Origin of the sequence: Aeromonas sp. 95A (assembly GCF_051919235.1) — a bacterium.
In the GTDB taxonomy this organism is placed as follows: Bacteria; Pseudomonadota; Gammaproteobacteria; order Enterobacterales; family Aeromonadaceae; genus Aeromonas; species Aeromonas veronii.
The window spans coordinates 2,282,528-2,338,017 of the sequence record NZ_JBQBFC010000001.1 but is presented as its reverse complement, the minus strand read 5'-3'; the positions used below and the strand labels follow the sequence as shown (position 1 = coordinate 2,338,017).

General features: G+C 60.4%; 54 protein-coding genes, 1 pseudogene and 1 riboswitch (2 of these 56 running past the window's edge). Of the genes and pseudogenes, 33 read left to right on the top strand and 22 right to left on the bottom strand.

What is annotated here, in order from left to right:
- Positions 1–183, top strand: partial view of an inorganic phosphate transporter gene (locus tag ACTG2U_RS10480; RefSeq protein ID WP_005343043.1) — the end only. Its footprint begins 1,083 nt before the window's first position; the window shows 183 of its 1,266 coding nt (coding positions 1,084–1,266); its start codon lies beyond the left edge, outside the window; it ends in the stop codon at positions 181–183.
- A gap of 93 nt (positions 184–276) precedes the next feature.
- Here ACTG2U_RS10480 and ACTG2U_RS10475 read toward each other — a convergent pair whose 3' ends face one another.
- Positions 277–2,733 (bottom strand): bifunctional aspartate kinase/homoserine dehydrogenase II, encoded by a 2,457-nt coding sequence (locus ACTG2U_RS10475; RefSeq protein WP_439974453.1) that lies wholly within the window; start codon positions 2,731–2,733, stop codon positions 277–279.
- An 11-nt stretch (positions 2,734–2,744) separates the two neighbouring features.
- On the bottom strand, positions 2,745–3,905 hold the full coding sequence (metB, locus tag ACTG2U_RS10470) for a cystathionine gamma-synthase (RefSeq protein ID WP_439974452.1): 1,161 nt from the start codon (positions 3,903–3,905) through the stop codon (positions 2,745–2,747).
- A gap of 205 nt (positions 3,906–4,110) precedes the next feature.
- Here metB and metJ point away from each other — a divergent pair, with 205 nt between their 5' ends.
- From metJ to ACTG2U_RS10455, 3 genes are all read left to right on the top strand, one after another.
- Positions 4,111–4,434 (top strand): met regulon transcriptional regulator MetJ, encoded by a 324-nt coding sequence (gene metJ / locus ACTG2U_RS10465; protein ID WP_005340251.1) that lies wholly within the window; start codon positions 4,111–4,113, stop codon positions 4,432–4,434.
- Positions 4,435–4,475: 41 nt separating this feature from the next.
- Positions 4,476–5,198, top strand: a complete 723-nt coding sequence (locus ACTG2U_RS10460) for a helix-turn-helix domain-containing protein (protein ID WP_439974451.1) — start codon at positions 4,476–4,478, stop codon at positions 5,196–5,198.
- An 84-nt stretch (positions 5,199–5,282) separates the two neighbouring features.
- Positions 5,283–5,621 carry a tRNA-binding protein gene (locus ACTG2U_RS10455; protein ID WP_439974450.1) on the top strand — a complete coding sequence of 113 codons (339 nt, stop codon included), beginning with the start codon at positions 5,283–5,285 and terminating at the stop codon, positions 5,619–5,621.
- 70 nt (positions 5,622–5,691) lie between these two features.
- On the opposite strand, the gene ACTG2U_RS10450 is transcribed toward ACTG2U_RS10455, so the two are convergent.
- The 3 genes from ACTG2U_RS10450 to nudE all read right to left on the bottom strand — a co-directional run bounded on the left by ACTG2U_RS10450 (position 5,692) and on the right by nudE (position 8,859).
- Positions 5,692–6,963 carry an aromatic amino acid transport family protein gene (locus ACTG2U_RS10450; RefSeq protein WP_149153685.1) on the bottom strand — a complete coding sequence of 424 codons (1,272 nt, stop codon included), beginning with the start codon at positions 6,961–6,963 and terminating at the stop codon, positions 5,692–5,694.
- Between the two features lie 437 nt (positions 6,964–7,400).
- Positions 7,401–8,213, bottom strand: coding sequence for a 3'(2'),5'-bisphosphate nucleotidase CysQ (gene cysQ, locus ACTG2U_RS10445; RefSeq protein WP_005357849.1), 813 nt, complete (start codon positions 8,211–8,213; stop codon positions 7,401–7,403).
- 37 nt (positions 8,214–8,250) lie between these two features.
- Positions 8,251–8,859 carry an ADP compounds hydrolase NudE gene (gene nudE, locus ACTG2U_RS10440; RefSeq protein ID WP_429106888.1) on the bottom strand — a complete coding sequence of 203 codons (609 nt, stop codon included), beginning with the start codon at positions 8,857–8,859 and terminating at the stop codon, positions 8,251–8,253.
- A gap of 144 nt (positions 8,860–9,003) precedes the next feature.
- Here nudE and yrfG point away from each other — a divergent pair, with 144 nt between their 5' ends.
- Complete coding sequence (yrfG, locus tag ACTG2U_RS10435) at positions 9,004–9,684, top strand: GMP/IMP nucleotidase (RefSeq protein ID WP_236357679.1); 681 nt, start codon at positions 9,004–9,006, stop codon at positions 9,682–9,684.
- Between the two features lie 68 nt (positions 9,685–9,752).
- Here yrfG and ACTG2U_RS10430 read toward each other — a convergent pair whose 3' ends face one another.
- From ACTG2U_RS10430 to ACTG2U_RS10405, 6 genes are all read right to left on the bottom strand, one after another.
- Positions 9,753–9,965 carry a hypothetical protein gene (locus ACTG2U_RS10430; RefSeq protein ID WP_005340264.1) on the bottom strand — a complete coding sequence of 71 codons (213 nt, stop codon included), beginning with the start codon at positions 9,963–9,965 and terminating at the stop codon, positions 9,753–9,755.
- Positions 9,966–10,129: 164 nt separating this feature from the next.
- Entirely contained in the window at positions 10,130–10,468 is a 339-nt protein-coding gene (locus ACTG2U_RS10425) for a DUF1294 domain-containing protein (protein WP_005340265.1), read from the bottom strand.
- Positions 10,465–11,055 carry a sugar O-acetyltransferase gene (locus ACTG2U_RS10420; protein WP_041209031.1) on the bottom strand — a complete coding sequence of 197 codons (591 nt, stop codon included), beginning with the start codon at positions 11,053–11,055 and terminating at the stop codon, positions 10,465–10,467. Before ACTG2U_RS10420 ends, ACTG2U_RS10425 begins: the two co-directional genes overlap by 4 nt.
- 86 nt (positions 11,056–11,141) lie before the next feature.
- The gene (locus tag ACTG2U_RS10415; protein ID WP_201994715.1) at positions 11,142–12,404 is read right to left on the bottom strand and encodes an MgtC/SapB family protein; all 1,263 of its coding nucleotides are present in this window, start codon (positions 12,402–12,404) and stop codon (positions 11,142–11,144) included.
- Between the two features lie 282 nt (positions 12,405–12,686).
- Entirely contained in the window at positions 12,687–14,108 is a 1,422-nt protein-coding gene (gene gbpA, locus ACTG2U_RS10410) for an N-acetylglucosamine-binding protein GbpA (RefSeq protein ID WP_368177525.1), read from the bottom strand.
- Positions 14,109–14,173: 65 nt separating this feature from the next.
- Positions 14,174–14,259, bottom strand: a riboswitch (cyclic di-GMP riboswitch).
- A 264-nt stretch (positions 14,260–14,523) separates the two neighbouring features.
- A complete protein-coding gene (locus ACTG2U_RS10405) occupies positions 14,524–16,206 on the bottom strand; it encodes a methyl-accepting chemotaxis protein (protein ID WP_439974449.1) in 1,683 nt (560 codons plus the stop codon).
- A 276-nt stretch (positions 16,207–16,482) separates the two neighbouring features.
- Between ACTG2U_RS10405 and ACTG2U_RS10400 the strand changes: the two genes are divergently transcribed.
- Positions 16,483–18,348: a M3 family metallopeptidase gene (locus ACTG2U_RS10400; RefSeq protein ID WP_335812273.1), complete on the top strand. Its 1,866-nt coding sequence runs from the start codon at positions 16,483–16,485 to the stop codon at positions 18,346–18,348.
- 84 nt (positions 18,349–18,432) lie between these two features.
- Here the strand turns inward: ACTG2U_RS10400 and ACTG2U_RS10395 are convergent, their stop codons facing one another.
- The gene (locus ACTG2U_RS10395) at positions 18,433–18,666 is read right to left on the bottom strand and encodes a hypothetical protein (protein ID WP_439974448.1); all 234 of its coding nucleotides are present in this window, start codon (positions 18,664–18,666) and stop codon (positions 18,433–18,435) included.
- 308 nt (positions 18,667–18,974) lie between these two features.
- Here ACTG2U_RS10395 and ACTG2U_RS10390 point away from each other — a divergent pair, with 308 nt between their 5' ends.
- Positions 18,975–20,273: a ferredoxin reductase family protein gene (locus ACTG2U_RS10390; protein WP_439974447.1), complete on the top strand. Its 1,299-nt coding sequence runs from the start codon at positions 18,975–18,977 to the stop codon at positions 20,271–20,273.
- A 6-nt stretch (positions 20,274–20,279) separates the two neighbouring features.
- Here ACTG2U_RS10390 and ACTG2U_RS10385 read toward each other — a convergent pair whose 3' ends face one another.
- Positions 20,280–23,447, bottom strand: coding sequence for a S41 family peptidase (locus ACTG2U_RS10385; RefSeq protein ID WP_439974445.1), 3,168 nt, complete (start codon positions 23,445–23,447; stop codon positions 20,280–20,282).
- A gap of 279 nt (positions 23,448–23,726) precedes the next feature.
- On the opposite strand from ACTG2U_RS10385, the gene ACTG2U_RS10380 reads away from it, so the two are divergent.
- From ACTG2U_RS10380 to ACTG2U_RS10355, 6 genes are all read left to right on the top strand, one after another.
- Entirely contained in the window at positions 23,727–24,206 is a 480-nt protein-coding gene (locus ACTG2U_RS10380; protein ID WP_047434434.1) for a L,D-transpeptidase family protein, read from the top strand.
- Positions 24,207–24,326: 120 nt separating this feature from the next.
- Positions 24,327–25,034, top strand: a complete 708-nt coding sequence (locus tag ACTG2U_RS10375; protein ID WP_439974444.1) for an AzlC family ABC transporter permease — start codon at positions 24,327–24,329, stop codon at positions 25,032–25,034.
- Between the two features lies 1 nt (position 25,035).
- Positions 25,036–25,371 carry an AzlD domain-containing protein gene (locus tag ACTG2U_RS10370; RefSeq protein WP_227095759.1) on the top strand — a complete coding sequence of 112 codons (336 nt, stop codon included), beginning with the start codon at positions 25,036–25,038 and terminating at the stop codon, positions 25,369–25,371.
- Between the two features lie 122 nt (positions 25,372–25,493).
- Positions 25,494–27,020 carry a YjjI family glycine radical enzyme gene (locus ACTG2U_RS10365; protein WP_439974443.1) on the top strand — a complete coding sequence of 509 codons (1,527 nt, stop codon included), beginning with the start codon at positions 25,494–25,496 and terminating at the stop codon, positions 27,018–27,020.
- A 10-nt stretch (positions 27,021–27,030) separates the two neighbouring features.
- Positions 27,031–27,918 (top strand): YjjW family glycine radical enzyme activase, encoded by an 888-nt coding sequence (locus ACTG2U_RS10360; RefSeq protein WP_439975119.1) that lies wholly within the window; start codon positions 27,031–27,033, stop codon positions 27,916–27,918.
- A gap of 138 nt (positions 27,919–28,056) precedes the next feature.
- The gene (locus ACTG2U_RS10355; RefSeq protein ID WP_115521965.1) at positions 28,057–28,380 is read left to right on the top strand and encodes a DUF1820 family protein; all 324 of its coding nucleotides are present in this window, start codon (positions 28,057–28,059) and stop codon (positions 28,378–28,380) included.
- Positions 28,381–28,443: 63 nt separating this feature from the next.
- Here the strand turns inward: ACTG2U_RS10355 and ACTG2U_RS10350 are convergent, their stop codons facing one another.
- The 3 genes from ACTG2U_RS10350 to ACTG2U_RS10340 form a co-directional block, all read right to left on the bottom strand.
- The gene (locus tag ACTG2U_RS10350; RefSeq protein ID WP_439974442.1) at positions 28,444–29,376 is read right to left on the bottom strand and encodes a LysR family transcriptional regulator; all 933 of its coding nucleotides are present in this window, start codon (positions 29,374–29,376) and stop codon (positions 28,444–28,446) included.
- A 163-nt stretch (positions 29,377–29,539) separates the two neighbouring features.
- Complete coding sequence (locus tag ACTG2U_RS10345; RefSeq protein WP_439974441.1) at positions 29,540–30,736, bottom strand: amino acid aminotransferase; 1,197 nt, start codon at positions 30,734–30,736, stop codon at positions 29,540–29,542.
- 127 nt (positions 30,737–30,863) lie between these two features.
- A complete protein-coding gene (locus ACTG2U_RS10340; RefSeq protein WP_058058594.1) occupies positions 30,864–31,139 on the bottom strand; it encodes a metal/formaldehyde-sensitive transcriptional repressor in 276 nt (91 codons plus the stop codon).
- Positions 31,140–31,210: 71 nt separating this feature from the next.
- On the opposite strand from ACTG2U_RS10340, the gene dmeF reads away from it, so the two are divergent.
- From dmeF to ACTG2U_RS10315, 5 genes and pseudogenes are all read left to right on the top strand, one after another.
- Positions 31,211–32,167, top strand: a complete 957-nt coding sequence (gene dmeF, locus ACTG2U_RS10335; protein WP_429187598.1) for a CDF family Co(II)/Ni(II) efflux transporter DmeF — start codon at positions 31,211–31,213, stop codon at positions 32,165–32,167.
- A gap of 202 nt (positions 32,168–32,369) precedes the next feature.
- Positions 32,370–33,377, top strand: a complete 1,008-nt coding sequence (locus tag ACTG2U_RS10330; RefSeq protein WP_429011836.1) for a Fe(3+) ABC transporter substrate-binding protein — start codon at positions 32,370–32,372, stop codon at positions 33,375–33,377.
- A 39-nt stretch (positions 33,378–33,416) separates the two neighbouring features.
- Positions 33,417–35,042 (top strand): ABC transporter permease, encoded by a 1,626-nt coding sequence (locus ACTG2U_RS10325; RefSeq protein WP_439974440.1) that lies wholly within the window; start codon positions 33,417–33,419, stop codon positions 35,040–35,042.
- A gap of 82 nt (positions 35,043–35,124) precedes the next feature.
- Positions 35,125–36,157 (top strand): annotated as a pseudogene (locus ACTG2U_RS10320) (ABC transporter ATP-binding protein).
- 103 nt (positions 36,158–36,260) lie between these two features.
- Positions 36,261–37,166: a Dyp-type peroxidase gene (locus ACTG2U_RS10315; protein WP_335812284.1), complete on the top strand. Its 906-nt coding sequence runs from the start codon at positions 36,261–36,263 to the stop codon at positions 37,164–37,166.
- A gap of 90 nt (positions 37,167–37,256) precedes the next feature.
- Here ACTG2U_RS10315 and argR read toward each other — a convergent pair whose 3' ends face one another.
- Positions 37,257–37,727, bottom strand: coding sequence for a transcriptional regulator ArgR (gene argR, locus ACTG2U_RS10310; RefSeq protein ID WP_005340378.1), 471 nt, complete (start codon positions 37,725–37,727; stop codon positions 37,257–37,259).
- 201 nt (positions 37,728–37,928) lie between these two features.
- Here argR and ACTG2U_RS10305 point away from each other — a divergent pair, with 201 nt between their 5' ends.
- The 6 genes from ACTG2U_RS10305 (at position 37,929) to ACTG2U_RS10280 (ending at position 42,888) form a co-directional block, all read left to right on the top strand.
- Entirely contained in the window at positions 37,929–38,669 is a 741-nt protein-coding gene (locus ACTG2U_RS10305) for an ATP-binding cassette domain-containing protein (RefSeq protein ID WP_005357971.1), read from the top strand.
- A 24-nt stretch (positions 38,670–38,693) separates the two neighbouring features.
- On the top strand, positions 38,694–39,431 hold the full coding sequence (locus ACTG2U_RS10300; RefSeq protein WP_439974439.1) for a transporter substrate-binding domain-containing protein: 738 nt from the start codon (positions 38,694–38,696) through the stop codon (positions 39,429–39,431).
- A gap of 3 nt (positions 39,432–39,434) precedes the next feature.
- Positions 39,435–40,085, top strand: coding sequence for an arginine ABC transporter permease ArtQ (artQ, locus tag ACTG2U_RS10295; RefSeq protein ID WP_439974438.1), 651 nt, complete (start codon positions 39,435–39,437; stop codon positions 40,083–40,085).
- A gap of 3 nt (positions 40,086–40,088) precedes the next feature.
- The gene (artM, locus tag ACTG2U_RS10290; protein WP_005348902.1) at positions 40,089–40,751 is read left to right on the top strand and encodes an arginine ABC transporter permease ArtM; all 663 of its coding nucleotides are present in this window, start codon (positions 40,089–40,091) and stop codon (positions 40,749–40,751) included.
- Positions 40,752–40,972: 221 nt separating this feature from the next.
- A complete protein-coding gene (mdh, locus tag ACTG2U_RS10285) occupies positions 40,973–41,908 on the top strand; it encodes a malate dehydrogenase (RefSeq protein ID WP_005340384.1) in 936 nt (311 codons plus the stop codon).
- A 395-nt stretch (positions 41,909–42,303) separates the two neighbouring features.
- The gene (locus tag ACTG2U_RS10280) at positions 42,304–42,888 is read left to right on the top strand and encodes a sel1 repeat family protein (protein ID WP_167570879.1); all 585 of its coding nucleotides are present in this window, start codon (positions 42,304–42,306) and stop codon (positions 42,886–42,888) included.
- A gap of 99 nt (positions 42,889–42,987) precedes the next feature.
- Here the strand turns inward: ACTG2U_RS10280 and hmpA are convergent, their stop codons facing one another.
- A complete protein-coding gene (hmpA, locus tag ACTG2U_RS10275) occupies positions 42,988–44,181 on the bottom strand; it encodes an NO-inducible flavohemoprotein (RefSeq protein WP_439974437.1) in 1,194 nt (397 codons plus the stop codon).
- 111 nt (positions 44,182–44,292) lie between these two features.
- Here hmpA and ACTG2U_RS10270 point away from each other — a divergent pair, with 111 nt between their 5' ends.
- Positions 44,293–44,763 carry an Rrf2 family transcriptional regulator gene (locus ACTG2U_RS10270; protein WP_005340388.1) on the top strand — a complete coding sequence of 157 codons (471 nt, stop codon included), beginning with the start codon at positions 44,293–44,295 and terminating at the stop codon, positions 44,761–44,763.
- Positions 44,764–44,803: 40 nt separating this feature from the next.
- On the opposite strand, the gene ACTG2U_RS10265 is transcribed toward ACTG2U_RS10270, so the two are convergent.
- The gene (locus ACTG2U_RS10265; RefSeq protein ID WP_139441869.1) at positions 44,804–46,084 is read right to left on the bottom strand and encodes an HlyC/CorC family transporter; all 1,281 of its coding nucleotides are present in this window, start codon (positions 46,082–46,084) and stop codon (positions 44,804–44,806) included.
- Positions 46,085–46,126: 42 nt separating this feature from the next.
- Complete coding sequence (locus tag ACTG2U_RS10260) at positions 46,127–46,915, bottom strand: cytochrome C assembly family protein (RefSeq protein WP_005340390.1); 789 nt, start codon at positions 46,913–46,915, stop codon at positions 46,127–46,129.
- 202 nt (positions 46,916–47,117) lie between these two features.
- On the opposite strand from ACTG2U_RS10260, the gene ffh reads away from it, so the two are divergent.
- From ffh to rplS, 5 genes are all read left to right on the top strand, one after another.
- Complete coding sequence (gene ffh, locus ACTG2U_RS10255; RefSeq protein ID WP_005357987.1) at positions 47,118–48,494, top strand: signal recognition particle protein; 1,377 nt, start codon at positions 47,118–47,120, stop codon at positions 48,492–48,494.
- A gap of 177 nt (positions 48,495–48,671) precedes the next feature.
- Positions 48,672–48,920: a 30S ribosomal protein S16 gene (rpsP, locus tag ACTG2U_RS10250; RefSeq protein ID WP_005340392.1), complete on the top strand. Its 249-nt coding sequence runs from the start codon at positions 48,672–48,674 to the stop codon at positions 48,918–48,920.
- 24 nt (positions 48,921–48,944) lie between these two features.
- A complete protein-coding gene (gene rimM, locus ACTG2U_RS10245) occupies positions 48,945–49,466 on the top strand; it encodes a ribosome maturation factor RimM (protein WP_005340394.1) in 522 nt (173 codons plus the stop codon).
- A gap of 34 nt (positions 49,467–49,500) precedes the next feature.
- Positions 49,501–50,250 (top strand): tRNA (guanosine(37)-N1)-methyltransferase TrmD, encoded by a 750-nt coding sequence (trmD, locus tag ACTG2U_RS10240; RefSeq protein ID WP_005340400.1) that lies wholly within the window; start codon positions 49,501–49,503, stop codon positions 50,248–50,250.
- A gap of 32 nt (positions 50,251–50,282) precedes the next feature.
- Positions 50,283–50,630 carry a 50S ribosomal protein L19 gene (rplS, locus tag ACTG2U_RS10235; RefSeq protein WP_005313505.1) on the top strand — a complete coding sequence of 116 codons (348 nt, stop codon included), beginning with the start codon at positions 50,283–50,285 and terminating at the stop codon, positions 50,628–50,630.
- Positions 50,631–50,738: 108 nt separating this feature from the next.
- Here rplS and ACTG2U_RS10230 read toward each other — a convergent pair whose 3' ends face one another.
- Positions 50,739–51,062: an isoamylase early set domain-containing protein gene (locus ACTG2U_RS10230; RefSeq protein WP_005348910.1), complete on the bottom strand. Its 324-nt coding sequence runs from the start codon at positions 51,060–51,062 to the stop codon at positions 50,739–50,741.
- 80 nt (positions 51,063–51,142) lie between these two features.
- Positions 51,143–51,817 carry a DNA mismatch repair endonuclease MutH gene (mutH, locus tag ACTG2U_RS10225; protein ID WP_429011790.1) on the bottom strand — a complete coding sequence of 225 codons (675 nt, stop codon included), beginning with the start codon at positions 51,815–51,817 and terminating at the stop codon, positions 51,143–51,145.
- 733 nt (positions 51,818–52,550) lie between these two features.
- On the opposite strand from mutH, the gene rppH reads away from it, so the two are divergent.
- The 3 genes from rppH to lgt form a co-directional block, all read left to right on the top strand.
- Positions 52,551–53,078: an RNA pyrophosphohydrolase gene (gene rppH, locus ACTG2U_RS10220; RefSeq protein WP_005340421.1), complete on the top strand. Its 528-nt coding sequence runs from the start codon at positions 52,551–52,553 to the stop codon at positions 53,076–53,078.
- Between the two features lie 14 nt (positions 53,079–53,092).
- The gene (gene ptsP / locus ACTG2U_RS10215) at positions 53,093–55,372 is read left to right on the top strand and encodes a phosphoenolpyruvate--protein phosphotransferase (protein ID WP_136502298.1); all 2,280 of its coding nucleotides are present in this window, start codon (positions 53,093–53,095) and stop codon (positions 55,370–55,372) included.
- 67 nt (positions 55,373–55,439) lie between these two features.
- A protein-coding gene (gene lgt / locus ACTG2U_RS10210; protein WP_058057980.1) for a prolipoprotein diacylglyceryl transferase crosses the window boundary here: on the top strand, positions 55,440–55,490 show its 5' portion. The gene runs 774 nt beyond the window's last position; only the first 51 of its 825 coding nucleotides appear in the window; the start codon lies at positions 55,440–55,442; the stop codon falls past the right edge of the window.

Here is a 55,490-nt window from a genome sequence, read left to right as displayed (position 1 = left end):
CTGCCCATCTCCACCACCCAGACCCTGGTCGGTGCTGTGATGGGTGTCGGTCTGGCGCGCGGTATTGCGGCGCTGAACCTGGGGGTACTGCGCAACATCGTGGTCTCCTGGATCATCACCCTGCCTGCCGGTGCCATTCTGGCTATCGCGATCTTCTACGTGCTGCAGGCTTGCTTCTCCTAATCGAAGCGGCATTCAGCAAAAAGCCCGAGTCATCGACTCGGGCTTTTTTATTGTGCGCGGGAGCTGAGGTGCTGCTCCCTTTGCATATCAGCCTTAGAGGCTGGCGCAGATCTGCCACAGATCGTACTGGATAGCGGCGGCGGTCACTTCCCGGCCTGCCCCCGGCCCCTGAATCACCAGCGGGTTGGTGCGGTAGCTGTCGCTCTCGATGGCGAAGATGTTGTCGCACGGCAAGAGGTTCGCAAACGGGTGGTGGGGCTCCAGCGCCTCCAGTCCGACCCGCGCCTTGCCGTCATGCTCAAAGCGGGCCACGTAGCGCAGCACCTTGCCGAGGCGCTTGGCCCCTTCGAAGGCGGTCTGGATCGGGCCATCCAGCTCTTTCAGTCTGTCCATGAACTGATCGGCGGTCACCTTGCGCAGCGTGACGGGTACCAGATTCTCCAGCTCGATATCGGCGGAGTCGAGCTCGAAGCCTGCCTCCCGCGCCAGAATGAGCAGCTTGCGCCGCACATCCTGACCGGAGAGATCCTCGCGGGGATCCGGCTCGGTCAGGCCGTGCTGCCACGCCTCGTCCACCAGCTCGGAGAAGGGGCGGGTGCCGTCATACTGCTGGAACAGCCAGGAGAGGGTGCCGGAGAAGATGCCGGAGACCCCCTGAATGCGGTCGCCGCTCTGGCGCAGCATCTGGATGCTGGACTGGATCGGCAGCCCGGCGCCCACGGTGGCGTTGTAGCGCCACTGCACCTGATGGTCGCGACAGGTCTGCTTGATGCGCTGGTAGAACTCGCTGTCGGCGGCACCGGCAAACTTGTTGGCGGCGATGATGTGAATGCCGAGCTGGGCAAAATCCGGATAGTAGCGGCTCACCGTTTCGCTGGCGGTCATGTCCAGCGCAATCAGCGCATCGAAGCCGTGCTGCTCAAGCTGGGAGAGCAACTCCGGCCAGATCAGCGGTTTGGGAGTGAAGTTGTCCTGTACCTTGAGGGGGTTGAGCCCCTCTTCATCGAGCAGGCCCCCTTCCGAGCTGAACACCCCGTAGAGGGTGAGCGCCAGATTGAGTTCATGTTCCAGCCGTGCCTTTTCGCGGGCATAGAGGCTCAGCCAGTGGCCGCCGATATTGCCCTTGCCGAACACCACCAGTCCGACCCGGGTCGGGCGGCTGAAGAGGGCGCTGTGGAGGGCGATGAGCAGCGGCTCCAGCACTACCTGACGCAGCACGGCCACCAGACTCAGGCCATCTCGGGCCACCTGTACGAACTCCAGCGGTTGATCCGCCAGCAGCTGATAGAAGCGATGGCACTGTTCTGCGTTGTCGGTGACACCGGCGCCGACCAGCGCTACCAGACTGTACCCCTCTTTCTGAATGAGGCCGGTGAAGCTCCCTTGCAGCTGGAAGTCGCGCAGCAGCTCGAAGGCGCCTTGTGCGACTTCGAGGGTGTAGGCGAGGCGCAGGATCCGGCGATCCGGCTGGCGCTGCAGGGTGAGCGGGTTGAGGCGGTGGCGGGCCAGATGGGCCTCGATGGTGGCCACCGTCTGCTCATAGTTGGTTTGCGGCAGCACCTTCAGCTCGATGAGGGCGATCTGATCCACCGAGGAGACGATGCGGGCGCCACCGGAGCGGGGGGCGCGGCGCAGGATATGGGTGCAGCCCTCGTCCGGGTTGTAGCTGCAGCGCAAAGTGAGGCGCTGGCGGCTGTCGGCCACCGGTTGCAGGGTGCGCGAATGCAGCACCGAGGAGCCGAGGCGGGCCAGCTCGTTGGCCTCGGAGAGGCTCAGGCGCTCCAGCAGACGCGCTTCTTTCACCCGACGGGGGTCGGCGCTGTAGACCCCGGCCACGTCGCTCCAGATGGTGGTGGATTCGCCGTCCGCCAGCAGGGCCAACAGGCTGGCGCTGTAGTCGGATCCATTGCGACCGAGCAGCAGGGAGCGCCCCTCCATGTCGGCAGCGATAAAGCCGGTTACCACGATGCGACCGGCATGCTCCGCCAGTCGCGCCTTGAGCAGTTCGCTGGAGAGCGCAGTATCTACCTTGACCAGAGCGCCATCCTCGGCGCGCAAGAAACTGCGGGCATCGAGCCAGATAGCCTTGTCGCCGCGGCTGGTGAGCAGGGCCGCCAGCAGGCGCGCCGACCACACTTCGCCAAAAGCGAGCAGGCCGTTGCGGGCGAAGCGATCAAACTGCCCTTCAAGCGTTTTGGCTATCAGTTGCATGTCGTCGGCCAGCTGCTTGCTCAGATCGAGCTGCAGTTCACCCTCCAGCAGGCCGTCGATCAGGCTCTGCTGATAGGCCTGCAGGGCAGAGATGGCTTCACCGGCGGCTTCGTCCCCCGCTTCGGCCAGCTCCACCAGCTGGATCAGCCGGTTGGTGGTCTTGCCAGCGGCGGAGACCACGATCAGTTCATCCCCGCCCACCTGTTGTTCAACGATACTGGCGACCCGGCGATAACAGACCGGATCCGCCAGACTGCTGCCACCAAATTTGTGGACGTGACGTCGCTTCAATCCTGCTTCTGCTGCCACCGCGATCTCTCCTTGTTGCTGCTGTTCCATTACTTCGCTACCTATTCTGCCTGCTGCGCCTGTTCAAAAGCCTGAGCCAGATCGGCCACCAGGTCTTCACCGTGTTCAATACCGACCGACAACCGCAGCAGCTGGGCGCTGATGCCTGCTGCCTGCTGCGCCGCCGGGGTCATGGCCCTGTGGGTCATGCTGGCCGGATGGGCCACCAGACTCTCCACCCCGCCGAGGGACTCGGCCACCGAGAAGAGGGTGAGGGCCGCGAGGAAGGCGCGAATGCCTGCCTCGCTGCAATCGAGTTCAAAACTTAGCATGGCGCCGAAGCCGGACTGTTGACGGCGCGCAATATCGTGGCCCGGATGGCTCGGCAGGCTGGGGTGATAGATGCGTTTCACCAGCGGCTGCTGTTGCAGGAAGGTGAGGATGCGGTCGGTATTCTCCTGATGGGTGCGCAATCTGGGGGCCAGAGTGCGCAGGCCGCGCAGGGTGAGGTAGGAGTCGAACGCCCCGGAAGTGAGCCCCAGACAGTTGGCCCACCACACCAGCGACTCGGCCAGTGCGGCCTCCTTGGCAATCGCCACTCCGCCCACCACGTCTGAGTGACCGTTGATGTACTTGGTGGTGGAGTGCACCACCACGTCGGCACCGAGGGCCAGCGGCTGTTGCAGCAGGGGGGAGAGGAAGGTGTTGTCCACCACCACCTGCGCACCCACCTCGTGGGCGGCGCTGGCAATGGCGCTGATATCCACCACTCGCAGCAGCGGGTTGGAGGGGGTCTCGACCCATACCAGCGCAGGCTTTTGCGCCAGCGCGGCGGCCAGAGCGGCCTCGTCGCCCTGATCGACAAACTGCACCCGGTAGTGGCCCTTGGCCGCCAGATACTCGAACAGGCGCCAGGTGCCGCCGTAGCAGTCGTGAGGGGCGATCAGCAGATCTCCCGCCTTGAGCAGGGCGGTGGTGACCAGATGGACGGCCCCCATGCCAGTGCCGGTAACCACGGCGCCTGCGCCCCCTTCCAGCGCCGCCAGCGCGTCCGCCAGATTGGTGCGGGTCGGATTACCAGAGCGGGCATAATCGTATTGACGGGGTTCGCCAAAGTCGGCAAAGGTGTAGTTGCTGGAGAGGTAGATGGGGGGCACCACGGCACCGTGCTGTGTGTCTGTCTCAATCCCGGTGCGAACCGCCAGGGTGGCCTTGTGGGTCATATCACTCTCCTTGATGTCTCTTCACACGCCGGCATCTTGCTGCCACGCGCCATCCCGCCATTGCGGGCTCATGGACAACCACACTACGCCAGCTTAAAAAAGACGTCAACACTTCCGGACGTCTAAATGGCTTTGCTGTTGGATTGCCATTAATTTCCTTAAGGGTTAAAATCCGCGCTCACGGCTAAATGAGAACAGGTGAGTCATGGGAACAGAGTGGAACGGCGACTACGTCAGCCCCTACGCGGAACACGGTAAGAAGAGCGAACAGGTCAAGAAGATTACCGTCTCGATCCCGCTCAAGGTGTTGAAAGTGTTGACCGATGAGCGCACCCGCCGTCAGGTGAACAACCTGCGTCATGCGACCAACAGCGAGCTGCTCTGTGAAGCCTTCCTGCACGCTTTCACCGGCCAGCCGCTCCCTTGCGACGAAGACTTGCGCAAGGATCAACCGGACAGTGTCCCGGCCGAAGCGCGCGCCATCATGGAAGCGCTGGGCAAAGAGATCGAAGATTTCGACAAGGAATAATCCCCAATGACGCGGCCCTGGCCGCGTCATTGCTATCTGCCATGTCCCGCTTCAGCCTGCGCCACTATCACCACCACGTCTGCAGTCATAGCCACGACTTTGCCCAACTGGTGATCCCCCTCGACGGCCCCCTCGAGATCGAGGTGCAGGGCCGGGGGCACAGGCTTGTCCCCGGTTCTGCCTGCGTCATCGCTCCCGGCGAGCGGCACGATTATGCCGCCGATCCCGCGCTTTCGTTTCTGGTGCAGGAGAGCGACTGGCTACCCGGGGATCTGGCGGCCTGCCCCTTTATCGAGCTGGATGAGCCCCAGCGCCACTACCTCGCTTTTCTGCACCGCATGGTGGCCGAGGGGCGGCAGGTGGCGGGCATGGAGCAGGTGTGGCTCTCCCTGCTGGCTGAAGGGCAGGGGATGCAGAGCACTGCCACTCCGCGTCTTGCCGCTCGCATCCTCAAGGTGCAGCGCCATATCGAGGCCAACCTTGCCGCCCCGCTGACCAATCAGCAACTCGCCGCTATCGCCTGTCTTGGCCAGAGCCAGTTCAAGCTCGCCTTTCGCCAGCAGTTGGGGGTGAGTGTCTCCCACTACATTCGCAATCGACGCATGGCGCTGGCGCGTACCCTGCTTGCTGGCACGCAACTGCCCGTTGGGGAGATTGCCAGCCGCTGCGGTTACCAGAATCAGGGGGCCTTCGGCGAGCGCTTCCTGGCCGAGACCGGGCTCACTCCGTCCCTCTGGCGCCAGCAAAACGGCCGCCTGCCGTAACGAAACGGCTGATCGCCGAAGACAGCCTTCTCTCTTTGGGCCATGCTGCGGGTCATGCAAGGTGCACGATAAACAGGAGCCGAAATGGAGACGATTAGCTGGCAGGATTTCGAGATGGTGGAGCTCCGGGTGGGTACCCTGGTGCGGGTCGAGCCGTTCCCCGAGGCACGTAAACCGGCCTACAAGGTGTGGGCGGATTTTGGCCCTGAACTGGGGATTCGCAAGAGCAGTGCCCAGATCACCGCCCTCTACCAGCCAGAGCAGCTGGTGGGCCGCCAGATCATCGCCGTAATCAACTTCCCGACCAAACAGATAGGGCCGTTTCAGTCTGAATTTCTGCTAACCGGATTCTACCGGCCGGATGGCGCCGTGGTGCTGGCTATCCCCGAGCAAGCGGTGGAGAACGGCGCCAAGCTGGGCTGAGTTCACACCCGAACAGAGAGAAGAGAGGCGACCCAAGGTCGCCTCTCTTTTTGGTATCTGCTGTGAGTCATTACTTCAACAGGCTGAAGATCAGCGCCGATACCGCCAGCGAACCGGTCAGCAGGATAAAGCCGTTGGTCCAGCCGTGACGGAAGCGGGCCAGCGCCTCCACCTTGTAGATGGCAATCACCGGCATGATGAACAGGATCATGGCGATGACCGGGCCGGAGAGGGTTTCCATCAGCCCCAGAATGCCCGGGTTGATGACGGCGGCACCCCAGATAGAGAAGAACATCAGGGCGATACCGACTTTGTCCGCCTTGGCCAGCGGCAGGCCGGTGGGCTTGGCGATCAGGCTTTTCAGGCTTTCACGGGCACCGAGGAAGTGGCCAAGGAAGGAGGAGCTGATGGCGATAAAGGCGATGAGCGGCCCCAGAGTCACGATCACCGGGTTGTCAGTGATGTTGGCGAGATAGGAGAGCACCGAGACGTTCTGGGCCTTGGCTTCAGCCAGCTGGGCTGGCGAGAGGCTCAGCACGCAAGAGAAGACGAAGAACAGCACGAAGCCCACCAGCATTACTGTGGTGTTGCGCAGGATCAGGCCGCTCTTGGCTTCCGCCTGCTCGCCATATTCACGGCGCTGCACGTTGGCAAAGCCGGAGATGGCGGCGGCGTGGCTGAAGGCGAACACGGTGACCGGCAGCGCCAGCCAGACGGTGTTGAGGAAGCTGACCCCCTCAAACGCGGTCACTTCCGGCCATTGCCACTGAGGGATCAGGTAGCAGGAGAGGGCTGCCAGAATGGCCGCCAGCGGATAGACCATAAAGGCGAAGGCGCGCAGCATCGCTTTCTCACCCGCCAGCATCACGGCGATCATGGCAAATACCAGCAGGCCGGAGAGCATCACCCGATCCGGGGTCGCCATGCCGAGCTGGTTGACCATAAAGCTCTCCACCGTGTTGGTCAGCCCGACCCCGTAGATGAGCAGGATCGGGAAGATGGAGAGGAAGTAGAGCGCCGAGATGAGGCGACCGGCCATCTTGCCGAAATGCTCCTCCGCCACTTCGGTGAAGTCGGCGTGGGGGCGTGACGAGGAAAGCACGAAGCGCGCCAGCCCGCGGTGGGCGAGGAAGGTCATGGGACCTGCCAGTACCGCGACGATAACGAGGGGCCAGATGCCGCCCAGACCCAGATTGATGGGCAGGAACAGGATGCCGGCGCCAACGGCGGTGCCAAACAGACTGATGACCCAGTGGGTGTCGTGACGGCGCCAGCGGGTGGTGCTGGACGTGGTGGAGCAGGAACCGGATAGCTCCTTGGTAGCCTCTACAGATAAACTCATTACTAATTCACTTTTTGTTAGTGTTTTAATCTGAGTTTATTGTGGTTTATCGGGATTTAATTCTCAAAAAGCGAGACTGAAACATATCACTGCCATTGCGGGGTTTAGCCAGCGAGATTGGGAATGGAATCTGGGTCACAGAATGAAACAAAACTGATATTGGTGGTTTTTGTGAAATATAAAACCAAAATTTGATCTGCTCTCATTTTTTTATTTTGGCTAATCAGGGGTTTTTAGAATTACGTGAAAAGTTGCACCATTTCTCGCCGACCGATTGTGATGTTTCACTATCATTTTGCCGCTTTGCCAGCGCATCACGCTGTGCAAGCGCGCCTTGACCAGCGGATCACACCGGCCATCACCCGCGGCAACTTCCCTGAAAAAGCAGGCGGCCATCGGGTCGCCTGCTTGTCTGGTGTGATGATATTGCTACTCGTCTAGTGGGCCAGAATGTTGCCCCAGGCGAGATCCGGATCCCCCATTACGATAAAGTCAGGGTTCTCCAGCGACTCGGTTTCGTTGTAGCTGAGTGGCTGCAACGCTAGGCTGAGGATACGGCCACCGGCTGCCTCGACGATGCACTGGGCGGCGGCGGTGTCCCACTCGCCGGTGGGGCCGAGTCGCACGTAGCAATCGGCCGCTCCTTCCGCCACCAGACAGGATTTGAGGGAGCTGGAACCAAGCGGGATCAGCTCGTAGTTGATGGCCGGGTTGAGACGGCGGGTGAGGTTTTCCAGCTTCTGGCGGCGGCTGATGGCGACCACCAGCGAGTCGGGCTGGTCATGCTCGTGGTGCATGGCGCTGATGGGCAGTACCTCGCCGTTCACCTCCTTGAAGGCGCCGTAGCCGCGCACTGCCCAGTAGAGCACGTTGGACTCGGGGGCATAGATGACCCCGAGCACCGGCACATTGTCCCGCACCAGGGCGATCAGGGTGGCGAAGTCGCCGCTGCCCGCGATAAATTCGCCAGTGCCATCGAGAGGATCCACCAGCCAGTACTGCCGCCAGTTGGATCGCTGGCTGAAGGGGATGTCGGCCGCCTCTTCGGTCAGCACCGGCACATGGGGGGTGAGCGCCGAGAGCGCCTGTTTGAGGTAGGCATCGGCAGCAAGATCGGCACTGGTGACCGGGGTCGCATCCTCCTTCAGCTGACGCTCGAACTGACCGCCATGATAGATGTCGTGAAGGATCCTTCCGGCTTCGCGGGCAATCTCCTTGACCCCCGGCACCCAGGCCAACAACTCCTGCATCTCGTTATCCTCTGTCTGTTAACTGCCCGTCTGCGGGCTACTCTGCCTGCTCCGCCAGCCACTTTTGGGCCAAGAGCAGGGCACTGATGCTGCGCGACTCGGTGAAGTCGGGTCGCGCCAGCAATTCGTCGATCCGGTTCAGCGGCCAGGGGATCACCTCCAGCGGCTCCGGTTCGTCGCCGATCCGCTGCTCGGGGAAGAGATCCCGGGCCAGTAAAATGTCCATCCGACTGGAGAAGTAACCGGGGGCCAGCGACACCTGCTTGAGCAGGGTCAGGCTGTTGGCGCCAAAGCCCGCTTCCTCCATCAGCTCCCGGTTGCCCGCCTCGAAGGCATCTTCACCGGGGTCGATCAGCCCCTTGGGAAAGCCCAGCTCGTAGGAGTGGGTGCCGGCTGCATATTCGCGCACGAGCAGCAGGGTGTGGGTATCGAACAGCGGCACAACCATGACGGCGCCCCGGTTGCCACCGCGCATCCGCTCGTAGACCCGCTCTTCGCCGTTGGAGAATTTGAGGTGGAGGGATTCCACTCTGAACAGCCGACTCTCGGCCACGATCTCGGCCTTGAGGATCTCCGGTTTGCTCTTGGGGTTATCCAGTTGGTCGGCTGAGATGTGCTCGGGTTTGCTCTTGTGGGGGTCGCTCATCGGACGCTGACTGCTCGTTAAAAAATCGTGCTTCAAGAGTAAACGACTCTCACACCGAACACCACGGGCCAGGGATGGCAAAGGGGGAGGAAAAATCCGTTATACTGCCGCCCCGTTTTCCGAGATCCGCGATCAAGAGGCCCGATGCCACACTCCCGCTCCACCACCTTGCCCTGGCACCAGATAGATACCGTCTTGCTCGATATGGATGGCACCCTGATCGATCTGCATTTTGACAACCACCTCTGGCAGCAACTGGTGCCTGAGCGTTACGCCGAGCAGCTCGGTCTGCCGCTGGATGAAGCCAAAGCGCAGATTGATGTCCACTATCACGCCGTCAACGGCACCCTCAACTGGTACTGCGTGGATTACTGGAGCGAGACCCTGGGGCTCGATATTCGCGCCCTCAAGCAGGAGCTGCTGGCGAAGATCCAGTGGCGTCCCCATGCCATCCCTTTTCTGGCCGAGCTGCGCGCCGCGGGCAAGCAGCTGGTGCTTTTCACCAACGCCCACCCCGCCAGTCTATCGGTGAAGGATGCGCAGCTTGGCCTTGCCGAGCATCTGGATCTGATGGTGAGTACCCACGAACTGGGCTGGTCGAAGGAGAGCCAGCACTGCTGGCAGGCACTGGCCGAGCGGCTGGCGTTCGATCCGGCCCGTACCCTGTTTGTGGATGACAGCGAGCGGATCCTGCGGGCTGCCGCCGACTATGGCATCGGCTACCAGCTGGCGATCCAGAATCCGGATAGCAGCAAGCCGGAGCAGAGCATCACCGCTTTTCCGGCGATCCGCGACTATGCCGAGTTGCTGCCGCTGGCAATCTGAGTCTGCTGAAACGAGAGAGGGCTGCATCGTGCAGCCCTCTCTGTATCTGAAACCTGGCGGTGAAAAAATCACAGCTCCCGAAACGGGCGCCGTTTCTCCTCTTCGATGACGATTGCCTCCAGATTGGCGATCCGCTCCTGCAACTCTCTGATGATCATATCTTGCTTGCCGAGGCGGTCGGTGATGCGGGCATCCCCCATCTGGTAGCGAGCCCGCTTGCCGAGATATCCGAACAATACGCTGATAAATACGATCAGGACTATGCCTGTCCACATGGTCATGTCACGACTCCTTGTCGTCTATAGACGGCGAAAACGCTGATGAGATCTGCTCTGTTTTCTCATAGCCGTCAATTGGCCGCAATGGGGCCCGTTTCGCCTTTGTGATGCAGTTGGCTATTGCTGCCAGAGCGGGCGGCCAAGCCACAATCTTGTTACCCAGGTGGCTATTGCTGCCAGAGTGGCCGACCGACCCAGAGCGCCCACAGGGTGAGGTGCAGCAGCACGATAAACCAGAAGACCAGCCGGTAGCTGCGCTTCTGGGTCTTGTGACGCAGCCACTGGCGGGCCACCAGCGCCCCCGGCCAACCACCGCACAGCTCCAGCAGATGGAGCCTCGATTCGGGAATGCGCCACTCACCGCGCACCGCCTGCCGCTTGTCCCAGGCGTAGGCGGCTACCGTGAGCAGGCTCATGGAGAGCAACACGGCCAGCGGCCACCACTGCTGTTCGCCGAGGCCGAGCCAGAGGGCGGCGCCCAGTGGCAGCAGCGCCAGCGCCATCATTGGGCCAACTCCCAGCAGCGCTCCTCGTCCTGTTTGAGGGTGCGGATCACCCTGGCCGGATTGCCCACCGCCACCGAATCTGCCGGGATGTCGCGGGTGACCACGGCGCCCGCGCCAATGATGGAGCGCGGCCCTATGGTGACGCCGGGGCAGATGATGGCGCCACCGCCGATCCAGCAGTCATCGCCGATCCGTACCGGCTTGTTGTAGGCGGTCCAGTTGCGTCGTTCCAGATAGTTCATGGTGTGGGTGGCGGTGTAGATCTGCACGTTGGGGGCCAGCAGCACATGGCTGCCGATATGCACTTCGCCCAGATCGAGAATGGTGACGTTGAAGTTGAAGAAGGTCTTCTCGCCGATATGAATGTTGCGACCAAACTCGCAGGTGAACGGCGTGCTGATCCAGCAGGAGTCGGGGCAGTGGCCAAAGAGCTCGCGGCAGATCTGCTGGCGCAGAGGGCCATCGCCCGCCGGTGAACCATTGAGCCGGGCCAGCAGCGCCTGACCGCGGATCCGGTCGTTCGCTATCTCCTCGCTCTGGCTATCCAGGGCCCCGCCTGCCAGTACCTTGTCCCAGTCGCTCGCCATTGCTACCTCCTCATGCTGCAAGAGCAGGCAGTATACGTGACTGTCAGGGGCGCCGTCAGTCTGTCACTTGTTGCAGGTGATCCTCGTCAACCTGCGGGCCAGACGAGGGGCAGGATCAACAGGGCCGAGACGAAGTAGGGGAGCAATACCCGCAGCCCGAGACTGCGACCGCCGATGCCAAGGGCCAGCAGCCCCTTCACCAGCGAGTTGACCAGCCCGGCCAGCAGGATGCCGCGGGCCGCCACCTCCAGCGCCAGCTCCTTGTGGGAAAGCTGGGAGAGCGACAGCGTGATGGCGTCCACATCGGTGATCCCCGACACCAGCGACAGCAGATAGACCCCGGAGTTGCCCACCTTGTCTTGCAGCAGCGTTGCCATAAAGCCGATCAGCGCCAGCAGCAGGCCGAACTTGATGGCGGTGGCCAGATCGAGCGGGTTGCTGGTTTCCGGCTGTACCGGGCCGTCAGTCAGCTCCTCGCGCTGGCGCCAGAACCAGAAGGCAAAACCGTAGACCGTGGTCGCCAGCAACACGAGCGGGGCGGCGAGACGCATCGCCAGCTCGCTGTGAATCAGCAGTACCAGTACCAGCAGCCGCAGCCACATGGTGGCCCCTGCCAGCAGGATGCCGGTGGCCAGCAGCCGCTCCAGCCCCCCCTGCTCCTTGTTGAGGCGAGCGAACTGCAGGGTGAGGGCAGTGGAGGAGGCCAATCCCGCCAGTATGCTGGTGAGCACCAGTCCGGCGCGAGTACCGAGCAGGCGTACCGCGAAGTGGCCACAAAACGAGATGCCGGCGATCACCACCACCATCAGCCAGATCTTGAAGGGGTTGAAGGCATCGAGGGGCCCCATCTCCTCGTTGGGCAGTACCGGCAGCAGCACCAGCGAGATAAGCAGAAAGCGCAGGGTGGCGTGGAATTCGGTTTCGCTGAGAAACAGCATCCCTTGCTGGATCTGCCCCTTCAAGCCCATCAACAGGGCGGCCAGTACGGCGCAGGCGACCGCCTCGCTCGGGCTCAGCAGCACCGACATCAGGCCGAGCAGGTAGGTGAGCAGCATGGCCACCGAGCTGGTGAGGCCGAACTCCCCCTGCCAGCGCTGGGCCAGCCAGACCGAGAGGCCGCAGCCGGTCACCACCGCCAGCAGGCCGAGCAGCGGCAGCCAGGGGCCCAGAGTCGGTAGCAGCAAACCGCACACCCCGCCGAGCAGGCCGATAAGGCCGTAGGTACGCATCCCGGCGATGCGCTGGTTATCCCCCAGCTGGCGCACCTGCCAGCCCCGCTCCAGTCCGATAATCAGGCCGATGGCCAGCGAGACCAGGGCTCCGTTGACCGGTTCTGCATTGATCCACATGGCGGCTTCCTTTCGCGTCGTTGCTGCCTGATCCCATGATGGCACAGGGTTCAAGGTGGCAGAGGGGCATGGCTCACAGAGTCTGCGTCCGGCTCCCGATGCGAGTGGCTGATATAAGCAATAGAGATGGATTGCGAGCACTGCGCAAGAGTCGTACAGGCTATCGGGGAGGAGTCATGGGCTGCTAGCCCGTCATCGACGTCCAGTTTGAATGGCAAGAGAAGACAAGAAGGGGAGCCAATGGCTCCCCGTTTTATTGATGGCGTCATGACCCGCTGCGGATCACTTCAGCTCAATCCAGGCTTCTTGCCAGTGGGACCCGACACCCGGCTCGAACTGGGTGGCGGTGGTGGCCCACTGCACGCAGTAGCCGCTGTAGGGGAAGGGCTTGCACTGATAGACCTTGCCATTTTTCGGCTGCTGCACCTTGGTTCCGGCGGTGTAGGACTTGATGTTGTTCGGGAAGACGAAGTCATATTCGCCGCTGCTCTGCTCCTTGAACATCAGATCCATGGTCTGCTGGATGGTCTCGCCGCCCGCTTTCGGGGTGGCCTTGATCACCAGCTGGTGGTGACCTGCCTTGAGCCCTTCCAGCGCCATGGTGAAGGTGTGGCTGCTGTCCTTGATGTCGGCACTGCTTTCACCCTTGGCCACGCCGCCGTGGTCATAGAGGGTGTTGGATACGGTCAGATCGCCCTGTGCGGTGACGGTGAAATCGAGGGTTGCCTTGCCGTTGTCCAGCACATAGTCGCTGGCCAGACCGCTGACGCTGATACTGTCCACCACCGGCGGTTGCTGCTGTTGCAGGTCAATCTCGACCCGCTTCAGTTTGCTGTCTCGATGCAGATAGACGGGGTTCATACCGTAGACCGGATTGAACTGGCCATCGGCTCCTTGCTGACCGGCGCGGATCAGGCTCTGCTCGGCGTTGATCTTGCTGGCGAGGGCATGGGCCCAGTTGTTCTTCTGGCCCTGTTCGGCAGTGGTGATGGTCAGCACGGTTTGCAGATCGGGGCGCTCGCCGTTGGCATCGAATACCCGGGTCATCGCCTTGTCGCCTGCCGCGAGGTCGATGGAGGGGTAGATGGTGCCGGACTGGCTCCACTCCAGCGGCGGCTGACTACCATCTTTGAACTTGGCATCGATGATGTTGTAGAAGCTGTTGCTGGTGTCGCCCACTTCCCACACGCCGAGGATCAACTGATAACCGGTGCGCTCCGGCAGGATGCAGTTGTGGGTCACCTGCTTGGGCGGCTGCACCATGTTGCCGTCGATGACGCAGAAGGGGGTCAGATCGAACGAGGCGCGGGTGAGCGGCTGGTTGGGGTTCCAGTCCTGCTTGGTGAGGTAGTAGCGCCAGTTGCGGGTGACGTGGTTGGCGGTGAAGGTCCAGCTGATGGCGAAGGGGCCGGGCTGTACTTCACGTTTGGTCCAGCGGTCGCTGGTCTGGATGTTCAGCTCGCTCCAGCGCGGGCTGCCCGCCGAGGCGATTTGACCATCCTGCGGGCCGCTCTGCGGGAAGCCGGAAGGGCCCTCCACGCTCTGGGGTTCCCACTGCACGCCGCCACACTGGCTGTTGCCGCCGGTTTTGCACAGATAGTTGCGGCTCTCTGGCTGGCTGATGTAGCCATGAGCCAGGGCGCTGCCGCTGGCCAGCAGAGCCAGCACCGCTGCGATGTGATTAAGTTGGATTTTTGCTGCCATACATTCCTCTGTTCGACAGATGTGGGCAGTCAGTTGGCCTGGGGATTCCCCGATACACACTTGCGTGTGGCAACCCCGCTATCCTGGACAAAACGTCTGTAGACCGGAGGCTTTGCGTCCCGACCTTTCGGTCAGTTTGCCAAATGACTAGATGATTAGTGATGGGCCAAATGTTCGGCCATCAGCATTGTGCACTGCATTGATTCGTTATTTGAAGTTGAATGTTTAAATGCATCATTCAATGGCGCGTAAATCATTCTAACTGGCTGTTTTTAAATTGTTCTCCTATTTGTGAATGGCGTCGAATGCCGTTGAATATGCCAATAAGATGCATGCTCGCTGCGTGTTTTGCGGCGTAAAAAACCTGCCAGCTGAGCTGGCAGGTCGGATGACAAGGCGACACAGATTGACGCTATCAATGGCGGGCATGCTGCTCGCCGGAGGGGGGAGATTGGGGCGTCATCATCGGCGCCGCGGCCGACTCCTTGCCCAGTTTGAATACCGCAAGCCGCTCATCCAGACTGCGGGAGAGACCGGCCAGCAACTCGCTCTCCTGCGCCAGTTGCGAGGCGGACTGGGACATCTCCAGCGCCGAGTCATTGATGCCGCTTACGTTGCGGTTCATATCCTCGGCCACCATGCTCTGTTGCTCGGCGGCGGTAGCGATCTGGGTCGCCATGTCGCTCACATGCTGGATGTGGTTGACGATCAGGGTGAGATCCTGCCCCGCCTGCTGGGATTGGTTGACGCTGCTCTCCGCCAGTTTGCGGCTGGTATCCATGGCGTTGGCGGCGGTGACAGCCCGTTGCTGCAACTGGGCAATGGTGCTCTGGATCTCCTCGGTGGATTGGCGAGTCCGGCTGGCCAGTTGGCGCACCTCGTCGGCTACCACGGCAAAACCGCGGCCCTGCTCACCGGCACGGGCAGCTTCGATGGCGGCGTTGAGGGCCAGCAGGTTGGTCTGCTCCGAAATGGCGCTGATGACGGCGGTCACTTCGCTGATCTGCATCACCCCCTCTTTGAGCTGGTTGACCTGCTGGGTGGCCTGCTCCACCTCGGTGGCCAGCGCCTTGATACCGTGCACGCTGGCATGAACGTCACGGTTGCCGAGACCCGCTTCACCGGTCGCTTCCTGGGTATCCCGCGCGGTATTTTCGGCGTGCCCGGCCACATCGGAGATGGTGGCGCTCATCTCGTTCATGGCGGTAGCGAGCTGGGCCAGCTGATCCCGTTGGCTGGTGACTGCCTGATTGGTCTGCTCTGCAGAGGCGGCGATGCGCAGGGCTGCATCCGCCACGTTGCGGGCCCCCTGGCTGGCCTCCAGCAGGGCGTGACGGATGGCATCGAGACTCTGGTTGGTGCAGCGGGCGACCACTCCCAGCTCATCCTTGCCCTGTACCGGGATGCTCACCACCAGATCCCCCTTGGCGACCCGCTGCATGGCGTGGTTGATCTGGCTGAGGGGGGAGACGATGGAGTGGGTGATGCGCCAGCCCAGCAGCCCCATCAGCAGGATCACGATGGCGGTGGCGGTACCCATCTTCATGTACTGGGCCCAGATGGTCTGCTGAATATCCTGCAGCAGCATGCCGGAACCGAGGATCCAGCCCCAGGGCTGATAGCCGGAGACCATGGATAGCTTGTCGGCGGTCTCACCCGACGGGCCGACCCAGACATATTGCAGAGTGCCCTGTTTGCCCCCTTTGGCGATATCCACCATCTGATACCAGAACTGCCCGGCGGTGGCGGCACCTCCTTCACCCATCTTCTGGCCGACCAGTTCGGGACGGATGGGGTGAACCACCATGGTGCGGTTCTCGTCGATGACGAACAGGTAGTTGTTGCCATCAAAGCGGGTGTTGGTCAGCAGCTTGCGCGCTTCCTGCTGGGCCTGCTCTGCTGGCAGGGTGCTGGCCAGAAACTGGATCTGGCTCATGGCCTGCCCCAGTACCGCATTGAGCCGCGCCTCTCGCTCGCTCATCAGATTGCGCTGGAGTGCGTTGGCCGAGATAAGCAGCAGCGAGACAAAACCGACAAACGCCAGTGCGAGCAGCAAAATCAATTTGCGGCTCACGGTAATATCACCGAGCTTGAACATGACTAAACCCTCATTTCCCTGTTGATTTTATGTGGCTCTGTACCGCGGCAGCCAGTTCGTAAGAGTTAACAACTCATTTACTTTCAGTCTCTTGCCGACCTTTCTCAAATGAGCGTTTTAACATCAGTATAGTCAGCAGACAGCAACCCCCACTTTTTGGTAGCGTGTTGATGCGCATCCCTGCGCAATTTTTGCCAAAGAGTGTGAATCATTTGGCATTTCACTAAAAAAAGGAGTGGGCCCCGCTGCGGGTGACCCCATAACAAGAGGGAATTTATGAGTTCCATTGCCAGGAATTACTTCAACCAGCTCAATCGCGACTATCTGCAGGTTCACAGACGCAAGGAGGATCTCTTCTGGGCCACCTATATGGGCACCAGCGACGATCAGGCCGGGTTTACCGCAGCCGAGCAGGCCTACAAGGCCTTTTGCGCCAATCCGGAGCGGTTGCCGGAACTGCGCAAGATGCACGCCCTTGCCGAAAATGAGGAGTTAAAACGGGGTCTGGCGGGCTGGATCGCCTTCTTCGAGTGCAACGTCATCGAGGATCCCGCTGCCGCCGCCCTGATGGATGAGCTGGTGGCTGCCGAGGCGGATCTGTTTGCCCGCCGCAAAGGGCTGAAACTGACCCTGCTGGATGAGCAGGGCCAGCAGGTGGCTGGCAGCCTGCCCGCCGCCAGCACCTCCCTTGCTGCCAGCCCGAACGTGGCGGTGCGCCAAAGCGCCATCGCCATGTTCCACACCCTGGAGCAGTGGGTGGTCGGCAACGGCTTTCTCGAGGTGGTGGCGCTGCGCAACCGCTTTGCGCGCGCCATGGGCTATCGCGACTACTTCGCCTACAAGGTGCGCAAGAACGAACAGATGAGCCCGGATCAGCTGTTCGCCATCCTTGATGACTTCATCGCCCGTACCGACGCCCGGCTGCAGCAGAGTCTGGTCGAACTGAAAGCGGCCAAAGGGGAGGCGGCCCTGTTGCCCCACAACCTGCGTTACTTCGTCAGTGGCGACGTGACCCGCCAGCTCGACCCCTATGTGCCCTTCTCGCGGGCGCTGCGGGACTGGGTCGAGAGCTTCCGCCGGCTCGGCATCCAGTATCGCGGTGCGACCCTCACCCTGGACTTGCTGGCCCGGGAGGGGAAGTATGAGAACGGCTTCTGCCACGGCCCGGTACCGAGCTTCTTCCAACAGGGAGAGTGGATACCAGCGGTGGTCAACTTCACCAGCCTGGCCGATCCGGCGCAGGTGGGCAGCGGCTGGAGTGGCCTCAATACCCTGTTCCACGAGGGTGGCCACGCCGCGCACTTTGCCAATGTCACCGGCAACGCCCCCTGCTTCTCACAGGAGTTCCCGCCCACCTCTATGGCTTATGCCGAGACCCAGTCGATGTTCTGCGACAGCCTGCTGGACGATGCCGACTGGCTCAAATGCTACGCCAGAAACGCGGCAGGAGAGGCGATCCCCGATGCGCTTATCAAGGAGATGATCGAAGCACGTCAGCCGTTTCGCGCTTTTAACGAACGCCAGATCGCGCTGGTGGCCTACTTCGAGCGGGATCTCTACGCCATGGATGAGGCTGAACGCACTCCCGAGGCGGTGCTGGCACTGGCCCGCAAGTGGGAGCGCAAGATCCTCGGGGTCGAGAGCCCGCGCCCGTTGCTGGCCATTCCGCACCTCCTTAATCAGGAGTCGGCCTGCGCCTATCACGGCTACCTGCTGGCGCTGATGGCGGTGGAGCAGACCCGCGCCTTTTTCCTGAAACGTGATGGCTACCTCACCGACAACCCGAGCATCGGGCCGGATCTGGCCGCTCACTACTGGGGGCCGGGCAACGGCATGAGTCACGATGAGACCCTGCGCAGCCTTACCGGCGAGGGATTCAGCGCGGTGCCGCTGGCCGAGGCATGCAACCTGAGCGCCGCCGAGGCGTGGCAACAGGCGCAGGCCTGCATGGCCGCCGCCCAGCAGCGTCCGGCTACGGGTGAGGGGTCCCCGCTCGATGCCCATATCCGGGTGGTACATGGCGCCGAGCTTATCGCCGACAACAGCGAGTCGGAAACCCGCATGCTGGCCGATTTCGAGGCGTGGATTGCCCGACGCTACTTTGCGGGGGATGTCAGAGAGGAGCTGAGCTGCGTGCAGTAAGTTATGTGATGAAGGCAAGCTTGTTATGAATAGGCAATTGGCAGGCGGGGAAACCTTCCTGCCATTCTTTTTGCTCATTGTTTACTACTCATCGATGACCTTTTTTCCACAATTTTCACAGATGACGTGGCGTTCAAAGCGATCCATGTTGGCCAGAAAGGGGCCGGCGGCCCAGCCGGTAATGAAGTCTTTGATAAATGCTGTGCGTTTTTGCTCCGGTGTCGGCTGTTTGCCAAAGGATTTGTCGACCAGCACCACGACATGGTTGGTCTCGCGCTGACAACTCGGGCAGACGCGTTGTTCGGTGGATGAAAGCAAGGGGGATCTCCTTGTCCAGAAGAGTGGGCTGCAGGTTTTCCGCCGCAGATATGTAATGTCCCCATTTGATTCCTTTTTACGGCGGGTCGTCAATCACAGCGGAGGCGAATTGTGCGCCATCTCCTGTGAAAAGGGGCGAGCCAACAAGGGTGATCATGAGGGGCCAGTCGGCCCCTCTTTTGTTTCCGTTTGTCACACATTGCCACACAAGCTTCCCCCTCTGGCAAAGTCTTGTGACCGGGCGGGTGTGCAATGGTGCCATCAGCAGGGAGATGAGGCCCTGCAGCGATGGAACCAGGGAGCATGTTATGACGGGTAAACGGGTTTGGTGGCTGTTGCCACTGCTGGCGGTCGGGGTCTGGTGGCTCGGGTATGCGGGGGATGCCAACGGGGTGTGGCCCTGGCGCCATGAGATGTTGTTACTTACCGGCCTACTGGGGATGACCTATATGGCCATTTCGCTGTTGCTGGCGTTGCGCCTGCCGCAGCTGGAGGTGTGGTGTGGCGGTCTGGACCGGATGTTGCGATGGCACCGCCAGACGGCCATCGGTGGCGCATTGGCGCTGACCGCCCACTGGCTGGTGGTGGAGGTGCCCAAGTGGGCGGTCTCGGCGGGTTGGCTGAGCCGTCCCGCGCGGCGTGGGGCCAGCGCGGCCGCAGCTGGTGCAGGAGCAGGCAATGGCATCTCGCTCCATGCCCTTGGCAATACCCTGGGTGAGTGGAGTTTCTATCTACTGATCGCGTTGGTGGTAGTGAGCTTGCTGGCGCTGGTGAGTTATGGTCGTTTTCGGCTGATCCACCGGCTGGCGCCGCTCATCTATCTGGCGGGGTGGGGGCACGGGCTCTGCCTGCTGCCTCAGGTGGGATCCATGACGCCTGTTGGGGTATCGATCTGGTTGATCTGCGGGATCGGTGCTATCGGGGCCCTCTACTCCCTGCTGGGACAAGTGGGGGCGCGGGATCGCCATCCCGGCCGTGTCATTGCGGTGCGGGCGCTGGCGGATCAGACCTGCGAGCTGACCATGCAGCTGGAGAGGCCGCTCGCCCATTACCGCCCGGGTCAGTTTGCCTTCTTCGAGTTTGACGCCAAGGAGGGGCCGCACCCCTTTACCCTGGTGCGAGTGTCGGCGGATCGGCGCCAGCTGGTGATCGCGGTGCGGGCGCTCGGGGATCATACCCGTCAGCTGGTGGCAGAGGCACGTGTCGGGGATGAGGTGGTGGTGACCGGGCCCTATGGCGCCTTTGTCGCCGCGCAAGGGGGAGGTAGAGCCCTCTGGCTGGGGGCTGGGATCGGTATCACGCCGTTTGTGGCCTGGTTGGAGGGGTTGGCTGCCCGTGGCGAGCGCAGCGAGGGGATCACCCTGATCCAGTGCGCGCCGGATCTGGCGGGGGCTGTTTACCACCGGCGGTTGGCCGAGCTCTGTCATCGCACCGGTGTGCGTTATCAGCTGCATCTGGACAAGGCGGCCGGGCGGCTGGATCTGGCTCGCATCGCGCAGGATGCGCCCGAGCAGGTGTGGTTTTGCGGGCCGAAGGGGATGGCAGATGCCCTGACCCGGTTCTTGCCGGACGGGCATCTGCATCGCGAGCTGTTTCGCTTTCGTTGAGCGCAGTTATTTGGTGCTGGCTGGCAACTGCTTGAGGGCGGCCTGTACTGCGGCTTCCAGTTGCGGATCCCGTCCGGCCACCATGTCGGCGGGGATGAGGGGCACCTGCAGATCCGGGATTAGCTCCTGATTCTCGTAGAAGGTGCCGTCCGGTTTGCGCAGCCCCAGGGTCGGAATGCCGTAGGAGAGGCCCGGGATCAGCCTGGAGTCGTGGCTGTAGACCATGGTGCCGGTGCCGGGCACCGGATCGCCGACGATGGGGCCGACCTTGAGGGCGCGGTAATACTCGGGGAAGGCGGAGCCTTCCGAGTAGCTGCCAGCGTTGACCAGCACCACCGAGGGCTTGGTCCACTGGCGAGTGGCGGCGTCGGTTTCCCCCTTGCCCTGACGGGGCCAGCTGCTGGCCATCCCCTTGGTGCTGCCGCTGCCGGTCAGAAACTCCACCAGGGTATTGGCGAGATAGCCGCCGCTGTTGAAGCGGACATCGACGATCAGCGCCTCGCGATTGCGCTGCCTGCCGAGGGCATCCGCCACCACCGCATCGTAGACCTCGCTATTCATTGCCGGCAGATAGACGTAGCCGACCCGTCCTCCGCTCAGTCTGGCCACCAGCTCCCGCCGTTTCTCAATCCAGCGATCCTGTTGCAACTGGTACTCCTGCTGTTTGTCGATGGCGGTGAGCACCACCTCGTCAGTTTGCTTGTTGCCCTCCTGCTGGAAGGTGAGGGCAAGCCGGGCGCCAGCCTGATGGTTGAGGGCTCGATCCAGCTCGGCCAGATTGGCAATCGGGACGCCGTTGATGGCGAGCAGGCGGGCGCCCGGGGCGATATCGCTCTCCTGATCCAGCGGGCCGCCAGAGAGCAGGGCGGTGAGCATCACCTCTTGCTCGCCATCCTGCCAGTAGCCGCCAAGGCTGGCTGTCTCGTCCGCCATGCGCGGGAAGGGGGCGGGGCCGCTGCCCCAGGTGTGGGAGACATTGAGCTCGCCAGCCAGCTCCGCCAGCAGGTTGCCAAAGTCCCGCGGGTTGCCGATGCCCGGCAGCAGGCGGCGGTAAGCGGCGACATAGCTATCCCAGTTCACCCCGTTCATGTCGTCCAGATAGAACTCGTCCCGGGTGAGCCGGGCGATCTGATCGAAGGCGGCGGTCATGCGTTCCTGCCAGCGGCTGGTGGGTTGCAAGGCGAAGGGGGCGCTGGTGGCCTCGCCGGAGTCGAGGTGGATCCGGGTGATCTCCCCATCCCGCACCAGGGTAGCCAGGGTGCCCTGCTGGTTGAGGTTTGCCAGCGCGGGGCCGGCCTGTTCGCCAAACAGTTCGCTGGTTTTGCCCTTGCGCAGATCCTGGCTGTAGCCCTTGATCTCGCTCTCGCTGTTGACCCCCATCTCCTCCACCAGATAGATCAGCTGGTCGCCGATGATGCGGCTGGCGAGCAGGGTGCCGGCGGGTTGCAGCAGCAGCGCTTCCCGATGGTTGAGACGATCGCTCTCAAAGCCGTATCCCCCTTTCGGCGGCTCCAGTTCGGCAATCGCATCGGCTCTGGCGGCGCGGCTGCTGTAAATGCCGAGCAGGTTGGTGACGAGGGGTTCGCCATCGGGCCCCAGTGCGCCAAATCGGGTCGATTGCCAGTAGAGGATGGCGCCATCCTGACTCCAGCCCGGTTGCCCATCCTGATAGCCGTTGAGGCTGACATTGACCGGTTTGGCCTTGAGGTTGGCCGTATCGATCACCGCGATCTCCTGCTCTGCCGCATCGGGGCGGAAGGTGAGCGCCAGATGGCGTGAGTCGGGGGCGAAGGCGAGATGCACCTCGTGGCGCGACGGGTTGAAGCTGGCAGGCACCAGCTCCCGCTGCTTGTTGCTCGCCAGATCCAGCAGGTGGATGGCCTGGCCATCCACCACGAAGGCGAGCTGCTTGCCGTCGGGGGAGAGCACCGGATGGCTGATCCCCTTGCCGGGTATGGCCAGCAGCAGACTCTCGGTCAGAGTGCCGGGATCGCTGAACAGCAGATCCGGATCTCCCTTGCGCAGGCGATAGAGGGCGGCGTGCCCCTGCTGCTCCGATAGATAGATGAGGGCGCGTCCCTGCTCGGCGAAGAGGGGGCTGGACTGCTCGCTCGGATCGCGGGTCAGCTGGCGCACCCGCTCCCGCTCGGGGTCGACGGCAAACAGGTTGCCCTCGCTCACCAGGATCAGCTCGTCCGCCTCTTCGCTGACCAGCGCTTCGTCTGCCAGGCTCAGGGCCTCGCTCGCCTCATCCGGCGTGCTCGCCACTTGCGGTGCGAGGGTCAGCTTGCGTGGCTCGCTGCTACCGGCATCGAGGCGATAGAGTTCACCCAGCCATGACCAGACCAGATCGCCATTGCGAGAGGCGCTAAGCCCCCGCACCGGATGGCCCTGATAGTGGGTCAGCTGTTGCTCCTTGCCGCTGGCGAGATCCCGGCGCCAGACGTTGAAATCGCCGCTGCGCTCGCTCAGGTAAAAGAGGCTGTCCCCCTTGTCGCTCCAGACCGGATCGGTGGCCGCCACCCGATCTTCGGTCAGCTGCTTGTGCTGCTTGCCATCAAACAACCAGAGACGGGGCACCGCGAACGAGTGCTGATGCTTGCGAAAGGGTTGATCCGCCGCGGGCATCTGATAGGCGAGCAGCTCCCCGTGGGGGCGGGCGAGGGTCGCAGGCAGCGGCAGATCGGCCTGCAAGGTGCCGCCGGTGATCGGGGTCCAGTAGAGCTCGCCCCATTGGTAGCCTTCCGCGACAAAATGGTCGGCATCGGGCGCCCCCAGGCGCTGGCTGCTCAGCAGCAGCCGTTTGCCATCGGCGCTGAAGGCTTGCGGCAGATCGGTGCGCGAATCGCGAGTGAGGCGCACCATCTCGCCGCCGTTGGCGGGTACCACGAACACATCCTCGTTGCCGTAGAGATTGGCGGCAAAGGCGAGCTGTTTGCCATCCGGCGACCAGATTGGCCGCTGGCTCAGGTAGTCGCTGCCGGTGAGCGCCATAGCGGGGCCACCCTCGGCACTGGCAACAAAAATGCGCCCCTGCCAGGTGAAGGCAAGCCGCTTGCCATCGGGGGAGAGGGCGGGCTCGCGCAGCCAGAGTGCATCGGCTGCGACACTGGCGGGCAGCCAGAGCAGGAGTGGCGAGAACAGCAGGGTGGCGAGGCGGCACGAAGAGCGCATGGCATGATCCTGTCGGGGAGTGGAGTGTTATCTTCGCCGATCATTGCCCCGGGTGCCAGCGCGATAATTTTTGGTATCTTGTTGTTTTAACTATTAATTACCAATGTCAAATGACGGCGTTCAAGGAAGATGGCCTGGCTGCGGCAAGATATGTTTTGCCGGGCATATTGAGTATTGATGGCGATCCAATATCATGGCGCTCGCTCGCCGCTCGGCGGGCATCGTTCAGATGATCTGGTAACAAGAAAAGCCCGCACCAGAGGCTTGTCGAGGGATGGAATGAGAGCCGTATTACTGTGTTTGTTGGGGCTTTGGCCCGCATTGAGTTTTGCCTTTACCGAAAAAGCCGATTTGGTGGTGGTCAAGAAGTCGACCTATAGCCTGACCCTGATGAAGGATGGCAAAGAACTGAAGCGCTACTGGATTGCTCTGGGCCCGGCGCCCAAGGGGCACAAGCAGCAGGAAGGGGATCAGCGTACTCCGGAAGGACGCTACACCCTCGACTACAAGAAGACCAATTCCGGCTACTACAAAGCCATCCATATCAACTATCCGAACCTGGATGACATCAAGCGCGCCAATGAGCTGGGTGTTCGTCCGGGTGGCATGATCATGATCCACGGCCAGCGCAACAGCATTGGCAACCGCAGGGTTCAGCCTTCCAACTGGACCAACGGCTGCATCGCCATGCTCAACCACGAGCTGGATGAGGTGTGGGACGCCGTTGACCCAGGTACGCCCATCGTCATCGAGCCCTGATCCCCTTGTGCACGCCCGCGACTCCGCGGGCGTTTTATTTCCCGCCAGTGATGACGTGACAGCGCTTGCTGTCCCGTGCTAGTTTTTTCGGCTCGCTTTGGCTGTGACAAGGAAGATCACATGATGTCAGTAACGAGCGTGCCCGAGCGAACGGGGATGCTCTGGTGGCGTGCCACACTGGATATGCTCCCGCTCTCCATTTCGGTGATCCCCTGGGGGATCCTGTGTGGCGCTTTGGCGTTGCAGGCAGGGCTGAGTCCGCTTCAGGCTCAGCTGATGTCGTTGCTGGTCTACGCCGGAGCCGCCCAGCTCTCGGCCACGACCCTGTTCGGGGCGGGCACGCCCCTGCTGCCCATCATGGGCTCCACCATGGTGATCACTTCCCAGCATCTGCTATACGGCTTCACCTTCCGCCGTGACGTATTGCCGCTCTCCCTGCGCTGGCGTGCCAGCCTTGCTTTTTTCCTGACTGATGAGATGTTCGCTGTGGCGCTGAAAGACCGGGAGCGCAGCGGCCACTTTGATCCGGCCTACGCGCTCATCGCGGGATTCGTCTTCTATCTGTTCTGGAATCTGGCGACCCTGGTCGGCATCGCGGCCGGCCAGTACATCGATGGACTGGACAGCATGGGGCTGGATTTTGCCATCGCGGCCACCTTCATCGCCATGACCATTCCCGTCATGAAAAACTTGCCCATGGTGGCGGCCACTCTGGTGAGCGGCGGCACAGCGTTGCTTACCAAGCCGCTGCTGGCGGAGATCCACATCATCGTCTCTGCTCTGGCTGGCATGGTGGTGGGCTATGTGCTGCACCGGATGAGGAGGTAGCGTGAGCTGGCTGATGATTGGCCTGCTGGCCCTGATCACCTTTTTCAACCGCTTCGCCTTCTTTTCTCGGTTGACCCGATATCAGCCGGGTGCCGAGATGGGGGCGTTTCTCGGCTTTTCTGCCCAGTCGGTGCTGACTGCAATCTGGTTGCCCATCGTCTTTAGCTACGAGCCGGGGATAGGTCTTGACTGGGATCCTGACTACCTGACTGCCACCCTGTGGGTGATGCTCTTGACCCTGTTGCGGCTGCCGACTCTGGTTGTGGTGGTAGGCGGAATGGGGAGCTTCTTTCTGCTGCGCTGGCTGGGAGGCATAGCCGAGCTCTTACCTTGGTGAAGCGCGAGCCGTGATCTTGTGTAATGGATGTCATTATTCGACATCCGTCATGTCATGAATGTCACTTCAAAAAAAGCCTGCAAATGGTGAGGATATGGGTTCTATCCGTGGAGGAGTGTCCCATGTCTTTGATCGAAACCTGTCAGCGCATCGTGCGCGACCCCCATCTCTCCGCTGCCCAGAAGAGCCACGCGCTGGCGCTGGCCGCCGAGAATGCGTTGCCCTACCCCGACCTGCCTGCCGCAGTCGCCGAGGCGATGGAGCAGGGATTTATCTGCGACATGTTCGAAGGGCATGCCCCCTACAAGCCGCGTTATGTGCTGCCGGACTATGAAAAATTCCTGACTCAGGGCTCTGCCTGGCTGGAGTTGGCGGCGCCGCAGGATTTCGACGAGGCGCTCAATGCCCTGCGCATCCTCTATCACCATGTCCCCTCAGTCACCGGCATGCCGGTCTGGCTGGGGCGGCTCGACCATCTGCTGTTGCCGTTTGTCGGCGAACTGGATGACGAGACCCTCTATCGCAAGCTGAAGGGGTTCTGGGTCTATCTGGATCGGGTGCTGCCGGACGCCTTCATGCACGTCAACATCGGGCCGGATGACAACCGCATCTGCCGCCTGATCCTGCGCATCGACAACGAGCTCAAGCAGGTGGCGCCGAACCTTACCTTCTTCCACGATCCGGAGCAGACCCCGGACAGCCTGCTGCTGCAGGCGGTGAAGAACATCGCCGAGTGCAGCAAGCCGCACATCGCCAACTACCCGATCCACCGCGACACCTTCGACACTCGTGGTTTTGGCATCGTCAGCTGCTACAACGCCCTGCCGCAAGCGGGTGGTGCCAATACCCTGGTGCGCATCTCCCTCAAGCGGGTCGCCGAGCAGTGTCAGGGGATCGACGACTTCCTCGGCTGCCTGCTGCCCCACTACTGCCGCTTGGCCTCCCAGTTGATCGAAGCGCGGGCCGCTTTCTTGCATCAGGAGTCCGGCTTCTTCAACAGCTTCCTGGTGAAAGAGGGGCTGCTGGATGAGGATCGTTTCGTCCCCATGTTTGGTATCTACGGCATGGCGGAAGCGGTCAATATCCTGATGGATAAAGAGAATCTGCCGGATCGCTACGGCCACGGCGAGGAGGCGAACCAGCTTGGCTATCGCATCTCGGCCCAGCTCTCCGCCTATGTGACCACGACCCCGCAGACCCATGCCTGGGGTGGCCGCGCTTTGTTGCATTCGCAAGGTGGCCTCAGCATCGATGTGGCTGCTACCCCGGGGGTGCGCATTCCCTACGGGCATGAGCCGGATCCCGCCAGTCATGTGCTGGCGCTGGCACCGCACCACACTTATTACCATTCGGGGATCAGCGAGATCCTGACGCTGGAGCCCACCATCCGCCAGAACCCGCAGGCGCTGTTGCAGCTCTGCAAAGGGGCGCTCGCTATCGGTATGCGCGAGTTCACCGCCAACGTGGCCGACAGCGATCTGGTGCGGGTGACCGGCTACATGATCCGCAAGAGCGACGTGGCCCGCTTCGCAGAAGAGGGATCGCGGTTGCAGACCACCTGTCTCGGCGCCGAGGCGAGTGAAGTGACCGCCATTCGTCAGCGGGCTCCGCGAGTGGTCGCCCACGAATCGACCATCGATGAGTATTGAGTTCGCACCGATGGCCGATGTCTTTCCAACACGCAGCGCCCTGGTAAGCAGGGTGCTGCCGTTCTCCTGTGTCGACGGGCCGGGCAACCGGCTGGTGCTGTTTCTGCAGGGTTGCAACTTTCGCTGCCCCGGCTGCCACAACCCGCACACAATAGGGTTATGCGACGATTGTGGCGACTGCCTTGGGGTCTGCCCAAGCGGTGCCCTCACCTTGAGCGAAGGCAAGATACAATGGCAGGCGGCGCTCTGTACCGATTGCGACGCCTGTCTGGATGTCTGCCCGCGCAGTGCCAATCCCAAGACTGCCACCATGACGGTGGACGATGTGCTGGCCCTGCTGCGTCGCTACGGCCCACTGCTGAGCGGGATTACCGTCTCCGGCGGCGAGGCGACCACCCGGCTCCCCTTTGTGGTTGCGCTGTTTGCCGCCATCAAGGCTGCGCCGGATCTGGTCCATCTCACTTGCCTGCTCGACAGCAACGGCTCGCTGGCCGAAACCGGCTGGCAGCGGCTATTGCCGATGCTCGACGGCGCCATGCTCGATCTCAAGGGGTGGCGTGACTCGGTGCATCACTCCCTGACCGGCTATGGTCGCGAGCGGGTGCTGGCATCGCTGCAACTGCTGGCACGCCACGGCAAGCTGACCGAACTGCGGCTGCTCCATGTGCCGGGCAAGAGCGATTTTCTGGATGCAAGTGGTGAGCTGGACGAGGATCTTGCCGCCTTCTTGCGGCAGCTTGGGCCTGTGCCCATTCGCCTCAACGGCTTTCGCCACCACGGGGTGCGGGGGGAGGCGGCGCAATGGCCAGAGGCTCACCAAACCGAGCTGGAACAGCTGGCCAGCCGTTTGCGTGCAGCGGGATTGGGGCCTGTCTCACTGCCTGCCTTGATGGGCTGAGTGGCTGCGTCATCCGGTGACCGTCATGGTGTGAGGTGCGGCATGGAAAGGCCGCAACTGTGATTTCTGTCTATTGGAGGGGGCGAGAACGGCGGCTAGAATAATGGCCATCTTCTTACCCCTCAATGACAGATAATCATGAGTGAAAGCAAGGCGTTATATCGGGTTCAGTTTATTTGCCACAGCGAGCGCTACGAAGTCTATGTGCGCGAAGTCAATCAGGGCCAGCTGTTCGGTTTTATCGAGATTGCCGACTTTGTCTGGGACAACCATACCGCACTTATCGTCGATCCCAGTCACGAGAAGCTCAAGAGCGAATTTGCCGATGTGCGCCAGACTCTTATTCCCATGCATCAGGTGCTGCGCATCGATCAGGTGAAAAAGCAGGGGGCTGCCCGCATCACGGAGCTGGGCAGCAACGTCGCCTCCTTCCCCAGCCCCATCTATACCAAACGTCCCTGATCCCTTATTGCCCTTGATGTTTCGCCGCGGTGAAACATCAATCTCTACTCGTTGTCGCCCGGCTCAGGGCTCAATCAATTCGCGACCCAGTTGCAGGATCCGCTGGCGGAACCAGTGACGGGCCGAGCCATCACCGGCCGGTCCATACCAGACTAGGCTGTGACTCACCTTGCCGTAATCGAACGGTGCCGGACGCATCACCAGATCCGGCTGACTGGCCATGCAGGCCGCCCAGCCACCGATGGCGGTGAGGATCAGGTCGGTCTGGGGCAGCAGGGCCGCCGCGCTGGCAAAATCGGGCAGGGTGGCGCCAATCTGGCGACGCACCTGCTGCTGGGCCAGGCTCTGCTCGAAGAAGGGGTTGGCCAGCTCCTGATCCCGGATGGCGATATGGCGCCAGCTAAGGTAGGCATCGAGATCCCAGGGCTTGGCCAGCGCGGGATGGTCTTTGCGCAGCAGGCAGACCAGTTTTTCTTCCCGCAGGGTCTCCCACACCAGCCCGGGCTGGCGCGGCAACGGCTGGCTCTGGTCATGGGGCAGGATCACGAAGTCGAGTTTGCCCGCTGCCAGCGCCTCCAGCCCCTGCTCATCCTTGTTCCAGATCTCCGGCACCATGCCCGGCACCTCTTTCATCAGCTGACCCAGAATGGGGCCCACCGGCCAGGTCATCACGCTCTCGCGCAATCCCAGCCGCAAGCTGCCCTGCCACTGCTGCGGGTTGAAGGCATTCTGGCGAGTGAGGCCGTTCAGCTCCCCCAGTAGTCGATGCAGGGTGGGAGCCAGTCGCTCGGACATGGGGGTGAGCAGCAGCTGGTTTCCCTGACGGTAGAGCAGTTGATCCCCCAGCAGATCCCGCAGCTGGTTGAGGGTCTTGCTGACGGTGGAAGGCGTGGTGCAGAGCTGCTCGGCGGTGCGGGTGACGCTCTGGTTGTCGAGCAGCAGATGCAGGGTGACCAGATGGCGACCTCCCAGCCGAGAGAGAGCGATCAGATCCATAGTGGCTCCTGAAATTGATGAAGATAAACAGGCTTGGAATCAGGGAGATTCAGCGTGACCTGCTGGCATTCTCTCACAGCAGGGGGAGGGTGAGCAGACTCCTCAAGAGGTGACTGCGAACGCAACAGACAAAAAAGCCCCGCCAAAGCGGGGCTGGTGCGGATTAGCCCTTGAGCACCGCGGCCATGGCGTCAGCCACATAGTCGACGTTGCGGCTGTTGAGGCCCGCCACGCACATGCGACCGGAGCGCACCAGATAGACGGCGAACTCTTCGCGCAGGCGATCTACCTGCTCCGGGGTGAAGCCGGTGTAGCTGAACATGCCGCGCTGGTTGATGAAGTAGCTGAAATCGCGGCCCGGCACCTTGGCGCTCAGCACCTCGAACAACTTCTGGCGCATGGCCTTGATGCGGGTGCGCATCTCGGTCACCTCGCCGACCCACAGGGCGTGCAGCTCCGGCTGGCTCATCACCGCCGCGGTGATCTGGCCGCCGTGGGTGGGCGGGCTTGAGTAGTTGCGACGCACGGTGGCCTTCATCTGGCCCAGCACCCGGCTTGCCTCTTCGGCATCCTGACAGATGACCGACAGACCGCCGCAGCGCTCGCCGTAGAAGGAGAGGTTCTTGGAAAACGAGTTGCTGACGAAGAAGCTGACACCGGCGGCCACCATGGCGCGAATGGCGTAGGCATCCTCTTCCAGCCCGTCGCCGAAGCCCTGATAGGCGATGTCCATAAAGGGGATCAGGTTGTTCTCGACCACCAGCGCGATCACCCGATCCCACTGGGCGCGGGAGAGATCCACCCCGGTCGGGTTGTGGCAGCAGGGGTGCAGCAGCACGATGCTCTTGGCCGGCAGGGTGCTCAGGCAGTCGATCATCGCATCGAACTGCACGCCGCCGGTGGCCGCATCGTAGTAGGGGTAGTCATGCACCTTGATGCCGGCTCCCTCGAACATCGCTTTGTGGTTGTCCCAGGTCGGATTGCTGACCCACACCTCGGAGGTCGGGAAGTAGCGCTTGAGCAGATCGGCCCCGATCTTCAGCGCGCCGGAGCCACCGATGGTCTGGATAGTGGCGATACGTCCCGCCTTGACCGCTTCATGGTTGGCACCAAACAGCAGGTGTTGCACCGCGGTGCGGTAGTTGGCGGCGCCTTCCATCGGCTGGTAGGGGCGCGGCGCCGGGGCGGCGGCGCGCTGGGCTTCGGCTTGCTGCACCGACGGCAGCAGCGGAATACGCCCCTGCTCGTCGTAATAGAGGCCGATCCCCAGGTTCACCTTCTGCTCGCGGGTGTCTTTGTGGAAGGTCTCGACTAGCGTCAGGATGGGGTCGCCAGCATAGGCATCGACGTGTTCAAACATGGGGGATCCTTGAAATTGACTGTCCAGTAAAACCGGCGGTCAGCCGGGCTGGACATCATGGCGCAAAGCTGGCGGTGGCTCAAGCCCGACGCTGGTCGAGCCTGAAGGGATGGTGCCGCGATCCTGCTTACTTCAAATAGGATCGCAGGACGCTGACCACCTGATCCAGATCCTCCAGCCGCTCGGCAGGGGTGGCATCGGGGGCGCCGAGATGCTCGCGCATATGCCCTTCCAGTACCTCCAGCATCAGGCCGTTGACGGCGCCGCGGATGGCGGCAATCTGCTGCAAAATGGCGGCGCAGTCGCTCTCCTGTTCCAGCGCGCTCTCCAGCGCACCGGCCTGTCCCTTGATGCGGCGCACCCGTGCCAGCAACTTCTTTTTGTCGTGAATGGTGTGGGACATGACGGATCCTCTCGATCAACAAAACTATACTGGGGTATAGTATATTGCATCATCGCTCTCAGGAGAAATCCATGTCATCCCTCGCTCAATCCCACTGCCATCAACCCGTCATCCACGAGGGCAATCCGCTGGCCGAACAGAAGACCCGCTGGGCCGTATTGTTGACCGTCATCATGATGGTGGCGGAGATTGGCGGCGGCTGGTTCTACAACTCCATGGCGCTGCTGGCCGATGGCTGGCACATGAGCTCCCACGCGCTGGCGCTCGGCCTCTCGGTGCTGGCCTATCGCGCCGCCCGCCACTTCGCCCGCGACCACAGATTCAGTTTCGGCACCTGGAAGATCGAGGTGCTGGGTGGCTTCACCAGTGCCCTGTTGCTGGTGGGAGTGGCTGGGCTGATGCTGTTCGAGTCGGTGTTCCGGCTGCTGGATCCCAGCCCGATCCACTATCAACAGGCGATCGCTATCGCGCTGGTGGGGCTGCTGGTAAACCTCGCCTGTGCCTGGCTGCTCAAGGATGATCACGGCCACCATCACCATGGGCATGACCACCATCATGAGCATCACGACCACGATCATCATCATGACCATGACGATCACCACGGCCATCAGGATCTCAACCTGCGCGCCGCCTATATCCACGTGCTGGCGGATGCGGCCACTTCCGTGCTGGCGATTCTGGCGCTGACTGGGGGTATGTTGTGGGGGGCCGACTGGCTGGATCCGCTGATGGGCATAGTGGGTGCCGGGCTGGTCGCGGTGTGGGCCTGGGGTCTGTTACGCGACTCTGGTCGGGTGCTGCTGGATGCCGAGATGGATACCCCGCTGGTGGCGGAGATCCGCGAGGTGATTGCCGAACTGCCGGGCACTGATATTCGCGATCTGCATGTCTGGCGGGTAGGGCAGCAGCAGTATGCTTGCGTGCTCTCTCTGCTGATGGTCAATCCGCTACCGGCGCAGCAGATCCGCGAGCGGCTGGCGATCCATGAAGAGCTGGTGCATGTGACCATCGAGATCGCCAGCGAATAGATATGGAGGATGTAACGAGAGACGCCACTGAGGCTGCCATGCTTCTTTTGAATCTCTTGTCACTGAGGCGAGATTTTTTTGAATCTATTCGGATTAAATATGTGATGTGGCGACGACGAGCTTTCTTGATCCGCTTATAAGATGTATGCAGAATGCAAACGGAAATCGTTATCACTCTGTATAGCTAATCAAGGAATGGATGATGAAAATGAAGATGTTGGCACTGGCTTTCTCTGCGTTGGCAGCTCAGTCGGCATTGGCGGCCGGGGAAGTGAATGTCTACTCCAACCGGCAGGATGAGCTGATCAAGCCCATCATCCAGCAGTTCGAGAAGGAATCTGGCATCAAGGTGAACGTGGTGTTCGCCAAAGAGGGATTGAACGAGCGTCTGGAGCGGGAAGGCAAGCTCTCTCCGGCCGACCTGATGCTGACCGTTGATATCAGCCGTCTGACCGATCTGGTGGACAAGGGGCTGGTACAGCCGGTGGATAGCAAGATCCTGCAGGAGAACATCCCCGCTATCTATCGTGATCCGGAGAATCGCTGGTTCGCGCTGACCACCCGGGTTCGCGCCATCTACTCCAGCAAGGAGCGCCTCGGCAAGCTCGACACCATCAGCTACGAAGATCTGGCCAAACCGGAATTCAAAGGGAAAATCTGCACCCGCAGCGGCAAGCATGAGTACAATGTGGCGCTGGTCTCCTCCATGATTGCCCATCACGGCATGGTCGAGACCAAAACCTGGCTGGAAGGGATCAAGGCCAATCTGGCGCGCAAACCGCAGGGTAACGACCGGGATCAGGTAAAGGCGATCAAGGATGGTATCTGTGACGTGTCGCTCGGCAACAGCTACTATCTGGGCGCCATGTTGAAAGATCCGGCGCAGAAATCCTGGGCGGATGCGGTCTATATCAACTTCCCGAATCAGGCCGACCGCGGTGCCCACGTCAACGTGAGTGGCGTGGCCATGACCAAGTACGCCAAGAACAAGGCCGAGGCTCAGAAGCTGATGGAGTTTCTGGCTGGCGACACCGCCCAGCACATGTATGCGGACGTGAACGCCGAATATCCGGTCAAGGCCGGAGTCGAGCCTTCCGCCATGGTCAAGTCCTGGGGCAGTTTCAAGTCTGACGCACTACCGGTCAGCGATTACGCCAAGCACCGCAAGGACGCCTTGCAGTTGCTGGATGAGGTGAAGTTCGACTTGTAATCAGATGGGGCCAACGGCCCCATCAACATCTGTGGTCTCATGAAAAATTTTGGATGGATTACCGGCAGCTGGGCCACCGCCCTACTGCTGGGTTTACCGGTTATAGCCCTGCTTTTCTCTGCCTTTTCGGCTGAGGGGGAGCTGTTTCGCCACCTCGCCGATACCGTGCTGCTCGATTATCTGGGCAATACCCTGGGGCTGGTGGTCGGTGTGGTACTGCTCAGCCTGCTGTTTGGTGTACCCACCGCCTGGCTGGTGGCCATGTGTCAGGTGCCGGGGCGCCGTGCCCTGCAGTGGGCCTTGATGCTGCCGATGGCCATGCCTTCCTATATCGTCGCCTACGTCTATACCGACCTGCTCGACTACTCGGGCCCGTTACAAGCCGGGTTGCGAGCGCTCTTTGGCTGGAACAGTCCTGCCGATTACTGGTTTCCGGCCATTCGCTCCCTTGGCGGCGCTGCCTGGGTGCTGGCGCTGGTGCTGTTCCCCTATGTCTATCTGCTGACCCGCGCCTCTTTTCTCGAGCAGTCAGTCAGCCTGATCCACTCCAGCCGCCTGCTCGGCTGTACCCCGTGGCAGAGCTTTCGTCGTCTCAGTCTGCCGCTGGCGCGCCCCGCCATCATGGTGGCGGTATCGTTGGTGGCCATGGAGACGCTGGCCGATTTCGCCACCGTCCACTTCTTTGCCATCAACACCCTGACCACGGCGGTCTACGACACCTGGCTTGGCTATGGCAGTCTGGCCACCGCGGCCAAACTCTCCTGCCTGATGCTGCTGGCTGTGGTGCTGCTGATCGCGCTGGAGCGCCGCTCGCGCAGTCGGCAGCAGGTGTTCCAGAAGTCCATGGGCCATGAGCAGCCGCTGCGCTATCCGCTCAAGGGGATTGGCCGTTGGTTGGCCTGTCTCTGGTGCTGGGGGCTGGTGCTGGCCGGTTTTGGCCTGCCATTCGTCATCCTGCTCGATTACGGGGTGCGCTACTTCGAGTTGTCGTGGACGCCGGAGTTTGTCCGCTTCGCCGGCAACAGCTTAGCTATCTCGGCGCTGACCGCTCTGCTGGCGATGGGGATTGCCCTGCTGCTTGGCTTCTTCCGCCGTCTCGATGGCGGGATAAAGAGTCTGCTGCCTCTGCGCATCGCCGCCATGGGCTACGCCATGCCGGGTACCGTGCTCGCCATCGGGGTGCTGGTGCCGCTCACCGCTCTCGATTTTGCTATCAACGATCTGGCCGAGTGGCTCGGGCGTCAGGGCCCAGGCTTGTTGCTGACCGGCACCATCACCGCCATCGTGTTCGGTTATCTGGTGCGCTTCGTGGCCATCGCCATCGGCTCGGTGGAGAGCAGCATGGGCAAGATCTCCCCCAGCCTCGATATGGCTGCCCGCTCCCTGGGGCAGGGGGATGGCGGCATGCTGCGCCGGGTCCATCTGCCGCTGGTGCGCCGCGGTCTGTTTGCCGGTGCCATGCTGGTGTTCATCGAATCCATGAAGGAGCTGCCCGCCGCCCTGCTGCTGCGGCCCTTCAACTTCGATACTCTGGCGACCCACGTCTATCAGTTTGTCTCGGACGAGATGCTGGAGCGCGGCGCGCTGGGGGCTATCGTCATCGTGCTGGTGGGGCTGTTGCCGCTGATCTGGGTCAACCGCAGTCTGGACAGTCCGGGTCACTGAGTCGCCACGTCGGTCAATGAAATTGCATGCGGTGCGCTGAACCAAAAGGCTGCGCGCCGCCAGAAACGAGAGGAAGTCAGCCTTGTCCTGTTTGCAGGTTGAAAATGTCAGCTGCCGTTACAACGGTCGCAATGTGCTGGAGCAGCTCTCCCTGACGGTGGCAGACAACGAGATCGTCTGCCTGCTGGGAGCCAGTGGCTGCGGCAAAACCACGTTGCTCAAGGCCATCGCAGGGCTGCTGCCGTTGGCAGAGGGCTCTATTCGCCTCGGCGATACCCTGCTCGACGGGCCGGGTGCCAGCGTGCCGCCCGAGGCGCGCAACATCGGCATGATCTTTCAGGATTACGCCCTCTTTCCCCACCTGACGGTGGCCGACAACGTCGGTTTCGGGCTGACCAAACTCGACCGCAGTGCCCGCCAGCAGCAGGTGGACGAAGCGCTTGCGCTGGTCAATCTGCAGGGGCTGGGGTCGTTATCCTCACCAGCTCTCCGGCGGCCAGCAGCAGCGGGTAGCCATCGCCCGGGCGCTGGTGTGCAAGCCACGGCTGATGCTGCTGGATGAGCCCTTCTCCAACATCGATACCCAGGTGCGGATGAAGTTGATCCTCGAGATCCGCGCCCTGCTCAAGCAGCAGGGGATCGGCGCCATCTTCGTCAGCCACAGCAAGGAGGAGGCGTTCGCCTTCGCCGATCGGCTGGCGCTGTTTCGCGCCGGTCACATCGAGCAGGTGGGCCAGCCTGAGCAGCTCTATCGCCGCCCGCAAAACCGCTTCGTGGCGGAGTTTCTCGGCGGGGTCAACTATCTGGCTGCCGAGGTGGTGGACAGCCACTGCGTGCAGACGGCGCTCGGGGTCATCTGTGGCAGCGAGCCCCATGGCCGGGTGGTGGGCGAGCAGTTGCAGCTGATGCTCAGACCCCAGCAACTGCTGCTGGAGAGCGCCGCAGATGGGGAGCTCAAGGTGGTGGAGCAGCAGTTCCTCGGCCACCACTGCCGGGTGCTGTTCGAGTGTGGCGATCTGCAGCTGGAGGCGAGCATTGGCGAGCCCCTTGATGGGATGAGGGCACGGATCAAGGTCGCCCCCCATGGGCTGGTGTTGTTTGACCCTTTGACCTGAACGCGTGATATCGTCGTGAAATCAAAGAACTGGATCCACTCTGGTTTATAATCGCGCAACGCAAATAGCCCGTAACGCTAACGCCTATTCAGGGGAGAGATATATGAAAGCCCAAGCTGGGATCTGCGCAGAGCCGAATCTGCACGCCCTCTATCTGATGTTCAATCGTACCGGCGATGCCGCCGAACTGGTCGGCCGTCTGGCCAAACTGCCCGCCCTGTGGCAGGCGGTCGCCGCCGATTTCCCCGAGGCCGGTTTCAGCGGTCTGGTTGCCGTTGGCGCCGATGCCTGGGATGGTCTCTACCCTGCCGCCCGTCCGCCCCAGTTCCGCAGCTTTATGGCGCAATCCGCCAACGGTCAGGAAGCCCCCAACACCCCGTTTGATCTCTTTATTCAGCTGCGTGCCGATCGGGTGGATGTGCTGCACCACGCCGGTCACCGCGTGATGGCGCTGCTGGCCGGGCTGGTCGAGCTGGCCGAAGAGGTGCGCGGTTTCCGCAACCTGGATTTCCGTGACCTGACCGGTTTCGTTGATGGCACCGAGAACCCGCAGGATGAACACCGTGCCGAAGTGGCGCTGCTGGCCGATGGCGAGTTTGCCGGTGGTTCCTACATTCATGTCCAGCGCTGGGTCCACGCCATGAGCGACTGGGAGAAGCTGGCGCAAAAAGAGCAGGAAGACATTATCGGTCGCACCAAGCCCGACAACATCGAGTATGAGTCTGCCGCCAAGCCGTTGACCGCCCACATCAAGCGGGTCAACCTCAAGACGCCGAAAGGGGAGTCCATGGAGATCCTGCGCCAGAGCATGCCCTGGGGCACCATGACCGAGCAGGGGCTCTACTTCATCTCCTGCTGCCGCACTCCGCAGCACTTCAACGCCATGTTGGCCAGCATGTACAAGGGGGAGGGCAGCCACTTCGACCACCTGCTGCGCTTCACCAAGGCGGTGACCGGCGCCGCTTTCTTCGCCCCATCGGAGGGTTTTCTGATGGCGCAGGGCAAATAAGCCCGCCTAACGAAGCTGCAGAAAACAAAAATCCCGGCCTTGGCCGGGATTTTTCGTTCTGGCGTGACCGCGATGACGCGGTAGCGGCCATTACGGCGTCTGTTCGAACAGCTCGAGGGCGGAGAGGTAGAGCTCTTCGATATCGGTATCGCTGGTCGGGGTGATGAAGATGGTGTCATCACCGGCGATGGTGCCGAGGATCCCCTCTGCCTTGCCGAGGGAGTCGAGCAGGCGGGCGATCAGCTGGGCTGCGCCCGGGCTGGTGTGGATCACCACCAGTGCGCCGTTGTGATCGACGTCCAGTACCAGATTCTTGAGCGGGCTGGAGGTGGTGGGCACGCCCAGTTCCACCGGCAGGCAGTAGACCATCTCCATCTTGGCATTGCGAGTGCGAACGGCGCCGAAGCGGCTCAGCATGCGCGATACCTTGGACTGGTTGATGTTCTCGAAGCCCAGCTCTTGCAGGGCGGTGACGATTTCTGCCTGGGAGCCAAAGCGCTCTTCTTTCAGCAAGGCTTTAAAGGCCTTGGCCAGTTTTTCTTGCTTGTCGTTGTGTTTCATCTTGGTCTCACGAATGAGGAGGTGTGGCGGCCTGTGCGATACAGGCGGCAGATACGAACAGCGGGGCCATTTTGCATTCATATGCCGTTTTTTGCAAGGAAGCGGCGCTTGTTCTGCATATTGATTCAAAAATGGCTTGCATCAACCTTTATTAGGGATAGAATTGGGATGAAATTTTGAAAACTTATTCAATTGGGCTGTATGGGTATTGAATTAATAGGTATCGAGAAGTCCTGGCACAAGGTGCCGGTTCTGCAACAGGTCAGCTTTCGGACATCTCCCGGTGAAACCTTGGTGTTGCTGGGCCCGAGCGGTGCTGGCAAGAGTTCCCTGCTACGGATGATGAACCTGCTGGATACCCCGGATGCGGGTGTTCTGCGGATTGGTGAAAGTGAATTTTCTTTCCCGAACTCCCTCTCTGCTGCCGAATTCAACCGCCAGTCCCAACTGCTGCGTCGCAAGGTGGGCATGGTGTTCCAGCAGTACAATCTCTGGCCACATCTCACTGTGATGGAGAATCTGATTGAAGCGCCGGTCAAGGTGCTCGGCATGAGCAAGGAGGCCGCCATCGAGAAGGGGGCCTATCTGCTGGCCCAGCTGCAACTGGCCGACAAGCGCGATGCCTGGCCTGCCCGTCTCTCCGGCGGCCAGCAGCAGCGGGTGGCCATTGCCCGTACCCTGATGATGGACCCGGAAGTGCTGCTGTTTGACGAGCCGACAGCTGCCCTCGATCCCGAGATCACCAAGGAGGTGGCCGAGATCATCCGCAACCTGAGCCAGACCGGCATTACCCAGGTGGTGGTGACCCACGAGGTCGACTTTGCCCGCAAGGTGGCCAGCCAGGTGATTTATCTGGAGAAGGGGCGGATCATCGAATCCGGCACCGCTGCCATTTTCCAATCCCCGCAAACCAGCCGGTTTGCCGAATTCTTGATGCATTGATATTGAATCGATAAGGAAGCTGTCATGAAAAAGAGTCTGTTGTTGGTTGCTGCCATGGGCCTGTTGAGTACCTCCGTCATGGCCAAAGAGATCAAGTTCGCCACCGAGGCCACCTACGCACCGTTCGAATACCTGAATGACAAGAACGAGTTTCAGGGTTTTGACATCGATCTGGCGCGCGCCATCTGCGAGCAGGCCAAGCTGGAGTGCAGCTTCCACAACCAGGCCTTTGACAGCCTGATCCCCAGCCTGAAATTCCGTCGCTACGATGCCGCCATCGCCGCCATGGACGTTACCCCGGAGCGCTCCGCTCAGGTCGATTTCTCTGACATCTATTACGAGAACTCGGCAGTATTCGTCGCCAAGAAAGGGGCCTTCAAGGGGCCGGAAGAGATGGTCGACAAGACAGTCGGTGTGCAGAACGGTACCTCTCACCAGTCCTATCTGGTGGATAACTGGGTGAGCAAGGGCCTGCTGACCGTGCCGTACGCCAGCTACCAGAGCGCCTTCCTCGACATGATGAATGGCCGTACCGACGGTGTCTTTGCCGATACCGCCGTTGCTGCCGACTGGCTGAAGCAGCACAAGGAGTATGCGGTGGTGGGTGCGCCGGTGACGGATGCCAAGTACTTCGGTACCGGCTTTGGCATCGCGGTCGCCAAGGGCAATCAGGAGCTGCTGACCCAGCTGAACAAGGGGCTGGCCGAGATCAAGGCCAACGGCACCTATCAGAAAATCTTCGACAAATACTTCGCGCAGTAAGCCATGTTGAGCCTGTTGTTGGATGCAGCCTGGATGACCCTCGGGCTGGCCCTGGCATCACTGGTCGGGGGCATGGTATTGGCACTGGCGTTCAGTGCCGCCGAGCTCAGCAAGCAGCGTGCATTGGTGTGGCCGGTGGCCACCCTGACCACGCTGATCCGTGGCCTGCCCGAGTTGCTGGTGGTGCTGTTCATCTACTTCGGCTCGACCCAGGTGTTGTTCCTCCTCACTGGCGAGTATGTGGAGTTCAGCCCGTTTGCCTGTGGCGTGCTGGCGCTCTCCCTGCTGTTCGCCAGCTATGCGACCCAGACCCTGCGGGCGGCGCTCAATACGGTGCCTTCAGGTCAACGGCTGGCGGCGCTGGCGTTGGGGTTGAGCAAGAGCCACATCTTCTTTCGCATCGTGTTGCCGCAGGCGTGGCGTCATGCCCTGCCGGGCCTCGGCAACCAGTGGCTGGTGTTGCTGAAAGATACCGCGCTGGTGTCGCTTATCGGGGTCAACGAGATGATGCGTCAGGCCCAGATGGCCTCGGCCAGTACCTATGAGCCTTTCACCTGGTATGCCGCCGCGGCCCTCATCTATCTGGCCATCAGTCTGGTGAGTGAATATGGCCTCGGGCTGGCAGCCCGCTACACCCGCCGCTACGGAGGCTAACTGATGCAAGAGTATCTCGTTACGTTGCTGGGCGGTCTGGTCACCACGCTGGAGCTGACCCTGTTCAGCCTGCTGCTGGGGATTGTGTTGGCAGCCCTGATGACCTGGGTGCTGGAGCTGCGCTTGCCGGTGGCGACCCAGCTGGTGCAGCTGTGGGTGCTGCTCTTTACCGGTACGCCGCTGCTTATCCAGATCTTCCTCATCTACTACGGGCCGGGTCAGTTCGAGTGGCTGAAAGCCAGCCCGCTCTGGCCGCTGCTCAAGCAGCCCTGGTTCTGCGCCGTGCTGGCGCTGGGTCTCAACACGGCGGCCTACTCCACTCGGTTGTTCAAGGGGGCGCTCGATGCCATCCCGGCTGGTGAGGTGGAGGCGTGTCGTGCACTTGGTTTTAATGGCCGCCAGACCTTGTGGATGAAGGTGCGCCACGCCGCCCGTCATCTGGTGCCTGCCTACTCCAACGAGGTGATTCTGGTGCTCAAGGGGAGCTCCCTCGCCAGTACCATCACCATCATGGACATCATGGGGCTGGCGCAGGGGTTGAACGCCCAGACCTACGATACCTTGGCTGTGTTCGGGGTGGCTGGTGGGCTTTATCTGGCGATGAACGGATTGTTAACAATTGGTTTTCGCTGGTGTGAAAAACGGGCGCTGGCATTCCAATCCTGAGACCCTCAGATCTACCTCTTTATGGTAGGGAGAAGTGCAGAAAAACTGTGCTTCTCCTCCAACTTTTTGTATTTCCCTCCAATTTTTGCTCCCGCATGTTTCGTGGCTCACAGAACCCGTGACTGCAACTGTTATCAGATTGTTTTTTATGGGGGGATCCATTAAGGTTGGGCGCACAACAACAAACAACCTTAAACCTACGCTTAAACATGGAGTTGATCATGAAAGTTGCCGTTCTGGGTGCCGCTGGTGGCATCGGTCAAGCCCTCGCTCTGCTGTTGAAAAACCGTCTGCCGGCTGGCTCCGAGCTGAGCCTGTATGACATCGCCCCGGTTACCCCGGGTGTGGCCGTTGACCTCAGTCATATTCCTACCGACGTCGCCATCAAGGGCTTCTGCGGTGAAGATCCGACTCCTGCGCTGGTTGGGGCCGATGTGGTGCTGATCTCCGCCGGTGTGGCACGCAAGCCGGGGATGGATCGCTCCGACCTGTTCAATATCAACGCCGGTATCGTCAAGAATCTGGTCGAGAAGTGCGCGGCCACTTGCCCGAAAGCACTGATTGGCATCATCACCAACCCGGTCAACACCACTGTGGCTATCGCCGCCGAAGTGCTGAAGAAAGCCGGTGTCTATGACAAGCGTCGCCTGTTCGGTGTCACCACCCTGGACGTGATCCGCGCCGAGACCTTCGTGGCCGCTGCCAAAGGGTTGAACATCGACAAGGTACGCGTCAACGTGATCGGTGGTCACAGTGGCGTCACCATTCTGCCGCTGCTCTCCCAGATTGAAGGCGCCTCCTTCACTGCTGAAGAAGTGGCTGCCATGACCAAGCGCATCCAGAATGCCGGTACCGAAGTGGTTGAAGCCAAGGCCGGTGGCGGTTCTGCGACCCTCTCCATGGGTCAGGCGGCTTGCCGTTTCGGTCTCTCCCTCATCAAGGGTCTGCAGGGCGAAGCCAACGTTGTTGAGTGCGCCTACGTGGAAGGCAACGGCGAGCACGCCACCTTCTTCGCGCAGCCGGTACTGCTGGGCAAGAACGGCGTCGAAACCGTACTGGATTACGGCAAGCTGAGCGCCTTCGAGCAGGAAGCGATGGAAGGCATGCTGGCTACCCTGAAAGCCGATATCCAGCTGGGTGTCGATTTCGTCAAGTAAGCGGGTCAACCGTGCCAACAAGGGAGCTTCGGCTCCCTTTTGTATTGATGAGATCCGACCGGCAGGCTAAGGGGATGGGGGTTGGTGCCGATAACAGAGTGCAGCAGGAGATCCTTATGATGAAACCCCTTACCCTTCTCGTTCTTGTCGGTGCATTCACCGCGCCCCTCTATGGTGCCGAGGCGGTATCGGCTGCCGTATCGAGCGATGCGCCTGCAGCCAGTGTATCGGCACCGACAGCAAGCAGTGCTGCGGTGGCAACGGCGCCTGTCTCTGCTGCTACGCCAGCGCCCTCTGAGGCAGCCCCCGTCTTGCTTCCGGCCGAGCCGGTCACACCCGTTGCCAGCAGTGGCGAGGGGGCCGCGCCGCAGCCAAAACCGGCTGAGCCTGCCGCTGTGGTGGCGCCTCCCGCACCTCTGGCCGCTGGCGAGCTGCAGGCGGTGCCGCTCTATCGTCAGGACGAGCTGCTCAACTGGATTGAGCAGGGGCACCACCTCACTCAGGTGAAGCAGGATCGCTGTCAGCTGACTCAGGATATCGAAGCGCGCGCCTCGGTGATGAAGATCCCGGCCTATCAATTCCTCTGGGGGGATATGCTGGCGTGGGGTGTCTGCACCAAATCCAATGCCGAGCTCGGGGTGCAATATATGTGGGAGGCGGCAAATCAGGGGTTGGCGCCGGCGCTGGAGCAGCTGGGTCGCTACTACTGGAAAGGAACTTTGGTGCAGAAGGATTTGGTGCGAGCCGAAACTCTGATGCGCGAGGCGGCCAGCCTCGGTTTTCTGCGGGCCCGCATCGAGTGGGTCGAAATGCTGCTGCAGGGGATGGGCAGTCCGCTCGATTATGAGGATGCCTATCGCTGGCTCCATGGTTCCGTCATCGGTGACAAGGCGCAGCACCAGAAGGCGGCGAGTCTGCTCAACCGCCTTGGCAACCGGATGCCGGCCAACGTGGTGGCCCGCGCCAAGGCGATGCACTGATCCAAAAAAATGACCCACAGATCTGCACCTGTGGGTCCGGTTCCAGCCGCCGTGCCATGACAGGCCGGAACCTCCCTCTGTTATATGGCTGCCTGCGCCTTAGAGATCTTGGTGGGGGCCAAAAACTTCGTAATGGAGCTGCCCCGCTGGCACCCCAGCCGCCAGCAGCTGCCGCTTGATCTCCTGCATGAAGCCGACAGGGCCACAGAAGTAGTAGTGGGCCTCTGGCGTGATGCGCTCCTTCACGGTAGTCAGATCCATGGTGCCGGCCAGGTCGTAATCTTCACCCTGTACATCGCTGGCTTCCGGCTCCCTATACCAGACCCGGCTCAGCAAGTTGGGATGCTGGCGGGATTTTTGCTGAATATCCTCCCGGAAGGCGTGTACAGCGCCCTGTTCGCAGGCGTGCAGCCAGGTGACATCAGCCTGATGGCCGTTCGCCAGCAGCTGGTTGAGCATGCTCATCATCGGTGTCACGCCGACACCGGCTGAGAGCAGTACCACCGGGGTCTGGCTGTCGGCTTTCAAGTAGAAATCGCCGGTAGGGGGCATCACCTCGATCTTGTCACCCGCCTGCAGGTGATCGTGCAGTAGGTTGGAGACCTGACCCTGTGGCTCACGCTTGACGCTAATGCGGTAATCCTGCCCGTTGGGGGCATCGGAGAGGGAGTATTGGCGGATCTCCTGATATTCCAGCTCGGGGTGAACCAGCTTGATGCTGAGGTATTGGCCCGGTTTGAAGGTCAGTACCGGCTTGCCATCTTCCGGCGCCAGCAGGAAGGAGGTGATGAGTTCGCTCTCGGCTCGCTTCTCCTTGATGATGAAGGTGCGGGTACCTTGCCAGCCGCCATCCTGATTGGCCTTCTCCTGATAGATCTCTCGCTCGCGGCCGATGAAGATGTCTGCCAGCACGCCATACGCCTTGCCCCATGCCTCCAGCACCTCGTCGGTGACCGAACTTCCGCCCAATTCTTTGAGCGTGGCCAAGAGATGACTACCTACAATGTGATATTGTTCCGGCTGGATCAGGAATCCGGTATGTTTGTGCGCAATCCGCTCGACCGCACCGGCGAGCGCTCCCAGATTGTCGATATTCTTTGCATACGCGGCGACAGCATTGAACAGGGCCAGCGGCTGGCCGCCACTGCGTTGATGGGCCAGGTTGAAGATATCTTTCAGCTCCGGGTTATGGCTGAACATCCGTTGGTAGAAGTGCTGGGTGAGGGCAGGGCCTGCCGATTCGAGCAGCGGAATAGTGCTTTTGATGACGGCAACGGTGGTTTGATCTAGCATAGGGGCCTCGTTCTAATTGAACATATAAAATGCCATTTAATAAGTGGCATCCTAGATGTTTATTTGATTTGAATCAATACTCCACTTTTCGCATCGCGCTAATCAGGTTTTATGAGACTAACCAGTTATACAGATTTTGGATTGAGAGCCCTGCTCTATCTTGCCACCCTGCCGGAAGGGGAGTTGTCGAGCGTTGCCAAGGTATCGGCCCTGTATGGCGTTTCCCGCAACCACATGGTGAAGGTGGTCAATCAGCTGGTGAAGCTGGGCTATCTGCAATCCCAGCGGGGCAAGAATGGCGGTATTCGTATGGCTTGCGATCCCGCCACCATCAATATCGGGCAGGTGATCAGGGCGCTGGAAGGCAATCTGGACGGCATTGACTGCGGTTCGCCCGCTTGCCACATCGTCTCTGTCTGTTTGCTCAAGAGTGCGCTAAAAGAGGCGATGGATGCGTTTCTGGCGGTGATGGACAGCTATACGCTGCAAGACCTGCTGGCCAACCGTGACGAGCTGCAACGGGTGTTCGGCGAGTTGATCCCGACGCTGGTGCTGGAGCCGGATGATGAAGATGAGCAATGACGATAAGCAATAGAAAAGGGCTGCCACTGGCAGCCCTTTTTCAATCTTGCGGATCCGACTCCGCTCGGTACGATGCCGGCATAATCCGCGCCATCTTGACCATGTTGTTCTCCACATCGAGGATCTCGATAGGATAACCGGCCAGCCGGATCCCGATGTTGGGCTGGGGGATCTCTTCCAGATATTCGAGGATCAGACCGTTGAGGGTACGCGGGCCGTCGATGGGCAGGTGCCAGTTCATCTCCTTGTTCAGCTCACGAATATTGGCTGAGCCTTCGACCAGATAAGAACCATCTGACTGGGGGTGGATCTCGTCGCTCGGCGCAGGCGTCATGGAGGTGGTGAAGTCGCCCACGATCTCTTCCAGAATATCGTCCAGGGTGATCAACCCCTGAATGTCGCCGTATTCGTCGACGATCAGGCCAATTCGCTCCTTGTTGCGCTGGAATTTGGCCAGCTGCACGTTGAGCGGCGTTCCTTCCGGAATGAAGTAGATCTCGTCCACTTCCCGCAACAGACTCGATTTGTTGAACTGGTCCCTGGCTACCAGCCGCAGGGCATCGCGAGCGTGTAAAAATCCGACAACGTCGTCGATATTGTCGCGATAGAGCAGGATCTTGGTGTGAGCGCAGTGGGCCAGCTGACGCTGGATGCTCTTCCAGTCATCGTTGATGTCGATGGCGTAGATATCGCTGCGCGGCACCATGATGTCCTCGACCAGCATCTTGTCGAGATCCAGAATGCTCAGCAGCATCTCCTGATGACGCTGGGGGATCAGGTTACCCGCCTCATTGACGATGGTGCGCAGCTCCTCGGTGTTGAGGGAGTCATCCTTGTTGGGGTTGATCTTCAGCATCTTGAGCAGGCCGCTGGTGATGCCGTTGATCAGCCAGACCAGCGGTGAGAGCGGCACCATCAGCCCCTTGAGGATCCAGGAGGCGGGATAGGCGATCTTCTCCGGGAACATGGCTGCCAGGGTCTTTGGCGTCACTTCACCGAATACCAGTACCACCAGGGTCAGGCCGAAGGTGGCGATGGCGACCCCGAGATCACCAAACAGCCGGATACAGACGATGGTGGCGATGGCGGAGGCGAGGATATTGACCAGATTGTTGCCGATCAGGATCAGCCCCAGCAGGCGATCGGGGCGGGCGAGCAGTTGCTCGACGCGACGTGCGGCTTTGTGTTTGGTCTGTGCCAGATGCCGCAGTTTGTAGCGGTTGATGGACATCAGGCCGGTTTCGGCACTGGAGAAAAAGGCGGAAAGAAGGATCAAGATAACGAGAACAATCAGTAATGTACTCGTTGAGATGCTGTCCAAAAAGGGCTCCTGTTGGATGGTATGGCTAAAAGAGTATAGGTGTCAGCTCAACAGCACTTCTTTGACGAAGCGGCTGCCAAAGTAGGCAAGAGTCAGGATGAAGCTGCCAATCAGACTGAGCGTGATGACTTTGCGGCCGCGCCAGCCATAGGTGTGATGACCCCACAGCAGCAACACGTAAACACACCATGCCAGGATGGAGAGCACTGCCTTGTGAGACTTGCCCTGGGCGAACATATCTTCGAGGAAGAAGAGGCCGGAGGCGATGGAGAGTGTCAGTAGCAGCACCCCTGCAGAGATCAACTGAAACAGTCGTTTCTCCACCGTCATCAGCGGCGGCATGGCTGGCAGGTTGCTGATTTTTCGAGATTTAAGCTGCTTGTCCAAACATGCGAGCTGCAGCGCAAACAGACAGGCGATCATCAATACCGAGTAGGCCATCAGGGCGAGGCCGATGTGCAGCAACAGCTGGGGGTGGGCCTCCAGATGGGTTATGTAGCGACCCGGGATCAAGGCGCTGGCAGCCAGCAACAGGGCCGAGAAGCTGTAGACCACCGGCAGCAGGATCCAGCCGTTGAAGCGGCGGGTCACGCAGGTCATGAAGCAACTGATGATGAGGCTGACCAGCGAGGCAACGTTGAGCATGCTCAGGTTCTGGCCGTAACTCTGCAATACCTCTGAACCGAGGGCGCTGGCGTGGGCGATCAGGGCCAATCCGATACAGGCAAACAGGGAGCGCTGTCCCACCGGCTTGGCGCTCAGTAACAGATGCAGGGAGGCGATGATGGCCAGCAGATAAAACGCCAGGGCCAGAACAGAGATTACGATCATAACCAGGTCGTTGTTGCACAAGCTTTTGAGGGTAAGAGGGGCAGTATACCTTGCACGAGAAGTGCTCGCCAGTTGTGCAACGGCCGATCTGCCCATATATAGGGAGAAGGTCCCTGCTGCTGCGGTGCGGTGAATAATCGTCCTCGCGCCCGCTCTGGGTTATAATGCCCCCTATTTATTACGCCAAGAACCGGAATCCGTCATGTTTGAGAATTTGACTGAACGACTCTCGCGCACCTTGCGCAATGTCAGTGGCCGTGGTCGCCTGACCGAAGACAATATCAAGGAAACCCTGCGTGAAGTCCGCATGGCGCTGCTCGAGGCGGATGTCGCCCTGCCGGTCGTGCGTGATTTCGTGGCGCGTGTCAAAGAGCGCGCAGTCGGGCAGGAAGTGGCCAAATCCCTGAGCCCGGGCCAGGCATTCATCAAGATTGTGCACGGTGAACTGGTCACCGTAATGGGTGAGGCCAACGAACAGCTCAACCTGGCTGCCCAGCCGCCCGCCATCATCCTGATGGCCGGTCTGCAGGGTGCCGGTAAGACCACTACAGTTGGCAAACTGGCCAAGCTGCTCAAAGAGCGCAGCAAGAAGAAGGTGCTGGTAGTCAGTGCCGACGTCTATCGTCCGGCGGCGATCAAACAGCTGGAAACCTTGGCCAATGACATCGGTGTCGACTTCTTCCCAAGCGATGCCAGCCAGAAGCCGGTCGATATCGCCACCGCCGCCATCGATCAGGCGCGCAAGAAATTCTATGACGTGGTGATCGTCGATACTGCCGGTCGTCTGCACGTTGATAGCGAGATGATGGCCGAGATCCAGGATCTGCATGCCACCATCAAGCCGGTCGAGACCCTGTTTGTGGTGGATGCCATGACCGGTCAGGATGCCGCCAACACCGCCAAGGCGTTTAACGAAGCGCTGCCGCTCACCGGTGTGATCCTCACCAAGGCGGACGGCGATGCCCGTGGTGGTGCTGCACTGTCGGTGCGCCACATCACCGGCAAGCCGGTCAAGTTTATCGGTATGGGCGAAAAAACCGATGCGCTGGAGCCGTTCCACCCGGATCGTCTTGCCTCCCGTATCCTCGGTATGGGCGATGTGCTCTCTCTGATCGAGGAAGTCGAGCGCAACGTCGATAAAGAGAAAGCGGCCAAGCTGGCTAGCAAGGTCAAGAGCGGCAAGGGTTTCGATCTGGAAGATTTCCGCGAGCAGTTGGCCCAGATGCGCAACATGGGCGGCATGATGGGGATGCTCGACAAGCTGCCCGGCATGTCCGGTCTGCCGGATAACGTGAAAGATCAGATGGATGACAAGCTCACCGTGCGGATGGAGGCGATCATCAGCTCCATGACGCCGAAGGAGCGCGCCCATCCCGATCTCATCAAGGGTTCCCGCAAACGCCGTATCGCCGCAGGCTCCGGCATGCAGGTGCAGGACGTGAACAAGCTGCTCAAGCAGTTCACCGAGATGCAGCGCATGATGAAGAAAATGTCCGGCAAGGGCGGTATGCGCAAGATGATGAGCCAGATGAAGAACATGATGCCCCCCGGTTTCGGTGGCGGTCGCGGCCCGTTCTGATCCGGCCTGCGTGTTGATGGGGGTCTGCAGTTGCAGGCCCCTTTTCATTGCCGCTCTGCGCAAAAAATGGCTGGCTTGGTTGCAATTATTACGAATCCAAGTAGAATTACGCGGCTTATTTTAAGCTAGGGTCCGCGTGTTTGCGGGCCTTGTTCATTAGATGTTAATGAGGACGATATGGTAACCATTCGTTTACAACGTGGTGGCGCGAAAAAGCGTCCGTTCTACCAGGTAGTAGTTTCTGACAGCCGTTGCGCCCGTGACGGTCGCTTCATCGAGCGCGTTGGTTTCTTCAACCCGGTTGCTGCTGGTCAAGCTGAAAAGCTGAACCTGGACCTGGCTCGTATCGAGCATTGGGTTGCTACTGGTGCCGCTGTTTCTGACCGCGTTGCCAAGCTGATCAAAGACGCTAAAAAAGCTGCTTAATCAGCCCAACGGTAAGGAGTTAAGGTGGAAAAACCTGTAGTTCTGGGCACCCTGGGTACCGTTTATGGCATCAAGGGCTGGCTTAAAGTGAACTCCTTCACCGATGTTGCCGAAGCGATTTTCGATTACAACCCCTGGCTGATTAATCAGAACGGGGCGTGGCGTGAAATTCGGGTTTCATCCTGGAAACGTCACAACAAGGGTCTGATCTGCAAACTCGATGGTATCGATGTGCGCGAAGATGCCCTGGCATTGACCAATGTCGAGATTGGCGTACCCGCCGATCTGTTGCCTGCGTTGCCTGAAGGTGAGTTCTACTGGCGTGACCTGATTGGTTGCTCCGTGGTGACCACCAAGGGATACGACCTGGGCAAGGTGACCGAATTGATGGAAACCGGCTCCAACGATGTGTTGGTGGTTGAGGCCAATGTAAAAGATGCCTTTGGTGCAAAGGAGCGGTTGATTCCGTTCCTGGAAGAGCAGGTGATCAAGAACATTGATCTGACTGCTCGAACAATCGAAGTTGATTGGGATCCTGGTTTCTAGTTTCCCGCGCTAACACGGGTGCCGGAGGTTTCTTATGTGGATTGGGGTCATTAGCCTCTTCCCTGAAATGTTCCGAGCCATTACCGAGCACGGGGTAACGGGTCGGGCCGTCAAGAGTGGCCTGCTGCAGATTGAGTGCTGGAACCCCCGGGAGTTTACTCACGACAAACACCGTACGGTCGATGATCGTCCTTATGGTGGTGGGCCCGGCATGTTAATGATGGTTCAGCCGCTGCGTGACGCGATTCATGCAGCCAAGCAAGCGGCAGGAGACGGGGCGAAAGTCATCTATCTCTCTCCTCAGGGACGCAAGCTGACTCAAGCGGGCGTAACCGAGTTGGCGACGAATCAGAAACTGATTCTGGTAGCCGGTCGATACGAAGGTATCGATGAACGCGTGATACAAACCGAAGTCGACGAAGAGTGGTCTATCGGGGATTACGTGTTAAGTGGTGGCGAGTTGCCTGCCATGACCCTGATCGATGCGGTTTCGCGTCTGGTTCCAGGAGTCTTGGGTGATCAGGCCAGTGCCGAGCAGGACTCCTTTACGGATGGCTTGCTGGATCATCCCCACTATACTCGGCCAGAGGTGTTGGATGGATTGGCGGTGCCCGAGGCGCTTACAAGCGGCAATCACGAAGTGATTCGACGCTGGCGTCTCAAGCAGTCGCTCGGACGAACCTGGCAAAGAAGGCCGGAACTTATTAACAACCTAGCTCTGACTGACGAGCAAGAATCACTTCTTGCCGAGTATGTCCGCGAAGTGCGTGACAGCGTTAAGTAGAGTTTTCAGTTTATCCTAGGTAAGGAAAGACAATGAGCAAGATTATTCAGCAGCTTGAACAAGAGCAACTGCGTACCGACATCCCGGCTTTTGCCCAGGGCGACACTGTACGTGTTCAAGTTCGTGTTAAAGAAGGTGGTAAAGAGCGTCTGCAGGCTTTCGAAGGCATCGTTATTGCCAAGCGTAACCGCGGTCTGCACTCTGCTTTCACCGTTCGCAAGATCTCCAACGGCGAAGGTGTTGAGCGTGTATTCCAGACTCACTCTCCGCTGATCCACAGTGTAGAACTGAAGCGTCGTGGTGATGTTCGCCGCGCCAAACTGTACTACCTGCGCAACCTGTCCGGCAAAGCTGCTCGTATCAAAGAGAAGCTCAACTAATTCGATTCGAATTGGTGTCGGTATGTCGGCAAATAGCTCGACAGGTAGTGAAAAGGCTCGCCAATGGCGAGCCTTTTTTGTATCCGTCTATTGGCTCTCTGGTTGCCGTTACTGGATGACCCGTACCACCGAGTTGTCGCGCCCGAAAGGGCCTGGCACATAGTCATCCGCTGCCCAGTCATTCTCGTAGAGGGTTTCCCCTGCCGGAGTGATGAGCTGGTAGCAATATTCAAAGTACCCCGGGCCGTCGGTCGGCAGATTGAGGGTGGCTTTGAACTCGCCGCTCTTCATGCGTTTCAGCTCGACCGGTTGCCACTGGGTGAACTCGCCGATCAGCATCACCTGTTCCGCCCCTGCAGCCGCCTCTTTCTCTACGGCAAAGGTCACCTTGACCTCGGGCTTGGACTTCAAAAACTGTTTGATCAGTGGCATGACGCCTCCTTGTCTGTGAGTTAAAAATGGCTCCTGTCTATTTTTATACCACCATATGACAAAGATGTTGATAAGGCAGATCAAGTCGGCAAGGCAAAATAGCGTTGCAGCAAACTGTGGGTAAAGTCGATCTTGAGATAGAAGCCGCGGGGCAGGGTCATGATGGGTTGACCATCGCGGCCGATGGCGCGAGTCAGCACCTTGTTGTTGGCCGCCTTGGGCCGCAGTTGCATCACCTGGCCGTGGCGGGCGCTGATCTGCTCCACTTCTCCCAGCACTATCATGTCCATCAGCTCCTCCCAGTCCTGACGCAGTAGTCGATCTTCCTCTTCATTCGGGCTCCACATCAGCGGCATGCCGACTCGCCGCTCGCCAACCGGGATCTCGCGGCTGCCTTCCACCGGGATCCAGAGCACCCGGGATAGCTTGTTGCGCACGTTGGACTCCTCCCAGCGCTGGCCGCTGACGCCGATCAGCGGGGCAACGCAGACGAAGGTGGTCTCCAGCGGTTTGCCTTGAGGATCCACGGGGATCGTCTTGAGTTCGATCCCCAGTTCCGGGAAGTCCTGCTCCGGCTTGCTCCCGGCGCTGGCCCCCAGTTGCAGCTCGATCAACTGACCGACCCACCCCTTGTCACGGCGCAGGTCTTTGGGCACTGCGACACCAGCCTCGGCAGCCAGCTGCGCCAGCGTGAAGCCAGCCATGGCATAGGCACGGCTCAATAACTCCTGCTCGGATTGGGGATTGCTTGGCATAGTTGGCTCCATCTTGCTCGCCATATTCTAACAGGGGAGGATCCCGAGAAGGATCGCTGTTTTTATAACCGATCCTGAGTGGGTAAGATCAAATGCAGAGAATTTGGGTGCTGTCAGTTCATCATTATGATTTTAAAGGATTTTGTCTGTTTTATCGAGAAGTAAGCCAGGTCTGGTTTGACCTCTAAATAGTTGTCCAAGGGTTTGTGCATGATGTTACACACAGTTATCCACAGAAATCTTGGATAAGTGGATGAAAGTGGGTGGAGTCGCTGATATGTTACAAAAAAATGTGAATGCCACCCCATTTTTACAGGGTAAACGGGGTAGATATTGTGCCACTCCTGTGGATAATTTCGCCGTGGTGGATCTTTGAGCAGTTGAACTTGTTCACAATCCGGATCATGGATCTGGCTCTTGGGGGGACATGGATCTAGATCCAGTTGTTTTGCCTCAAGCTTATAAAAAATAATGGTTTTTTATATTTTATGTCGCGTGGTAATACGGAGAGGCACTTTTCGCGTACAGTTAAAAAGTACTGTATATACCCGTTTGCTAACAGCTTTATGCACAGCCTGGGTGGGCAACTTGGGGGCGCGGATCCTTGGATTTGTTTATAAGTATGTTTGAAATCGAAAGTTATTCATGAAACAGGGGATTCACTCCTTGTTTGCTGCCACGGAGTGAATGTGGAACAATCTCCTTATAGATTCAGCCTTTATAAGGTGATCACGTGATTGATGGCGACGGATTTCGTCCCAATGTCGGTATCGTGATCTGTAACCGTGAAGGACAAGTGTTGTGGGCTAAACGCTATGGGCAGCACTCCTGGCAGTTTCCGCAGGGGGGAGTTGATGATGGTGAAACGCCAGAGCAGGCCATGTATCGAGAGCTTTATGAGGAGATTGGCCTCAAGCCCGAAGATGTGACCATCATGGCCACCAGTCGTAACTGGCTAAAGTACCGTTTACCCAAACGTCTTGTCCGCTGGGACAGTTCACCGGTCTGTATTGGCCAAAAACAAAAATGGTTCCTGTTACAGCTGAATTCGGGCAAGGAGTCGCGGATCCAGTTCGGCTGTCATGGCCATCCCGAATTTGACGACTGGCGTTGGGTCAGCTTCTGGTACCCCGTGCGTCAGGTCGTTTCGTTCAAGCGGGAGGTTTACCGCCGGGTCATGAAAGAGTTTGCCCCGCTGGCGATGCCGGTGCCGGCAGTGCAGGTCAACAAGAAGGATGGGCGGCGCAACCGCGCCCGTTAAGGAGCACAGATTAGTTGTTAACGGAACTGAGACGTATCGTCGAGAGCATGGCCGAGGCCAATACCCTCGAGCAGGCCTTGCAAGCATTGGTGAGCCAGACCCGGCACGCCATGGCAGTGGACTGCTGCTCCGTCTATGTCTCGGAACCCGAGGTGCGCCGCTATCGCCTGGCGGCTACCGACGGCTTGGCCCCGTCCGCGGTTGGCAAGGTGACCCTGCCCTACGAGCAGGGCATCGTTGGTCTGGTGGGTCAGCGGGAAGAGCTGATCAACCTGGCCGATGCACCCGCGCACCCCAGTTTCAAATTCCTGCCCGATGTTGCCGAAGAGGCGTTCCGCTCCTTCCTCGGCGCTCCCATCATGCATCAGCGTCAGGTGGTCGGCATTCTGGTGGTGCAGCAGAAGGAGAGCCGCCGCTTCGATGAGGGGGAAGAGTCCTTCATGGTCACCCTGGCGGCCCAGCTGGCGGCGCGGATTGCCCAGGCGCAGGCCAAGGGGTGGTTGCAGAAGACCGACTGGAGCAAGCCGCTGCGCGGTATTGCCGGTGCCAGCGGCATTGCCATGGCCAAGGCCTGGGTGTGGCGGCCCCGCAAGGCGCTCGCGTCCATTACCCCGCGCAAGGATGAAGACCATGCCAGCCAGCTGGCGCGGCTGGAGCTGGCGGTTGAGGAAGTGCGTCACGACTTGGAGAGTCTGGCGCTGCGTTTTCGCGAGAGCTACAGCCAGGATTCGGTGGCGATCTTCGATATCTACCTCCATCTACTGAACGATCCCGGTTATATCAAGCCGATCCGCAACAAGGTGAGCAAGGAGCACTGGACTGCAGTCTCTGCAGTCAAGCTTATCAGCGATCGCCTGATCGAGCAGTTCAAGGGGATGAAGGATCCCTACCTGCAGGAGCGCTCCACCGACGTGAAGGATATTGCCCAGCGGCTGATCAGCCGACTGGTGCAGAATGAACCGGAACATATCTCCATCGGTGAGCCGGTGGTGCTGGTGGCCGATGAGGTGACCGCCACCATTCTGGCAGAAGTGCCCCGCGAGTATCTGACCGGGGTGGTATCGCTCAAGGGGGGGACCAACTCCCACGCGGCCATTCTGGCCCGCGCCATGGGGGTCGCCGCCATCATGGGGGTCGATCTGCCCCTCGGCGACATCGGCGGTCGCATGCTGGTGGTCGATGGCTACAGCGGCGATCTCTTCATCGAGCCCAATCAGGTGATCCTGACCGAGTATCGTCAGCTGCTGAGCGAAGAGCGGGCGCTCGATACCTTGGTGCGCAGCGTCGATAACCTGCCATCCGAGACGGCCGACGGCACCAAGGTCTCCCTGCTGCTCAACGCCGGTCTCAGCGCCGATACCGAGATCTCCCTCAATCAGCTGGCGGACGGGGTGGGCCTCTATCGCACCGAGATCCCCTTTATGCTGCAGGAGAGCTTCCCCTCCGAGTGGGAGCAGACTGCCCGCTATCGCGGCATTCTGGAGACCTACCGCAACCGGCCGGTCTGCATGCGGACGCTGGATGTGGGCGGCGACAAGCCGCTACCCTATTTCCCCATCGTCGAGGAAAATCCCTTCCTTGGCTGGCGGGGGATCCGGATTACGCTGGATCACCCCGAACTGTTTCTGGTGCAGCTCAAGGCGATGCTGCGGGCCAGTGAAGGGCTGGACAATCTGGCCATCATGCTGCCGATGATCAGCAGCGTCAGCGAAATCAAAGCCTCCCGTCGTCTGCTGGATCAGGCGTGGCGAGAGGTGTCGGAAGAGGCGGCGAGCCGCGATGCGGTGATCCGCTACCCCAGCCTCGGGGTGATGATCGAGGTGCCCTCAGCCCTCTTTATCTTGCCGGAGATGGCGCCGCTCATCGATTTCTGGTCGGTGGGCAGTAATGACCTGACCCAGTACCTGCTGGCAGTGGATCGCAACAACTCCCGGGTTGCTAACATCTACGATGCCTTCCATCCAGCGGTGATCCGCGCCCTGCAACAGCTGGTTGACGCCTCCCACCGCTACCAGAAGCCGGTGTCGGTGTGTGGCGAGCTGGCCGGTGATCCGGTTGGTGTACTGTTGCTGCTTGCCATGGGCTATCGCCGCTTCAGTATGAACACCCACAATATCGCCCGGATCAAGTACGTGCTGCGTCAATCCACCCTGAGCGAGTTGACCGAACTGATGGCCGATGGCCTCAAACATGACAACCCCCACGTACTGCGCGGCCTGTTTGCCCGCTATCTGGAGGAGCATGGTTTGGGCGGTTTGCTTCGAGCCGGTCATAAATCGAAACAGAGTGATTGATAATCATGCCTTGTCCCTGCTGACGAATGATCGGAAAATGCGGCTTTTATTTTGACTGGGGCCGCATATGCAGCACGATGGATATTGGGTTTTCTCGCAGATTGATCCCGTAGCATTC

What these genes read in the sequence shown, in the direction of transcription:
- ACTG2U_RS10330 (WP_429011836.1), top strand. Translation starts at nt 32,370, where the DNA reads ATGAAAATGAAGATGTTGGCACTGGCTTTCTCTGCGTTGGCAGCTCAG.
- ACTG2U_RS10260 (WP_005340390.1), bottom strand. Translation starts at nt 46,915, where the DNA reads ATGATCGTAATCTCTGTTCTGGCCCTGGCGTTTTATCTGCTGGCCATC.
- mutH (WP_429011790.1), bottom strand. Translation starts at nt 51,817, where the DNA reads ATGCCAAGCAATCCCCAATCCGAGCAGGAGTTATTGAGCCGTGCCTAT.
- ffh (WP_005357987.1), top strand. Translation starts at nt 47,118, where the DNA reads ATGTTTGAGAATTTGACTGAACGACTCTCGCGCACCTTGCGCAATGTC.
- hmpA (WP_439974437.1), bottom strand. Translation starts at nt 44,181, where the DNA reads ATGCTAGATCAAACCACCGTTGCCGTCATCAAAAGCACTATTCCGCTG.
- ACTG2U_RS10475 (WP_439974453.1), bottom strand. Translation starts at nt 2,733, where the DNA reads ATGGAACAGCAGCAACAAGGAGAGATCGCGGTGGCAGCAGAAGCAGGA.
- ACTG2U_RS10325 (WP_439974440.1), top strand. Translation starts at nt 33,417, where the DNA reads ATGAAAAATTTTGGATGGATTACCGGCAGCTGGGCCACCGCCCTACTG.
- cysQ (WP_005357849.1), bottom strand. Translation starts at nt 8,213, where the DNA reads ATGCAGGAGTTGTTGGCCTGGGTGCCGGGGGTCAAGGAGATTGCCCGC.
- ACTG2U_RS10355 (WP_115521965.1), top strand. Translation starts at nt 28,057, where the DNA reads ATGAGTGAAAGCAAGGCGTTATATCGGGTTCAGTTTATTTGCCACAGC.
- ACTG2U_RS10450 (WP_149153685.1), bottom strand. Translation starts at nt 6,963, where the DNA reads ATGAGTTTATCTGTAGAGGCTACCAAGGAGCTATCCGGTTCCTGCTCC.
- ACTG2U_RS10375 (WP_439974444.1), top strand. Translation starts at nt 24,327, where the DNA reads ATGATGTCAGTAACGAGCGTGCCCGAGCGAACGGGGATGCTCTGGTGG.
- ACTG2U_RS10415 (WP_201994715.1), bottom strand. Translation starts at nt 12,404, where the DNA reads ATGTGGATCAATGCAGAACCGGTCAACGGAGCCCTGGTCTCGCTGGCC.
- ACTG2U_RS10345 (WP_439974441.1), bottom strand. Translation starts at nt 30,736, where the DNA reads ATGTTTGAACACGTCGATGCCTATGCTGGCGACCCCATCCTGACGCTA.
- ACTG2U_RS10460 (WP_439974451.1), top strand. Translation starts at nt 4,476, where the DNA reads ATGTCCCGCTTCAGCCTGCGCCACTATCACCACCACGTCTGCAGTCAT.
- ACTG2U_RS10305 (WP_005357971.1), top strand. Translation starts at nt 37,929, where the DNA reads ATGGGTATTGAATTAATAGGTATCGAGAAGTCCTGGCACAAGGTGCCG.
- dmeF (WP_429187598.1), top strand. Translation starts at nt 31,211, where the DNA reads ATGTCATCCCTCGCTCAATCCCACTGCCATCAACCCGTCATCCACGAG.
- ACTG2U_RS10365 (WP_439974443.1), top strand. Translation starts at nt 25,494, where the DNA reads ATGTCTTTGATCGAAACCTGTCAGCGCATCGTGCGCGACCCCCATCTC.
- rplS (WP_005313505.1), top strand. Translation starts at nt 50,283, where the DNA reads ATGAGCAAGATTATTCAGCAGCTTGAACAAGAGCAACTGCGTACCGAC.
- ACTG2U_RS10385 (WP_439974445.1), bottom strand. Translation starts at nt 23,447, where the DNA reads ATGCGCTCTTCGTGCCGCCTCGCCACCCTGCTGTTCTCGCCACTCCTG.
- ACTG2U_RS10230 (WP_005348910.1), bottom strand. Translation starts at nt 51,062, where the DNA reads ATGCCACTGATCAAACAGTTTTTGAAGTCCAAGCCCGAGGTCAAGGTG.
- ACTG2U_RS10400 (WP_335812273.1), top strand. Translation starts at nt 16,483, where the DNA reads ATGAGTTCCATTGCCAGGAATTACTTCAACCAGCTCAATCGCGACTAT.
- ACTG2U_RS10430 (WP_005340264.1), bottom strand. Translation starts at nt 9,965, where the DNA reads ATGACCATGTGGACAGGCATAGTCCTGATCGTATTTATCAGCGTATTG.
- ACTG2U_RS10380 (WP_047434434.1), top strand. Translation starts at nt 23,727, where the DNA reads ATGAGAGCCGTATTACTGTGTTTGTTGGGGCTTTGGCCCGCATTGAGT.
- ACTG2U_RS10300 (WP_439974439.1), top strand. Translation starts at nt 38,694, where the DNA reads ATGAAAAAGAGTCTGTTGTTGGTTGCTGCCATGGGCCTGTTGAGTACC.
- mdh (WP_005340384.1), top strand. Translation starts at nt 40,973, where the DNA reads ATGAAAGTTGCCGTTCTGGGTGCCGCTGGTGGCATCGGTCAAGCCCTC.
- gbpA (WP_368177525.1), bottom strand. Translation starts at nt 14,108, where the DNA reads ATGGCAGCAAAAATCCAACTTAATCACATCGCAGCGGTGCTGGCTCTG.
- argR (WP_005340378.1), bottom strand. Translation starts at nt 37,727, where the DNA reads ATGAAACACAACGACAAGCAAGAAAAACTGGCCAAGGCCTTTAAAGCC.
- ACTG2U_RS10350 (WP_439974442.1), bottom strand. Translation starts at nt 29,376, where the DNA reads ATGGATCTGATCGCTCTCTCTCGGCTGGGAGGTCGCCATCTGGTCACC.
- metJ (WP_005340251.1), top strand. Translation starts at nt 4,111, where the DNA reads ATGGGAACAGAGTGGAACGGCGACTACGTCAGCCCCTACGCGGAACAC.
- ACTG2U_RS10390 (WP_439974447.1), top strand. Translation starts at nt 18,975, where the DNA reads ATGACGGGTAAACGGGTTTGGTGGCTGTTGCCACTGCTGGCGGTCGGG.
- nudE (WP_429106888.1), bottom strand. Translation starts at nt 8,859, where the DNA reads ATGAGCGACCCCCACAAGAGCAAACCCGAGCACATCTCAGCCGACCAA.
- ACTG2U_RS10360 (WP_439975119.1), top strand. Translation starts at nt 27,031, where the DNA reads ATGGCCGATGTCTTTCCAACACGCAGCGCCCTGGTAAGCAGGGTGCTG.
- ACTG2U_RS10340 (WP_058058594.1), bottom strand. Translation starts at nt 31,139, where the DNA reads ATGTCCCACACCATTCACGACAAAAAGAAGTTGCTGGCACGGGTGCGC.
- ACTG2U_RS10315 (WP_335812284.1), top strand. Translation starts at nt 36,261, where the DNA reads ATGAAAGCCCAAGCTGGGATCTGCGCAGAGCCGAATCTGCACGCCCTC.
- artM (WP_005348902.1), top strand. Translation starts at nt 40,089, where the DNA reads ATGCAAGAGTATCTCGTTACGTTGCTGGGCGGTCTGGTCACCACGCTG.
- yrfG (WP_236357679.1), top strand. Translation starts at nt 9,004, where the DNA reads ATGCCACACTCCCGCTCCACCACCTTGCCCTGGCACCAGATAGATACC.
- ACTG2U_RS10455 (WP_439974450.1), top strand. Translation starts at nt 5,283, where the DNA reads ATGGAGACGATTAGCTGGCAGGATTTCGAGATGGTGGAGCTCCGGGTG.
- ACTG2U_RS10405 (WP_439974449.1), bottom strand. Translation starts at nt 16,206, where the DNA reads ATGTTCAAGCTCGGTGATATTACCGTGAGCCGCAAATTGATTTTGCTG.
- ACTG2U_RS10425 (WP_005340265.1), bottom strand. Translation starts at nt 10,468, where the DNA reads ATGATGGCGCTGGCGCTGCTGCCACTGGGCGCCGCCCTCTGGCTCGGC.
- ACTG2U_RS10420 (WP_041209031.1), bottom strand. Translation starts at nt 11,055, where the DNA reads ATGGCGAGCGACTGGGACAAGGTACTGGCAGGCGGGGCCCTGGATAGC.
- ACTG2U_RS10270 (WP_005340388.1), top strand. Translation starts at nt 44,293, where the DNA reads ATGAGACTAACCAGTTATACAGATTTTGGATTGAGAGCCCTGCTCTAT.
- metB (WP_439974452.1), bottom strand. Translation starts at nt 3,905, where the DNA reads ATGACCCACAAGGCCACCCTGGCGGTTCGCACCGGGATTGAGACAGAC.
- trmD (WP_005340400.1), top strand. Translation starts at nt 49,501, where the DNA reads ATGTGGATTGGGGTCATTAGCCTCTTCCCTGAAATGTTCCGAGCCATT.
- rpsP (WP_005340392.1), top strand. Translation starts at nt 48,672, where the DNA reads ATGGTAACCATTCGTTTACAACGTGGTGGCGCGAAAAAGCGTCCGTTC.
- artQ (WP_439974438.1), top strand. Translation starts at nt 39,435, where the DNA reads ATGTTGAGCCTGTTGTTGGATGCAGCCTGGATGACCCTCGGGCTGGCC.